We start from the raw sequence: 43861 nt of genomic DNA on the forward strand, positions 1-43861 counted from the left end.
CGGAAAGTACGGAAAGTCTAACACTGATACTGGCTCAGCTGAGGCGCAGATAGCTTTGTTTTCCCACCGTATTTCTCATCTGACTGAGCACATGAAGCTCAACAGAAAAGATTATAGTACAGAGAGATCTTTAACAATGTTAGTAGGTAAGCGTCGTCGTTTACTCGACTACCTGAAAGCTAAAGATATCGAAAGATATCGTGCTATCGTTAAAGAACTCGGTTTGCGTAAGTAATCTACTTGCAGCGAAAAGTTCAAGAAACCGTTTCTCGACAAAGAGAAACGGTTTTTTTGTGTTCATAGTATTGGATAGCCGATATATTTTAACGCTTATAATTGTGCTGGAATAAAGATTTTACTATTTTTGCAACATAATAATTATAATTTATAACTTTTGCAGACAAAAATACTTTCAATATGGATACAAGCAAAATTGTAGGAGAAAAAATTAAAGCTCTCCGAGAAGACAAAAACATTTCTATTGAGGAGCTTTCTCAACGCTCTGGTTTAGCTGTGGAACAAATAGAACGAATAGAAAAAAATATCGATATACCCTCTCTTGCACCGCTTATAAAAATTGCACGTGTATTGGGAGTTCGTTTGGGAACCTTCCTGGATGATCAGGATGAAGTTGGACCGGTGGTATGCCGTAAGAAAGAATCGAAAGATGCAATCAGTTTTTCGAATAATGCGATTCATTCTCGCAAGCATATGGAATATCACTCTTTGTCCAAGTCGAAGGCAGATCGCCATATGGAACCGTTTATTATTGATGTAATGCCTACGAAAGATAGTGATTTCGTACTTTCGTCGCATGAGGGTGAAGAATTTATTATGGTTATGGAAGGAGTGATGGAGATAAGTTACGGCAAGCATACTTATCTGTTGGAAGAAGGTGATAGCATCTATTATGACTCAATCGTACCTCATCATGTTCATGCATACGAAGGTCAGGCGGCAAAAATATTGGCTGTTGTTTATACACCGGTTTAATTAAGTATTAAATCTTAAAATTAATCCCATGCAATTATTTGAACGTACTTTGGGACAGTGGCTAGAACACTGGGCTGAAGAAACTCCTGATAAAGAATATATCGTATATTCCGATCGTAATCTCCGTTTTACATGGAACCAGTTGAATCGCCGTGTAGATGATATGGCAAAAGGTCTTATCGCTATTGGCGTGGAACGAGGCACTCATGTGGGGATTTGGGCGGCTAATGTTCCTGATTGGCTTACATTATTATATGCTTGTGCCAAAATTGGTGCAGTGTATGTGACTGTTAATACGAACTATAAGCAGGCTGAACTTGAATATCTTTGTAAGAACTCTGATATGCATACTCTTTGCATAGTTAATGGTGAGAAAGATAGTGACTTTGTGCAAATGACCTATGCAATGCTTCCTGAACTGAAAACTTGCGAACGTGGTCATCTGAAGAGTGAGCGTTTCCCTTATATGAAAAATGTGATTTATGTCGGTCAGGAAAAACATCGAGGGATGTATAATACCTCGGAGATTTTATTATTGGGAGATAATATAGCAAATGACCGGTTGAATGAACTGAAAAGCAAGGTTGATTGTCACGATGTGGTGAATATGCAGTATACATCTGGAACAACCGGCTTTCCGAAAGGTGTGATGCTTAGCCATTACAATATCTGTAACAATGGTTACCTCACAGGAGAGCACATGATGTTTACTGCTGATGATAAACTTTGTTGTTGCGTACCATTATTCCATTGTTTTGGGGTGGTATTGGCTACTATGAACTGTTTGACTCATGGTTGTACACAGGTAATGGTAGAACGTTTCGATCCGTTGGTGGTATTGGCTTCTATTCACAAAGAGCGTTGTACAGCTCTTTATGGTGTGCCCACTATGTTTATTGCTGAATTAAACCACCCCATGTTTGATTTGTTTGATATGTCTTGTTTGCGTACGGGCATTATGGCTGGTTCATTGTGTCCTGTTGAACTAATGAAGCAGGTGGAGGAAAAAATGTATATGAAAGTCACGAGCGTATATGGTCTGACAGAAGCAGCGCCGGGTATGACGGCTACGCGTATTGATGATCCGTTTGATGTACGTTGCAATACTGTAGGCCGTGATTTTGAGTTTACCGAAGTCAAAGTGATTGACCCTGTAACAGGTGAGGAATGTCCGGTAGGTATACAAGGTGAAATGTGTAACCGTGGATATAATACCATGAAAGGTTACTATAAAAATCCGGAAGCTACGGCAGAAGTGATTGATAAGAACAACTTCCTGCATTCGGGGGATTTGGGAATCAAAGACGAGAATGGTAATTATCGTATTACTGGACGTATCAAAGATATGATTATTCGTGGTGGTGAGAATATCTATCCTCGTGAAATTGAAGAATTTCTTTATAAGCTTGAAGGAGTAAAAGATGTTCAGGTTGCAGGTATTCCTTCTAAAAAATATGGTGAAGCGGTCGGTGCATTTATCATTTTACATAAAGGAGCTCAAATAAACGAATCGGATGTACGCGATTTTTGTAGAAATAAGATATCCCGTTATAAGATACCTAAATATATATTCTTTATAGATGAATTCCCAATGACTGGTAGTGGGAAAATTCAGAAGTTCAGATTAAAAGATCTTGGGTTGCAGTTATGTAAAGAACAAGAAATAGAAATCATTTAATTGGTGATATTTAGTAAATGCAGAAGAAAATAGGTTTAGGGATTTTCTTTGCTGAGATTCCTAAATAATTGGATAATAAGAAATGGATGATGAAAAAACTCAGTATTGTTACTATACTTGCGTTCTTCATTATCCATTTTTCATTTATTAGATATAATCATCACCCAGTTGCATCTGTGCGTCATTTACATATTTACGAATGGCCTGTTCTTCATCTTTAGGACAGATCAGTAATACATTATTTGATTCTGCAACAAGAAAACCCTCTAAACCGTCGATAACGACTAGTTTATTATTAGGGAGAACGACCATATTGTCTTTGCTGTTATAAATTAAGGAATTACATCTTAAAGCAACATTTCCTTCCCTGTCTTTTTCTGATAAATCGTAAAGCGACCCCCATGTTCCTAGATCAGACCAACCGAAATCTCCTAAAGATACATATACGTTATCAGCTTTCTCCATGATACCGAAGTCAATGGATACATTAGGACATGCAGGAAAATTTTCTTCAATAAATGCAGTTTCCTTGTCGGTTCCATAAATATATTTTCCGGGAGCAAGTTTCGATGCCAATTCCGGCAAAAGCAATTCTTCGGCTTTGATGATTGAATTCACATTCCACATAAATAGCCCCGAGTTCCAATAAAATTCTCCGCTTTCTACAAATACTTTGGCGAGTTCTAATTCAGGCTTCTCCGTGAAGGTTTTTACTTTGTAGAAGTTGTTACCAGCAGGTTCGTCAATTTGTATATATCCGTATCCTGTTTCCGGGCGGTTAGGTTTGATTCCTAATGTCAGGAGCTTTTCAGAACGTGATACAAAGTCTAATCCTTTTTCGATTGCAGAGAGGAATTCTTCTTCTTTCAGTATCAGATGATCTGAAGGAGCTACTACGATATTAGCGTTAGGATTTAAAGCACGAATATGATAAGAAGCCCATGCAATACATGGGGCTGTATTTCGTCTGGCTGGTTCCAAGAGGATTTGTCTTTCATTCAATTCCGGTAATTGTTCCTTCACCAAGTCAGCATATATAGTATTGGTGACGATCAAAATGTTTTCAGTTGGAATTACTTTATTGAAACGGTCGAAAGTTTGTTGAAGTAGTGAACGACCTGTTCCGAAGAAATCAAGAAATTGTTTAGGCAATGTTTTACGGCTAAAAGGCCAGAAGCGGCTACCGATGCCACCTCCCATAATAACACAATAATTATCTTTACTTGTCATGATTGTGACTCTTTTAAAAGTTTCTGCTAATGTACACTTTATTCTCTGAATACAGAAGTATTTCAGACATGTTTTATAAATTTTTGCTCCTTTTTTTAGTAAAACTATTGTGGATTTAAAATAATGTCGTATCTTTGCACCGCAATTGAGAAATCAAGTATGCGCCCAGATGGCGGAATCGGTAGACGCGCTGGTCTCAAACACCAGTGGATTCACTTCCATCCCGGTTCGACCCCGGGTCTGGGTACAAAAAGTAGCTGTTAATCATCTGATTTTCAGTTACTTTTCTTTTGTCGGGTAGCCAAAGGGTAGCCAAAAGCGACACAACCCATACTTTTAGGGCTTAAATCATGCTGTTTGTTGAGGCTTCCAGATATAGTTACCAGCAACCAACAAAAGAAAAGAGGCAAACCGCTTGGACTGCCTCTCTATTGATTAACATGAGCCGTTTTCTGCCATCTCAGCAAACAGGCTCATTTGCACACTTATCAATTTCATAATACTTGGGGAAACTATACTGGAGTAAATGATACCGTTGCTCTCTGTATAGCTGCCAAATACCCTTTGAATGATACTCTTATTCATTGTATCGGCTGTACATTCTATATCAAGGCTGTACACTGTTGCTGTTTGCCTTATTGTTGTTTTAATGCTTTCCATAATTAAAGTGCCTTATTTGCTCACCGTCAAAAGTGAAATGGTGTCCGTCTTGTAGTATAGCTCCTATTAAATCATTTGTTAGCCTCACTATCCTAAAGTAGGGGCTGTTTATATCATATTCCAATCCTTTTCTATTGGGTAACTCACAGGCTTTTTCTGCCAAATCTCTTAGTACCCAAAGCGTTTTGACGTGTTCAATGTATGTAGCCTCATCGGGAAAGATATGTTTTAGTGCCTCAATACTATCAGCGTTTAGATATGTAGTGCTTTCTTGTGTGCCGGGCATTTCTACCAAATCATTATCTTGAAATCCACACTTACCGGCTATTGGCTTCTGGTGTTGTGTCATATACTCGTTATCTACTACATCATCTACTACAAATATGGCTCTAATCTTATCCAAACTCAAATAGAGTTTCTTTAGTGGGTTATACATCCTTAATGTGAGGGATCGGGAAATGAAATCGGCAAATAGCAGTTGTTTTACATAACACTCACCCGTTTTCAATACAAGGCATACCGTTTTTCTTGTAGCCATCAGTATTTCAATCTCTGTAAGTGGTATCTCATGGACTAACAACTTATCACCGTCTTTTATTGGTCTTGGGTTATCTGGACTATCCAAACAATCACCAACCGCCCCAATCCAGCAATATTCATATCTGGGGTTTAGTGGTACTGTTGCAGATAGATAACCTGTTAGTTTGGCATTCTCAAAAGGGCTTTCTTTACCCGTGTCGTGGGCTGACGTGCTTACATGGCTACTGTTCTTCACCTTGTTTGCAAATTCATTGTTCTTTGGCATAACTGAATGAATTTGTAGTAATACAAAAAGGGTTGCTGCATCCTTTTCTCGCCAAAGAACAAATCACACAAACAACGTTTGAGCAATCCAGTAGGATAACAGCAACCCCATATCTTAATCTAAAGATACATAGATAGCTTGTAAACACAAAAAGTGCTCACAACATTGTTTATGATTTTATTCTTTGGCATTACAAAGGTACTTATTTTCTGGAAATCACCACATAAAACAGGTGCAAATCTACTGGAGTGGGTGAATTTCCTCTTTGAGGTATGCCGTTTGGTGTGTCCCGTGTTGTGCTCTCAATGGCTGTAAAGTCTTGATTCTCTTATTTGTATCTATGCCCTTAATTGTGCCCTTTGCTGTGCCCCAATAGTTGTAAATGGGTAACGCTGTGTTTGCTGTGTGTTTCTGGTTGAGGCTCTTTACTTAGCTGATAATCACTTTTCTTTCTTTTGTTTTCCCACCTCTGAAATAAGACGTTTTAAGGCAAAATAAAAGCTGAATAGTATATTTGTACTATCCAGCCTATGAATGTTGTAAGGGTGTCAGTTTCTGGTGCTGATAGCTATATTGGCTAACTTCTTGCCCTTACCGTTTTCTTACCGTGATTTAACAGATTTATATTTTACCCTTGCCCTAACCTTGCCATTATTGAGGGTTTATTAACAGTTACTCCCTCGCCCTAATCTCGCCCTTTGGGTAACCATTGGGTGAACTTACTTAAAATCTGGCGGTTCTTCACCTGTAAAACTGAAATCTGGTTCAATATCGGCAAACGTACCCCCTAAAGCCTTGATAGCTACCATACCTAAAAAGGCTTCTTTCACCATTCTTTTGTACACACTGTTGCTTTCTATGTGCTTTCTCCATTTCTCCAATAGTTCACCGTCAAGCCCTTGCAGCATCATTTCTTTAATTGAACCCTCATCGGTTGGCTTATAGCCCCAACCTTTGTACAAGCAATCCAGATAGTAGTTAAGTTCATCCCGTTTAATCTCTTTGTGTGGGTTGTAGCAATCTAACAGGCTTTTGAAACTTTCTATCTTTCCCATATCAAGCCATCCACATTTGAGGGCTTTAGCTATCTCTAACACGTCTTTACTATCTACTTTTACTTTCATCTTCTTCTTTCTTTTGTAGTTCCTGCAGGCGTTTTGCTACCCGGTCTATCGCTTCCTCTGGCAGACTTAACAAAAGCTCCTGCATCATTTCTTTTTCTTTTCTCAAAACATCATCTGGAGTAGTAGGGGCTTGCTTGGGTAAGCCCGTGAACGTCCTTATGTATTCAGACGGTTCTAACTTCTCCAGACTTTCTATAAACTTTTCCCTACCATCTTCCAGAATAGAGGCAACCCATGTTTTTAGATCGGTGGTTGCCTTATTGGGTGTACCTACTGATCTACCGCCTATTCTTCCTTTTCCATCTCCTTTTTGCCTTGCCATACTAAAACACACTACTTTAGTTTAACATTGCCCTATTTACTCCTACAAAGGTGAAATCACCGTTTGGGCTTGCTCTTATCCAATCTGGAACACCGCCAAAGAGTTCATTCATCTTTGCCTGCCCTACCGTCTGATTTACCATGTCTTTAACAGACGTATAACCGTTGGCTTTAGCAAAGTATTCATTTACCCTTATCTCTTTTATGTCGGTTTGCTTCCAACGTTTGAATGTAATAGGCATATTGTCATACTCCCATTGAAAGATATAATATTGATCTGATTCTTCAATGATTTTCATTTTCACCTCCTTTTCTGTTTTAGGCAAATGTTACCAGATTTTGGTAACAAACTACACCTTATTATAAGAACATCGCTATACATAAGCCCCTATGTTCTTTATTTCATCGTCTAACTCTTTTATCAGTTCATCGGAAACGGTTACACCTGCTTTGGTTGCCACCTCCTGTATTTTCTTCTTTAATCTGGAGTAGCATTTTCTATCGTCAAATACTTTAGCTTCTTTCAGTTCTTCCAGAAAGCACGCTATTTGTGTTTGGTCGCTTTGGGTTATCAATCTGGCTACAAACACATCAAAAGCATCTGAAACGGTCTTAATCTCATCCATAACATCGGTTTTTATTTGGTTATTCTTTGATATTGCAAAATAGCTTTCTTGGTATCGCTTCACCATCAGCCTGTAAAAGGGATTTTCTGATAGTGTGGCTGCTGTAACTTCTGGTACTCCTAACTGTTGAGGCAACCGCCCGTTAATTCTCATCTCATATTTCAGTAAGTTGGCATCTGTAAAACCATCGGGCAAAACCATGTCTTTAACGGCTGCATCTGCCTTTTTATCATAGAAAGCAAGTATCTTGGGTTGCTGTTTACCTTTGGGTTTATAATACAGTGTGCCTACATCAAAGTGATACCTCATTAGCTTAGGCATATCGCCCAACTTTGAAAGATAACTTTCTACCGGATGTGCCATTACAAACTGTGTCCCAAATTCCAAACCTGTAACTTTGGCATCATCCAAACCAATATGTAGGCTATCTGATAGTTTTTCTATCGCTTGGGCTGTGTTGTGCCTATCCAACGGGTAGATATTATTAGGGTAGAGGTATTTAGCCAAACTGCCTACTATTGATATGCCACCTGTGTAGATAGACACTTTCAAACCCTCCAGACTGCCAAAGGTGCAAACTTCACCTGTTTCATGGTCTACCTGGTCTTTTGCTCTATCCAGAAACTTGCTTACATCTGGGGTTGCTCTGGTTCTTGCCGTCCATAATTTCACCTTATCATACATTGTTACCAAAATTTGGGTACAAACTACATATTATTATAAGAGGTTTCCTATTTTGCTTGATCTCTCAAAGATTTAATAGCCTCATCAAAACCTCCCATCATAAGTTGTTTGCAATAGGAAGAAATTAAGACTTTTGCACCCTCCAATACAATCAGCTCTATAATAGTAGGTCTTATCTGTTCTGGGGCTGTATTGGCGTTCTTGTCTTGGTGGATTATGAAAAGGTAGCCATCATCTTTGTACTCATAGAACGGGTTAGACTTTTGTTTGCTACTGTATGCTTTAGCAGCTAAAGGATAACCATAAGCAAAACCACTCAATTTCCCATCTACAAAGTAATCTTTCAGCCCTGTAAAGTTTAGACTATCTTTTGCTTGTAATTTCATAGCAGGTGCATTATCTTTCTTGCTGCCACTGTCTTTGCTTACTTGTAGGTACATCGACACTTTACCATCTCTGCCTACTATGTTTTCCATCGGTGGGAAATAGCTTGCTTGTGCTGTAATCACATACTTAGGGGTTTTGCCGTTACCTGTACAATCTTCCATTCTGGCATAGTAGCGGATATTAGGAGTAATCATAAAGCACCTCCTTTCTGCATACAGTATGCCTGTGCTTTCTGGCTTATCTCGTTACTGGTAGATACCCGGTTGCTTTGTAACCATTGCTCTAACTCCATACGGTTGAAATAACACATTTTGCCCATAGGTTTAAAATGTGGAACTTTACCCATCATTGTGAGTTTATAGAGGTAACTCTTTGAAATACCCATGTATTGGGCTGCTTCATTGCTTGTTAGTACCTCTTTTGTACAAAAAATAGTGTTTGCCGTTACAAGGTCGGCTACCTGTTTTTGTTCCTCTTTATTCATGTCTTTTCATTTTGAGGTTTCAATAAAAAGACTGTGCACGGTCTTACTATCTCTCTGATAGCAAGGGCAAAATTAGAGGTAAAAGGAAACAAAAAATAGTGCCTCATAGTGTCACTATTGGTGTCACTACAAAGCACTACTTTTCATTATTAGGGCTACTTACTCACTCAAATATCTTATCTATTATTTCATATCCTTTTGGTTTTCCGCTTTTATTGCTTGCATATTGCCCCCTTGCTTTTCCTAATCGGCTTTCTCCAAAAAGAGTGTTTAAGTCGGTTTCTGGAAAATCATTGCCGTTATCTTTTCCTGTATTATCACGGCAAAACACTAATTCAAGGAAGTAGGCTAATGCAGCTTTGGTTTTTATAGCAGTTCCCATCGAGTAGCCTATATCAGTATTGGTTATAATACTTTCCTCAATTGCTTTAGGGAAATACTTTAGTGCTCTTTCCGTTCTTAGTGTCACTGGGAGAAAAGTTTCATTCTCTGATAATGAGGTATCAAGTGTTTGCTTTGGTTGGGGCTTCCCCGTTGTTTCCTCGTTGTTTGCTCTGTATCTTATTTGTTCCTGTATTGCTTGCCCCGCTTGTGTTGAAAGCAAGTAATTACATAGAGGTTTAAGCCATATTTTATCACCATCACCCCAAAGGAAATAACAAAATGACACTTCCTTTTTTAGTAATATATTCATTATCCATTGACCTAACATTTCAGCATCTTTATAGCCTTTTTCACCTTTTTCAAGTGATACATTTTCAAACCATGAAATCAGCCCCTGTAATATCAGTATCTGAAAAATCAGTCCATGCACAGGTATGGTGTCAAACCATTTAATCTTTTTTCTGATATGGTTTCTTACCTTGTTTGGCTTATCTGTATTCTCTTTTATGAATGTGCAAATCTCTTTTAAACTTACTAATAGTGCTTTTTTGAAAATAGGTTTATTGAGCACCCCACTAATAACACCATACTTTTGTAAGTCCCTGTAATAAACCTGTAGTCCATTGCATTGCACCCCATAAGCATCTATCATTAAGAAATCATCATCATTTTCATCCTCTTTTGGAATATCGCTATGACTGGAAAATATACCATCATCTTTGCAAAGCTCTTTCTCCCATACTTGATCTAATACGGGTATTAATTCTTTGGAGATAATAATAGATGGGGTTAGAAATATCCATTCATCTGGGGTTGGCTCTTGTTGAGGCTTGATAAATTTACCTTGTTGTAGTGAAATTTTAATCCCTAATCTCTGTATTTTTTTGCCCTCTATTATTATTTGATTATTTCTTTTGAAAGCCTTGCAAAAAGCCTCATCAGTACTATGCCCTGTTAATTCAAGGGCTTTATTTATATTGTCCTCATTTTCAGTATAGGGGTGTTGAAGTGTAAAATCTTCCTCCAGACTATCTAATACTTCAAATACTTTAGCAAACCCATCTCTTGGTAGTTGCTCCTGTTCATCACATAAAGCATCAAACTTGGCTTTAAGTTCTTTGAGTATATCTTCCTGTTTACTCATGAAAATTATAGTTTAAGTTCTGGTAAACTGTTTATAGCATCTTCTTTCAGTCTATCTACTGCACGGGTGTATTTCTCTGTGTGCTTTAATCCGCTATGCCCTAATAGACTGGCAACCGTTTTTATGTTAGCACCATTATTTAGGATATTCACAGCAAAGGAGTGCCGGGCACAATGCCAACTAATATGCTTATTTATTCCTGCTCGTTTAACCCAACGTTTCAAAGACTTTAAGCAGCTTTCATAAGTCGGCAAAGGAAATATAAGGGTACTCTTGTCACCGTCTGCTGGTGGCTCTCCTATCAGTGAAAGCAAACCATCATTCAGAGGAATAACTACACCGCTTGCTGCTGAATGCCCTTTTGTCTTGTTTTGCTCAAACTTTAGTAACTTATTGGAGTAGTCCACATTCTTGTAAGTAAGTTCCTTTACATCACAGAACCTTAACCCACAGTAAAGGGAAAGGATAAAAGCCCGTCTTACATTTGGGTTCTCATTATCATAGTGAGTATTTATTAGCGTTTGCGCTTCTTCCATTGAAAGCACATCTTTTCTTAGTATCTGATCGTCCACTCTAATAGAAACACCTATACACGGGTTCTTTATCATTGCATCGTGTTCAATGGCATAGTTTATAACTTTCTTGAAACGCTGGTAGATACTCTTTGCACCCTCGCCAATGCTCCTACCTTGTAGATACTCTGTGAAAGCTATCATCATATCCTTGTTTAGCTGTTCTGGCTTGATGGATATTACAAACTTGGTATATTCTGGTGTTTCTGAAAGAAAGTCTTTAAACCTTTGGAGTGCAATCTGCATCATCCTAATATCTGTTTTTGTGTAGCTATCAATGTAAGATTGAAAATAATCCAGAAAGTTAATAGATCGGTCTTTCTTCAATCTATACCCCTCTATACTTTCAAGGAGCTCTTGTCCTCTTTCAAATCTGATTTTCTTAGCAAGTTCAAGCATTTCTTTATTTTGCTGTCTTTCAAGCGGTGTTCTTGGTGCTTGCCAAAGATATAGCTTCAAAGTTTCTCTTTTCCTGTCTTTCTTAGCTACTTCTTTATCTTTAGCCTCATTATAAACCATCTTGTAGCCAAAGTAGTAATCAAGAAAGAGGCTTTCTCTACCATCAGATAGAATTTTAGCACCTAACTTAGGGTTGTCGGTATCATCTGTACTTATCATGTAAGTATTATCAGACCTTATTTCTTTCTTTGCAGCCATATCTTAAACTGTTTGTTTATTCCTTTGGTTTCCTATGATTGCAAATATAACTATTTATTTTGTTCTGGGTAGCCAAAGGGTAGCCAAAAGTAGTAGAACATAGTCTTTTTTATGAAAATAAGAGAATGTACCTACTTGGGCTACCCGTTGATATTCATTCACTTAGTTTCTTATTTTTGCTTTTAACATCTGGGTACAGTATTGGGTCTGGGTACAAATAAAAAGCTAAGTGTTGAATAATCAATCACTTAGCTTTTTTCTTTTGTTTAAATCCCCCCACTTTCCCCACATCTACAAAATCATTGTAAGAAAATAGGATCAACGTAAAACTCTGAGGGATTTTCATTTTATGCATATAATTTAGTAAGTCTGTATAAAAAGAACGCTTTATCTCTGACTCCCCTAAACTGTGCTCTGAAAGCTTTGATCTTTGCATTAAAAGATTCTGCCGCTGCATTTGTTGCCCTTCTTTCAAAGAAGTTGATATATTCAGATAATGTGTTTGTATAGAGTGTGCCACCCTTCCAAAGGTAAGGAATCCCGATTTATCTACTTCATCATACCATCTTGCAAGTCTTGTCAAAGCAATATCCTTAAACTTACACTGATGATAGATTAAGCCTAACCGCATAGCCAGATAATATCCTTTCTTTATATCGGGATATTCTGGGTCAGTTCGAAAACCGTGTGGGAATGTTAAATCTAAGCGACTATTTTGCACAATCTAAAAATAAAGAATGGAATATCCCTTACTCCTCTGAATTGTGTTCTAAAAGCTTTAATTTTTGCATTGAATGATTCTGCAAATGCATTTGTTTTCCTGTTAATAAAGTAGTTTAGTATTGTTTCATAATAATTCTGCATGGTATTGGTTACGGTTCTGAAACATCCGTATCCCAGTTTTTCGATTTTATTGTACCACAAGGCCAGCTTCCCACGTGCTACATCCTTGTCGTAGTACTTTTTATAGATCGTTGTCAACTCCATAGCTAGATCGTAGAGGGATTTCAATTCCGGATAGTATTCGAATATGATTTCGGCACGTATTCTTTGTGATTCTGTCCATTTAGTAAAATGCTTGACAAGTATATGTTTGGCTCTTGCCAGCAGCTGCTTACGGGTATCACCATTAGTATGACGAAACGGAACATACTCTATATTTTGCTCTCTGCACCGCTGGATTTCATCGTTCTCAAGGTCTCGTGCCATCCAGCGATAAGATATCCGGAGTTCATCGATTGCCTCATAGAAAAACTTCTGTACATGAAACCGGTCATTTGTCATAGTGGCATTGGGAAAAACTGATTAGACAATCCTCATCATGGTCGGTGAGAGATCTTAAAATCTAACCGCAAAGATAGCACACTTTTACTTATCTACATAAACCACCCACACGGTTTTCGGATTGATCCGGTTCAAGGCTTCACAGAAGAAAGGTTTCAGCTTTATGTTTTAATAACAAAGAGGTTGAGATATAAGTAAACTTAAATATCACTATGCTTATGATGAGAATGTCGGTATTATAGACATTCCTAACGTACTTTCCGAATATAGATGTAATCATTGGCTTCATTGTATTTCATGTGGGGCGGAGATGATTGCCAAACTTGAAGATAAGAATACATATCATTTTGCACATAAAAGTGGAGATGATTCTTGTTGTAGTGAAACATATCTGCATAGGTTAGGTAAGTTGTTGTTAAGGAAGAAGATTGATGAATTTTCTACTTTTAAAATAAAGTATTTGCATGATATAAGATGTAAGCAACAATCTTCTTGTATTTTTTGTGCAACACAGAGTGTAATGCAAGCTTATGAGGTATTTGACTTAAAAAAGTACTATAATATTTGTGCGAAAGAACAGAAAGTATTTGATTATAGAGCTGATTTGTTATTGTCTGATAGTACAGGCAAATATGAAAGATTGTGTATTGAGAAAAATAATGAGAATATCACAAAACAGTTTTAAAATATTTCTGAATAGATAAATAATGCAAAAATGACACTTTTTTCTATAGTATGCAATTAACTTTTGGCTATTAATAAGGTCATATATACATTATTCATTTAACATGATATTTAGAATATGAAAAAGCAAATTTTAAGTTTGGTTGTTGCCTTATTAATTGGCACAACAGTTTGTATTGCACAGAATCGTCAGCAAGGAAAAGTTGATAGAGAAAAGCGCATAGAGAAAATGATCACAGATCTGGGGCTGAATGAAAAACAGGCTAAAGATTTTAAAGCAGCTTTGCAAGAAATGCGACCTACCAAACAGAAACAGGGTGAACAAGCTGAGAGGCCATCACGCGAAGAGATGCAGAAGAAGAGAAATGAATTAGAAACTAAGATGAAAAATATATTAACAGAAGAGCAGTATAAGAAATATCAGGATATGCGTAAAAAGGAAAATGAGAATAGAAAAAAGAGAGCTAAATAACTTTGTTTATTCTATAAAACTTTTTATTTAGTAATAATAGTGTGAAATGAAAATGTATTTATCATTTCACGAAGAGAATGAAAGTATGTTGTTGAAGAAATGATATACTTTCTTCTTTTTATACAGGTTTTTACACCAAATACCTGAACGTGAATAGTGCTGCTAAAACGTACATAGCAACTGTTAGAAACTGTTTCGGAATGATGTTTTTCTGATGCAGTATGGCTTGGCATACTTCTCTACGTATCCAGTCATCTGGGTCATTTTAACGGTCCAATGTATTCTACGGAAGAACGATGATGAGATCTTTGCAATGCTCTATGACCTTTAATAACTGTTCGTTGAACTTTTCGGATCGTAGTGTCTCTGCATTAAAAAATACGGAATAGCCTGGGCTGCGCAGTTTCTCAGTAATGAGATTGACAGATTCGAAAGAGGCACGGAGATAGCTTATAAAGATGTCGTATTTCATAATACTCGCGTTTGTATTTATTTGCTAACCTATACATCTTTAGGATGATAAAAAGAAAAATGCTTGTTGTAAATTTGGTGCACTTCTTTTACTAAAGTACACTAACGAATAGTAATATCTTGTGAATATCGTGAAAACAAAATAACCGGGAATTTAAATCGGAGTTTCATCACTTGGAATCTTTTATACAATTAAATCATGGAAACACTGCCACTGAATGAAATAAGGAGATGATAAAAAGAATGTATCGTTAATATTTCCTTAGTAACCCCCTTTAATGTTTAAATAAAAGCAAATGCTTCCTTTTATTCTTAAATAGTCTGTTACAAAAGAACAACTAATCTAAAGTTTTACTATATTTATTGCAGCTAGAGAGCACTTTAAGTAATGCCTTAAGAAGAAATGAGATAAGTAGTATTATACTATATATTTTCTATTATTAATTACTTAAACAATTTTTTTATGGAAGCCAAGAAATCAAAAAAGGCTGCAATTGAGAACCAACGCGGTTCTTGGTTGATGATGGGTTTGATTGTTGCGCTTGCTTTCATGTTCGTTTCGTTCGAATGGACACAACATGATGTAAGAGTTGCGCTAATATCGTCAGCAGACGATCCCATCTTTGTAACGGAGCTTGTTCCAATCACATTTCCTGATGAAAAGAAACTGGAACCGCCCCCTCCCGCAGTAAAAAGTGTAACGGATCTGTTCACAATAGTGGATGACGATATAGATGTGGACGAAGATGTTTCTATTGTGGCGGACGATATGACCTATAATAAACCTGTAGAAGGTGTTTTCGTGCCACCAGTTGGAATTGTGGAGACAGTAGTGGAGGATGAGATTTATGTGGCAGCAGAGAATATGCCGGAATTTCCCGGTGGTACTGACCAATTAATGAAGTATCTTGCTTCTCATATCAAGTATCCGACGATTTCTCAGGAAATGGGCACAGATGGAAGAGTCATTGTTCAGTTTGTCGTAGACAAAAACGGATCGATAACAAGCCCTGAAGTGGTGCGAAGTGTGGATCCTTATCTGGATAAAGAAGCTCTCCGTGTGATTAGTACAATGCCCAAGTGGAAGCCGGGTGAACAAAACGGCAAGAAAGTAAGAGTAAAATTTACTGTACCTGTAACATTCAAATTGCAGTAATTACTTGGAATAAATGAGCTAAAGGGTCAGTTCTCGTGAAGAGAATTGACCCTTTTCAATTGGTTATCAGAGTCAAATTTAATTATTAAACATATCTTCCGTAATTATTACTTTAGAGATTAGTTGAGACATTTTATTTAATCGAAGCTTGGGATATCGATCGTTTCGCTCTCTTCCTGCCAATTGTCTATCGTAAAATTTCCGGCATCTTCCTCCGAGAAGATTTCAGATAAGGTCAATGTTAAGGTAAGACGGGTATTAGCCTTTAAAGGAGAACTCAAAGGTTGCTTAAATATTTTTACTGTTCCATTTTTTAGAGTGACAATAAGTTGAAATAGCGGACTTATTGAAGACGGGAACAGCATGACCGTAGCGTTACTCATTTGTGTACCATCTATTGAAAGTACAAGGGGGAAAGCTACAGTCTTGGTTTGGTTGGTAACTGCGGCTGTGTATAGGTTTATTTTTTCTGCAATGCCTCCTATATGCACTTTCATGCTAGCTATACTTGAACTTAGAATACCGTTATTTTTGTTTTTTACAATAACTTTCAAACCTGCAACTTGCCGTTTCATGGCAGCATTTAACTCTTCTGTACCAATATTGGCAGGCTTCACAGCATACACTAGGTCAAAGACCGGGTAGTAAGTAGTATCTGGAAAATTCTGGCGGAGTCCAAGGTATTGTTGTGACAAATCTCCACCTACGGTGAGCTGAGGGTCACTTACCGTCGAATTGCTGTAGATAGGCTCTTCATATTTTGGTGTTCCCCAATAAATCATGTTATAAGTTCCTATCGGCAAGGAGAGCGCACGTTTGGGGGCTTCGAAAGTACTTCCGTCTTTTAGATAATAAAAGCCTGGAAATGGAGTAAGCACATCATTGATATAATTTCCGTAATAGAAGGAAGTTCCGGCTTGACAAGGATATACTTCCAAAACACCTGTCATCGGACTCTGCGAGTTGTCAGGTGAATTGACCGTAGCATTTATATCGGGACTGATAAGCCCACTGTTATTTCCTCCGCTATTGCCTACGTTACCGCAATCATCTTCGGGTAACATGGGATTATCACTTGAACAGCCAGCGAAGATAGCAGCTGTTAATATTGCCATAAAAATAATATTCTTCATAATTAAAGCTGTTTAGGTTTCGTTTTTCTCCTAATAACATTTTCTATTTGAATTGGTTCTATGAGATTAAAAAACGTATCTTTGCATTACGAACAAAAAATGAATGATTGTCTTATGAATCATCTGTTACTTTGCCTGAAAAGACCTTTTATCTGGCTTTCCCGTTTCCGTCATCGTTGTGGTTATGGTGTGCATTCTCCTTTTGCTTTCAACTTGATATCAGATGTGATTTATGAAAAGCAACCTTATTATGCTTACTATTCTTTGGCATCAGAACAAAAAAAAATGTCATGTGAAATAGGATGGTACAAAGAAACACAAAAGATTAACCGCCTATTATTCCGATTGGTAAACAAGATACAACCCTCCACTATTGTAGAGGTGGGATGTCTTTCTGTAAGCTCTCTTTATCTTCAATCAGGCAAGCCTTCTGCCGAATATCTTTTTGCATCGAACTTGTCTGAACTTTTTTGGGATGCAGACGTTCCGATTGGTTTGCTGTATCTGAATGATTATCGGAGTCCCGATCTTTTAAGAGGAGTTTTTCAAGTTTGCGTGGAACGAGCTACACCTGAAAGTCTATTTATTGTTTATGGTATAGGTTACTCCAAAAAAATGAAATCGTTGTGGCAAGAGTTGAAAAATGACGAACGGGTAGGGATTACTTTTGATTTATATGATGTCGGTCTGCTCTTTTTTGATAAAACAAAAATAAAACAGCATTATATTATCAACTTCTAAGAACCTTTATACGTTACCATAATATAACAAAAATAAAATGGAAGATTATGAAAAAGAGCCTTGTATATACAAAAACCGGTGATAAAGGAACTACCAGCCTTGTTGGTGGTACTCGGGTTTCGAAAACTCATATTCGTTTGGAAGCTTATGGAACGATTGATGAATTAAATTCCCATTTGGGGTGGTTGTATACCTATTTGATGGACGAAGCTGACCGAACCTTTATTTTAGGAATCCAGCACAAGTTGTTCACTATAGGATCACACCTTGCCACTGATCAGGAAAAAATACAACTGAAGTATGCAAGCATTATTACTAAGGAAGATGTGGAACGGATCGAACAAGGAATTGATAAATTGGATGAACAGTTGCCAGCACTTTGCGCTTTTATTATACCAGGAGGCGCTCGGGCTGCTGCAGTTTGTCACGTTTGCCGTACTATTTGTCGAAGGGCCGAACGTCGTATTTTGACTTTGTCCGAAACTTGTACAATTTCGCCCGAACTTTTAGCTTTTGTGAATAGATTATCAGACTATTTATTCGTTTTATCTCGAAAAATTAATTTTAATGAACAAAATAATGAAATATTTTGGGATAATAGTTGTAAATGATAGATTTTATTATACTTTTGCGGAAAAATAGAAAAAAGAGACAATTAGTATTCACTTTTAATACTCAAGATTATGTATTGGACATTGGAATTAGCATCAAAGCTTGAAGATGCTCCCTGGCCGGCAACTAAAGACGAATTGATTGATTATGCCATGCGTTCGGGTGCTCCTCTTGAAGTTATTGAGAATCTCCAGGAAATGGAAGATGAGGGCGAAATTTATGAGAGTATCGAAGATATTTGGCCGGATTATCCTAGCAAAGAAGATTTCTTCTTTAACGAAGAAGAGTATTAATCTAAAAATTAGCACTGAACATATAAAAATACCCGATGACGGAAGAAGGTTATCGGGTATTTTTGTTTTCAGGTTATCTTAAAATATCGGCATCTGCCAGATGAAACCAACGGAAATCCGGTTGGTACTGTAGTTCTCCTGTCCCAAAACCTTAGCACGTGAGGTGAAATTATACGAACGTCCTACGTACGTTACAAAAAAATGCAGATTGGTTTCCATCGGGTAAAATTCAATACCTGCCAGATATCCCCAGGAAGTACGATAATTTCCTTTTTCTATATCATCACTAGCTTTTGTGACGGAAGCAGTCTCATACATACCTTTCACAAAAGCATTCCATTTCGGCAAGAAGCGATAATTGCATTTGGCTACTACAGAAAGATAACCGGTATTAAACGTATTGTGTCCGTTTGGACGGCCGATAATACCAGTGATTATCCCGGTGCGGTCAATATTTTCCTGTGAGTACATAAGATCGACGAAAGCATTCCATTTTCCAAGATTCAATTCGTTACCCATTGCATAGTAATAAAGGTTCTTGTTGCTAGCTTCATTCAAGAGAGAAGCAGACCAACGGGTTTTGAATACATTGTTGAAATTACCATTCCAGTTCAATGTATAGACTAACGGCATTTTTCCGGATTTTAAATCAGGAAGGTTGCCTTCCGAATCTTCTGTGATACCATAGGTTTTCTCAAAAGTATTATTGCGACTGTTTAATACCTGAAGATTTAACTGCTGGTCCGGAGTAATATTATAGGCCACATTCAAACCGGTCATAAAGTTACTCATATTTTCGATCATGTCACAATATTCATAAACATCAATAGGGTTCAAGTCAAACTCGAAACCTCCGTATGCCGTACATTGTTTTCCAGCAAAGAGGCTGAACTGATTGTTTAGCTTGATACCAACACCGGCCCAGTCAATAGAAGTTGGCAGATTGTCAATCATGCCGTTAGCATCGTTCGAACGATTCAGCCGTTGCCGATAGCGGTAAGAAAGCCAATTATTAATATTTCCCTTTGCTTCGATACGGAGTTGGTGCATATTGAAGTCTCCTTCCTGAAATCCGTCTCTGAAATGTGCATCGAAACTACCTTGCATATTAAGGAACAGATTGAACTTGTCCGATTTCTTTTTCACATCTGTCAATTCCTCGAACAGAGGAGTATTGGGTGAAAACTTTTCTTTTTTTTCAGTATTTTGGGCATATATCCCCTGTATGCTACCCGTAATGAGTAGCATAAATATGATTTTTTTCATAGGTTGGCTCAGTTTTAGTATTCGTTAAAATATTCCTGAATCTGTTTCCAATCTGTTGTTTTGGTTAATGCAAGCATTAGCAATACACGCGATTTTTGTGGATTCAATTCCTGAGAAGCCACAAATTGATATTTTGCATCATCTACTTCCGCATCGAGAGTAGTAGGTCCGGTTGGCACACGGGAAGAACGGACTACTAAGATTCCTTTTTTCCTTGCATCTGTCAGTAGTGGAAAAATGTTTTTGTGAATATTACCGTTTCCTACACCTGCATGGATGATTCCTTTGTATCCGTTGCTAAGTAAAGGAGCCACCATATCTGCTTCAATATTGGAGTAGCTATATACAATACCTACTTTGGGCAATGAGGTCAAGTGAGTAACATCGAATACAGAGTGGGTAGTATGCTTTTTCAGTGTTACTTGGTTATAGGTCACTTTCCCGTTCAGTACATAGCCCAATGCACCGGAGTTGGGAGCCTGGAAAGTTTGTACATCTACAGTGTTCATCTTAATTACACTTTGTGCTCCCAAAATAAGACCATTCATGGCAACTAATACCCCTTTGCCTTTAGATTCTTTAGCGGCAGCAGTCACTACACCGTTATAAAGGTTCAACGGACCATCTGCACTAAGTGCGGTAGAAGGACGCATAGCACCTACTACAACTACTGGCTTATCACTTTTTACAGTCAGATTTAAAAAGTAAGCGGTTTCTTCCATCGTATCCGTTCCGTGAGTGATAACAACGCCGTCAATATCCGCTCTTTTTAAAAGCTCATTGATTTTTTTGGCTAAAGTCAGCCAGACTTCATCATTCATGTCCTGCGAACCGATCTTCACGATTTGTTCGCCCGTTACGTTGGCAATGTTCTTAATCTCGGGCACAGCTTCGAGCAATGTACTGATCGCTACTTGTCCGGCAGTGTAATTGGTTCCTGTTGCCGAACTTCCTGTGCCGGCAATCGTTCCTCCGGTGGCAAGAATATGAATGTTCGGTTTCTGGGCAAATGCCATTGTTACGGAAAATAGTAGTGTGACTACTATGAGACCTAGTTTCTGGAATTGTTTCATAACTAAATAATGATGTTTAGGTTAATTATATATTAAAATACTTGTATAAAAAGTAATCCTAAAGCAATTGCCACGATGGTAGATACCAGTCCTGGCATCATGAACGAATGATTTAACACATATTTGCCGATTTTTGTTGTTCCGGTGCGGTCAAAATTGATGGCGGCTACTACGGTCGGATAGTTAGGGATAAAGAAGTATCCGTTTACGGCCGGGAATAGAGCTATCAGCATATAAGGAGAGATTCCGAGTGCAATACCTAAAGGCATCAGTGCACGAACTGTAGCAGCCTGACTATATAATAAGATAGACATGACGAATAATGCGATACCGAATAACCAAGGCATTTGCCGTACAACTCCTTCGATGGAGGAAGTAAGTTGAACCATATTGCCTTGAAGGAAAGTGTCACCCATCCAGGCAATACCGAAAATAGCAATGACGGCTTGCATTCCTGCAGGGAATACTGAACCTTGGGTGGCTTTAATTCCGTCAGTCTTGGTCAAAATAAGAATGATAGCAGCTGCGGATAACATCACTATTTCGATAATGGAAGACATTCCTAAAGTAATGATCTCACCATCAATAAGGAAGCTGGGCCGCATTCCCTCGAAGGAACCGAAAAAGACAATAAAAACTGTCGCTAGAATGAAGATAATAACGGATAGCATAGCAGAGCGCTTGTTCTTGACATCTTTTATTTCTACCTTTTTATTATTAAATAAGCCTTTTTTTACACGTTTCAGATATTCGGGATCTTCAATTAATTCTTTACCTACTTTCATGGAAAACAGAGCACCTACCAATACTCCGACAATGGTGGCAGGAATTGTAATCTTTAAAATGTCGAACAGAGTAATATCGAATCCGGTCAATAGACCCAGCAGAGCAACTGTTGCGGCAGAAATAGGACTTGCAGTAATAGCTTGTTGCGAAGCAATTACGGCAATTCCGAGCGGACGTTCCGGGCGTATTTTAGTTTCTGTTGCTACTTCGGCAATTACGGGCAATACGGAATAAGCGACATGACCCGTTCCGGCTACAAAAGTGAACAGATAAGTCACCAACGGACTGAGCAACGTCACATGTGACGGATTTTTACGAAGCAGATGTTCTGCAAGCTTCACCATGTAATCGAGCCCTCCGGCAGCTTGCATGCATGAAGCGGCTGAAATGACAGCTGCAATCATTAGCATAACGTCTATAGGCGGAGCAGTCGGCTGCAGACCGAAAATGAATGTTAATATTCCCAGACCTACACCTCCCATGACGCCGAGCCCGATACCACCGAGGCGTGCACCGATAATAATAGCTGTCAGAACAAAAGCTAATTGTAATATCATAAACTGTTATTTTAAGATTAAAGCAAATATAACTAATTTCTTCTTTAATTTTCTATCTGTTTGGAATTAACAACAAAAAAACCATTGAATAGTTTTTGCATATTTATTAAAACAATAACATCTTTGATTGGTTATTATATCAACTAACGAAAAAGTTATTGCTATAAAACAACCGATATGGAACAAAAATTATCAAAGAAAACTCGTATGGAAAGCGACTTGATTGGGAGTCGTGAAGTGCCGGAAAGTGCATTATACGGAGTACAGACACTTCGGGGAATTGAGAACTTCCGAATTAGTAAGTTTCACTTGAATGAGTATCCTTTGTTCATTCAGGCTTTGGCTATTACCAAGATGGGGGCTGCCATCGCCAACAGTGAATTGGACTTATTAACTGAAGAACAAACGGATGCTATTCTTAAAGCTTGTAAAGAAATATTGGAAGGAAAGCACCATGAACAATTCCCTGTTGATATGATTCAGGGTGGAGCAGGAACATCAACCAACATGAATGCAAATGAAGTGATAGCCAACCGTGCTTTGGAACTGATGGGACATCAGCGAGGTGAATACCAATACTGTTCTCCCAATGACCATGTGAACCGTTCGCAATCTACCAATGATGCTTATCCTACTGCTATTCACATTGGATTGTATTATACTAATTTTAAATTACTGAAACATTTCAATATCTTGATCGAATCTTTCCGGAAGAAGGGAAAAGAGTTTGCACATATCATAAAAATGGGTCGTACTCAGCTGGAAGATGCAGTACCGATGACTCTCGGTCAGACTTTCAATGGTTTTGCAAGTATCCTGGAAGATGAAGTGAAAAATCTGAATTTTGCTGCACAGGACTTTCTGACCGTCAATATGGGCGCTACGGCTATCGGGACAGGAATTACTGCCGAACCGGAGTATGCCGAAAAGTGTATTGCTGCTTTGCGTAAGATTACAGGGCTGGATATCAAACTAGCTGCCGATCTTATCGGTGCTACTTCGGATACTTCTTGTATGATCGGTTATTCTTCAGCGATGAGGCGGGTAGCAGTCAAGATGAATAAAATATGCAATGACCTGCGTTTGCTGGCGTCCGGTCCACGTTGCGGATTGGGTGAAATTAATCTGCCTGCTATGCAACCGGGTTCTTCCATTATGCCCGGAAAAGTCAATCCGGTAATTCCTGAAGTAATGAATCAAATTTCTTATAAGGTAATTGGAAATGACCTTTGTGTTGCTCTGAGCGGTGAGGCTGCGCAGATGGAACTCAATGCAATGGAACCGGTGATGGCACAATGTTGCTTCGAATCCGCTGATTTGTTGATGAATGGCTTCGACACTTTGCGAACATTATGTATCGACGGTATTACTGCCAATGAAGAAACCTGCAGGCGAAATGTACATAACAGTATCGGAGTAGTAACAGCATTGAATCCGGTCATTGGCTATAAGAATTCGACAAAGATAGCAAAGGAAGCTTTGGAGACGGGGAAAGGAGTTTATGAACTTGTCTTGGAACATAATATACTTTCTAAGAAGGATTTGGATACCATACTGAAACCGGAAAATATGATTAAACCAGTGAAGTTGGATATTCATCCGAACCAAGAATAAATAGTAGGTGGTAACATAATCATGGAGAAAAGAATCGCAGGAGAATTTGATTTTTATATCGACTCCGGCGATTCTTTTGTTATTTCTCAATCATAAAGGAACAATTGCCAATTCATTTAGAGAAATAGCTATTGACCTTTTCTCCGTAAAGGGATAACTTTGTACCATCAACGTGAATCAATTTTTAAAAGATATAGATATGAAAGATTTTGATGTTATCATTATTGGCTTCGGTAAAGGAGGAAAGACGCTTGCCGCTGAGTTTGCAAAACGTGCAAAGAATGTGGCTATCGTTGAACGTTCCGAGAAAATGTACGGAGGTACGTGTATTAATATCGGATGTATTCCGACTAAAACATTAGTGCATCAGGCAAAAATAGCTTCCGGTATGAAGGGACTGACTTTTGACGAAAAAAGTGATTTTTTCCGTCAGGCTATTTCTTTAAAAGAAGATGTAATAAGTATGCTTCGAAATAAGAACTTTCATAATTTGGCAGATTATCCAAATGTGACTATCTATACAGGTATGGGTTCTTTCATCTCTCCGAATCTGGTTTCTGTCCGTACAGCTACAGATGAAATGATATTGAATGCAGACCAGATTATTATCAATACAGGAGCGGAAACAATTATTCCTCCTATTGAAGGAATTGCTAATAATCCATTTGTATATACTAGTACCTCACTTATGGAACAGACTGCTCTTCCTCGTCATTTGGGCATTGTAGGTGGCGGTTATATAGGATTGGAGTTTGCATCGATGTTTGCTTCCTTTGGTTCACAAGTGACAGTTCTTGAAGGATACTCGGAATTGATTTCCCGCGAAGACCGTGATATTGCTGCCTGTGTGCGGGAGACATTGGAAAAGAAAGGGGTCGTTTTTCGTTTGAATGCGAAAGTACAATCTGTGAAGCATACAGAGCGAAAAGCCATTGTAACTTTTGGGGATTCTTTGACAAACGAAGTGTTTGAGCTTGAAGCTGATGCCGTTCTTTTGGCTACTGGGCGTCGTCCTAATACCGAAGGGCTTAATTTACAAGCTGCCGGGGTAGAGGTAGACACACGCGGAACCATCATCGTGGATGAATATCTCAAAACGACGAATCCTGCTATACGTGCGGTAGGTGATGTGAAAGGTGGACTGCAGTTTACTTATATTTCTTTGGATGACTATCGTATTATACGTGAAGATTTGTATGGCGATAAGAAGCGGAGGGTAACAGATCGTAATCCTGTTAGTTACTCGGTATTTATTGATCCTCCATTGTCACGTATTGGGATTAATGAGGATGAAGCACGCAAACAAAATTTGGATGTTGTCATTAAAAAACTATCTGTAATGGCCATTCCGAGAGCGAAAACATTGGGTGAAACGGACGGGCTGCTTAAAGCTATTATTGATAAGAAAAATGGAATGATATTAGGGGTTACTTTATTTGCTCCCGACTCCAGTGAAGTTATTAATACGGTTGCTATTGCAATGAAGACAAAACAGAATTACACTTTCTTGCGTGACTTTATATATACTCATCCCAGCATGAGTGAAGCACTCAATGATTTATTTGCCTGAAACAGGTTGTCTCGGGTGTACATCTGAGAATTACCGAGACGTACTTCTGGGAATGTCTCATATGTACATCTAGGGAAAGTAGATTTTACTAAAGCCATTAAATTCTCTTATGTCATTTTAAATGGATTATATAGTAAGCTAATGTATGGTTTAAGCTTGTTGTGCGAACAAAAAATAATAATTTGTGTTTAATTTATTATAAGATGTGTATCTTTGTATCGAATTATAAACACGTAAATTTATGAAAAAGATTTTTAGTGCTTTACTGATTGCCGTATGTATAGGTATGGCAATACCTGCCCAGGGTCAAATACATTTTGGTGTTAAGGGTGGCCTGAACTTGTCAAAAGCTAGTTTCTCTGATATGGGTGCGAACTTTAAGAAGGATAACTTTACCGGCTTCTTTATCGGTCCGATGGCAGAGTTCAATATTCCGATTGTAGGTTTGGGAGTGGATGCTGCTTTGTTATTTGCTCAAAGAGGTATCAAGGCTAATGATACTACGATCAAGCAGAACGGACTTGATATTCCGGTTAATTTGAAATATAATATTGGTTTAGGCAGTTTATTTGGAATTTATTTTGCTGCCGGACCGGACTTTTATTTCGATTTTGCAAAGGATAAAACTTTTGCAGATGCTAAAGTAGACAAAAGAAAGGCAGAAGTTGGAATCAATGTCGGTGCAGGTGTGAAGTTATTAAAACATTTGCAGGTGGGAGCGAATTACAATATCCCGTTAGGTGATACAGCCAAACTGAAAGAAGATGGTAGTGAGTCTGGATCTTATAAAACTAAGACTTGGCAAGTTTCCATTGCTTATATTTTCTAATGAACTATCCTTAATCTGATAAGAATTAGAAGCTTCCGACTTTCGGAAGCTTTTTTTTTTTATCTTTGTCGCAGCAATGAACAAATATGTAGATGTAATATTACCGCTCCCGCTCCCGAAATGCTTTACATATGCGCTCCCGGATGAATTTGCGGAAGAAGTGAAGATAGGCTGTCGGGTTATTGTGTCCTTTGGACGGAAGAAGTATTATACGGCTGTTGTCCGTAATGTACATTATTCTGCCCCGACAGAATATGAAGTAAAAGAAATATCTGCATTGCTGGATGCCTCTCCTATCTTATTGCCGGCTCAATTTAAATTCTGGGAGTGGATAGCAGATTATTATCTCTGTACACAAGGAGATGTTTATAAGGCGGCACTTCCTTCCGGTCTAAAGTTGGAAAGTGAAACTATCGTAGAGTATAATCCCGATTTTGAGGCAGATGTACCATTATCAGAACGGGAACAAAAAATATTGAATTTACTTTCTGCCGATTCCCAGCAATGTGTCACAAAATTGGAGAAGGAAAGCGGACTAAAAAATATTCTTACTGTTATTAAATCCCTCCTTGATAAAGAAGCGATTTTTGTGAAAGAGGAGTTACGGCGCACCTATAAGCCCAAGACAGAAGCAAGAGTGCGATTGGCTGGAGTAGCAGATGAGAGGCGGCTCCATATTCTTTTTGATATCCTTTCACGTGCTCCGAAGCAATTGGCATTATTGATGAAATATGTCGAGTGCTCGGGTATTCTGGGTAAAGAAAAGCCGAAGGAAGTTTCTAAAAAGGAACTTTTACAACGGGCTGGCGTCTCACCTTCTATTCTGAACGGACTGGTAGAAAAGAATATATTTGAAATTTATTTTCATGAGATTGGCCGGTTGAAACGGCGATTAGATGCTATGGGGGAATTAAATCCTCTGAATGAATTCCAGCAGCGGGCGTATGATGAAATCACACAATGTTTTCAGGAAAAGAATGTTTGTTTGCTTCATGGAGTTACCTCCAGTGGAAAAACTGAAGTATATATTCATCTGATAGAAGAAACCATTCGTCAGGGAAAGCAAGTGCTTTATCTTTTGCCTGAAATAGCATTAACCACTCAAATAACGGAACGTTTGCAAAGAGTGTTCGGTTCTCGTTTGGGAATTTATCATTCTAAGTTTCCGGATGCTGAACGGGTAGAAATCTGGCAGAAACAACTGGGAGAAAAAGGATATGATATTATTTTAGGAGTCCGTTCTTCTATTTTCCTTCCTTTCCGGAATCTTGGACTGGTTATTGTGGATGAAGAACATGAGAATACCTATAAGCAGCAAGATCCTGCGCCTCGTTATCATGCGCGTAGTGCTGCCATTGTATTGGCGGCGATGTATGGTGCTAAAACACTTCTGGGCACAGCTACTCCCTCTATTGAAACATGGAAAAATGCGATTTCTGGGAAATTTGGCTTCATACAATTGAAAGAGAGATATAAAGAGATTCAGCTGCCGGAAATTATTCCGGTTGATATAAAAGAACTTCATCGTAAGAAACGGATGGTCGGGCAATTCTCTCCGTTGTTGATACAATATATGAAAGAAGCTCTGGAACAGAAAGAACAAGTAATCCTTTTCCAAAACCGGCGTGGATTTGCACCCATGGTAGAATGTCGTACTTGCGGGTGGGTGCCGAAATGTAAGAACTGCGATGTGAGCCTGACTTACCATAAAGGAATCAACCAGCTTACCTGCCACTATTGTGGGTATACTTATCAACTCCCTAAAGCCTGTCCTGCTTGTGAAGGAACAGAATTGGTGAATCGTGGTTTCGGAACAGAAAAAATAGAAGATGACATTAAAGTTATTTTTCCTAAGGCGGCTGTAGCGCGGATGGATCTGGATACAACCCGTACCCGTTCGGCATATGAAAGGATTATTGCGGACTTTGAACAAGGAAAAACTGATATACTAATTGGAACACAAATGGTTTCAAAAGGGTTGGACTTTGACCATGTGAGTGTGGTAGGTATATTAAATGCCGACACTATGCTGAATTATCCTGATTTTCGCTCCTACGAACGTGCTTTTCAATTAATGGCACAAGTTGCCGGGCGTGCCGGACGTAAGAACAAACGAGGAAGGGTAGTGTTACAAACGAAAAGTATCGATCATCCAATTATTCATCAAGTTATCAGTAATGATTATGAACAGATGGTGAATGGGCAGTTGGCAGAACGCCAGATGTTCCATTACCCACCTTATTACCGGTTGGTCTATGTCTATCTGAAAAACCACAATGAATCGCTTTTAGATCAGATGGCTTCTGTGATGGCTGATAAACTACGAACTGTATTTGGTAATCGGGTGTTGGGACCGGATAAACCTCCTGTAGCCCGGATTCAGACGTTGTTTATTAAAAAGATAGTGGTCAAGATTGAACATAATGCCTCAATGGGACGTACGCGAGAATTGCTGTTGCACATTCAACGGGAAATGATAGAGGACGAAAGGTATAAATCATTGCTTATTTATTATGATATGGACCCTATGTAAAATTATATAATTACTTTAAATTTATTTACTATGACACGATTTACTATTCTTTGTCTGATGGGACTATTCAGCACTAGTATGTTGTTTGCCCAGAATGGGGTGACTCAAGGTGGAACACCTACCGGTCAGCCTCCTTATCCTCTAAAAAATTATCAGGAATTACCTGATCCGGCTGCTCCTTCTGCAGAAGAATGGGTATCCGTTTCTACTCCCAACAGTTCGTGGGGTAGTACAGACTACCGATATGCAAAACATATGGTCCCTTCGAAGGGATTACAGAAAATTTCTGTTTTACAGGGATGGCGAGGTGAACGGGTTAATGCACAAGCAATAGTATGGACAGGTGAAGATATCCAGAATCTAAATCTTGTTTTTACAGGTTTCAAGACTTCGAAAGGTGCTGTACTTCCAACTGGTAGTTTTACTGCTTCTTTTTTGCGTTATGTCATGACGGATCAGTTAAATAAGGATGGTAAAGGAGGCTGTGGAAACAGACCGGATCATTCTCTCTTTGATTCCTTACTGGTAGCAGATATGATTGATTCAGACCTGAAAAGTATGAAACTTTCGGCTCGCACTACTCAGCCGGTCTGGGTACAATGCTGGATTCCTCGATCTGCTACACCGGGTGTATATAAAGGTGATTTATTGGTAAAGGATGGAGAGAAGTTGATTGCTCGTCTGCCTATAGAAGTCAAAGTATCTTCACGGGAGCTCCCTCAGCCTTCGGAATGGACGTATCATCTTGATTTGTGGCAAAATCCTTTTGCAGTAGCTCGTTATTATCAAGTTCCACTTTGGAGCCAGGCACATCTTGATGCAATGCGTCCTTTGATGAAGATGCTCGCAGATGCCGGACAAAAGATCATTACTGCTTCTATTATGCACAAACCTTGGAATGGTCAGACAGAAGACTATTTTGAATCAATGGTGACTTGGTTGAAGCGTGCAGATGGCACATGGACTTTTGACTATACGGTTTTTGATCGTTGGGTCGAATTTATGATGAGTGTAGGTATCAATAAACAGATCAATTGTTATTCTATGGTTCCTTGGAAATTATCTTTCCAGTATTTTGAACAGGCAACAAATTCTTTGCAGTTTATAACGACTGCTCCGGGAGAACCTGCTTATGAAGAAATGTGGGTTGCTATGCTTACTTCATTTGCTAAACATTTGAAAGAAAAAGGCTGGTTCGATATTTGTACGATTGCTATGGATGAAAGGCCGATGGAAGTGATGCAGAAAACATTGAAGGTGATTCGTAAAGCTGATCCTGATTTCAAAGTTTCATTGGCGGGAAATTATCATGCACAAATTGAAAAGGATTTATATGACTACTGTATTGCTATCGGACAAGATTTCCCTGAAGGTGTACGTACACGCCGTGTGGCAGAAAATAAGCGTACTACATACTATACTTGCTGCTCGGAAGCACATCCTAATACATTTACTTTCTCTGATCCGGCTGAGGCTGTCTGGATTAGTTTTTATTCTTCAAAGAAACATTTAGACGGATATTTGCGTTGGGCATATAACAGTTGGCCATTGGAACCGTTGTTCGATTCCCGTTTCCGTAGTTGGGCAGGTGGAGATACTTATCTGGTATATCCGGGTGCTCGTAGTTGTCTTCGTTTTGAACGTTTGATTGAAGGTATCCAGGCTCACGAGAAAATTAGTATTCTTCGTCGGGAGTTCAAGGAAAAAGGAAATGAGGCAGGATTAAGAAAAATAGAGAAAATATTAGCTCCGTTCAATCTTGGAGATATGCCGGAAATTCCGGCTGCAACAACTGTGAACCGGGCGAATAGCATATTAAATTCTTTATAATAAAGAAAAGAAAGGATATAATGGTAAAGATTTTGTTCGTGTGTTTAGGAAATATATGTCGCAGTTCTACGGCAGAAGGAGTGATGCTTCATATCATTAAGGAGGAGGGATTGGAAAAGGAGTTTTTGATCGATTCTGCAGGAATTCTTTCCTATCATCAAGGAGAACTGCCCGACAGTCGAATGCGTGTTCACGCTGCTCGTCGAGGATATCAGCTGGTACATCGCTCCCGTCCGGTGCGCACAGAAGATTTTTATCATTTCGATTTGATTATCGGTATGGATGATCTTAACATCGATGATTTGAAAGACAAAGCTCCTTCTCCGGAAGAGTGTAAGAAGATTCACCGTATGACCGATTATTGCACACAAATTTTAACTGAGCACGTACCCGATCCTTATTATGGCGAAGCCGAAGGCTTCGAGTATGTGCTCGATATACTTGAAGATGCTTGTGCAGGTCTGCTTACTTCTTTAACTCAGGATAACTGATCCGGGTATGATAAGCAATCTTTAGTTTTTCTTTAAATACAGCTTTAACGATCGCTATATCTTTGAAAGTGATCGGACATTCTTTGAAATAACCTTCAGCAACCTGGGAATCGATAATCTTATCAACCAGGTTGCTGATACTTTCTTCTGTATATTCAGGCAGACTACGGGAAGCTGCTTCTACTGCATCTGCCATCATCAGGATTGCTTGTTCTTTTGTAAACGGATTAGGTCCCGGATAAGTAAACAACTCTTCGTCCGGCTCTTCACCTGGATGCTCGTTTTTCCAGGAGATATAGAAAAACTTTGTTTTTCCACGTCCATGATGAGTGCTGATAAAGTCTTTAATTACTTTAGGCAGATTATGTTTGTCCGCTAATTTCAATCCATCTGTTACATGATTGATAACCACTTGTGAGCTTTGTTCGTGGCTCAGATTTTTGTGCGGATTGATACTTCCGGATTGGTTCTCGGTAAAGAAAACCGGATTCTCCATTTTGCCGATATCATGATATAAGGCACCTGTACGAACCAATTGACTTTTAGCTCCAATTCGTATAGCAGCTTCCGCGGCGAGGTTGGCTACTTGCATAGAATGCTGGAAAGTTCCGGGAACAGTTTCCGACATCTGGCGAAGAAGATCGTTGTTGATGTTCGAAAGTTCTATCAAAGTGACATTGGAGGTAAATCCGAATGTTTTTTCGAGTATGAATAATAAAGGATAAGCAAAAAGTAAAAGGATGCCATTGATTATGAAATAGGTGTACATACGTACATTTAGTTTCGAGAAGTCATTAGAAAGGTCGTTTTCTGTCATGAGTTCGAAGGCGAAATAGATAGTGGCATAAGTGAGTATCACTAATACTGCCGTACGAAAAAGTTGGGACCTTTGGGAAAGTTCCCGCAAACTAAATATGGCGATTAGTCCGGCTGCCAACTGAGTCAAAATGAACTCATGGGGGAAGCGGAGCGATATGGAGCAAAGAAGTATGGTGACTGTATGGGTTATGAAAGCGGTACGTGAATCGAGGAATACGCGAATGATAATCGGTAACATCGCATAAGGGATGACGTACACGTTTGATAGATTATGTGACACCATAAAGGCTGTAACTATGTTATAAAATACGATTAGCGTAAATAGCAGTGACAGGCTTCCTTTAAGTTGATAGTAGTCTTTTCGGAATAGATCAAGATAAAGCATAAAGCACATGATCAGCATGCCGACGAATAAAATCTGTCCTCCCAGTATCAGACGGTTTTGTCCGATCGATTCATTCCGTTTGATTGATTCTTTCCGTAATGATTCGAGGATATTATATGTTTCCGGACTAATCATTTCTCCGCGATCGACAATCTTTTGTCCGCTTACCACAAGCCCGTTTGCCCATGGATAATTACTTAAAATTTCCTTTTGGGCTGCTTCGGTTCGTTGCTGATCGAAAATAAGGTTCGGGGTGATGTATTCATTTAAAGCACATTGGCGCAGAATATCCTGCTTTAAATGAAGGGAGTCTGCTGTCACTAGTAAATGTTCATAGGCTTTCTTTACTGTATAAAGTTGATCGGTGGCCTTTGGATTGGCAAGCTTGTCATCAATGACCATGATGGAAGCAGTACTGTCCTTTAGGAGTTCATCCATATTTTCCGTCGATACAATTCCGGATTGATAGATTTCTTTCAGCATCCGTTCGATGTATCGTAAATAATCTGTGGAAGGAAGGATACCTTTCAAATTGGCATGGTAATTCTCTTTCAGTTTACTCAACGCATCCTTCTCAATTGCTTTGTTAAGCTCATAATAAGGTTGAAAAGAAGCCATCAGGCTATCTTGTTCCCGCTTCACTGTTGCCTCCTCTTTATATATAGGAAAGTTGAAAGTAGCTATTAACTGCCCATATTTCCAGGGCTTATTTATATCGAACTGATAGTTAAATTTTCCATCGCGTGGCAGGAAATAAACAATTAATGCTACAGTCCCTACAAATAGCAGGGCTTTATAGAGCAAATCTCTCCAAGAGAAGCTTTTTTTCTTCTTTAGATGTTCCATAACAGTTGAAATTTTGGCGAAAAGTACAAAAAAAAACAATAGTGTGGAAAAAAAGATTTAATTTTGCCGTGATTTACCTATACTAACCCAAATTATGGCAGAAAGAAAAGTAAGAGTTCGTTTTGCTCCAAGTCCAACAGGAGCATTGCACATCGGTGGTGTGCGTACAGCTTTATATAATTATTTATTTGCACGCCAACATGGCGGAGACATGATTTTCCGTATCGAAGATACTGATTCTAACCGTTTTGTGCCTGGTGCAGAAAAGTATATACTTGAATCTTTTAAGTGGTTGGGTATTCACTTTGACGAAGGGGTAAGCTTCGGAGGTGAACGCGGTCCGTACCGCCAGTCCGAACGTCGTGATATTTATAAGAAATATGTACAGATGTTGTTAGATTGTGGAAAAGCATACATTGCTTTCGATACTCCTGAAGAATTGGATGCTAAACGTGAAGAGATAGCTAACTTTCAATATGATGCGTCTACCCGTGGCATGATGCGCAATTCACTGACTTTGACGAAAGAGGAAGTGGATGCTCTGATTGCAGAAGGTAAGCAATATGTGGTTCGTTTTAAGATTGAACCGAATGAGGATGTACACGTAAATGACTTGATTCGTGGCGAAGTAATTATTAATTCATCTATATTGGATGATAAAGTTCTTTATAAGTCGGCGGATGAACTGCCTACCTATCATCTGGCAAATATCGTAGACGATCATTTGATGGAAGTGTCTCATGTGATTCGTGGGGAAGAATGGCTGCCTTCCGCTCCGCTGCACATTTTATTGTATCGTGCTTTTGCTTGGGAAGATACGATGCCCCAGTTCGCTCACTTGCCATTGCTGCTGAAGCCGGAAGGAAATGGTAAATTGAGTAAGCGTGATGGTGACCGTTTAGGCTTCCCGGTATTCCCGTTGGAATGGCATGATCCGAAATCCGGAGAAATTTCTTCGGGTTATCGTGAATCCGGCTATTTGCCTGAGGCGGTGATTAATTTCCTAGCTTTACTGGGTTGGAATCCGGGCAACGACCAGGAAGTGATGTCGATGGATGAATTGATTCAATTGTTTGATCTTCACCGTTGCAGTAAGTCGGGAGCTAAGTTTGATTATAAAAAAGGGATCTGGTTCAATCATCAATATATTCAGCAGAAATCAAATGAGGAAATTGCCGAGTTATTCTTACCTATGTTGGAAGAACATGGTATAGAAGTTCCTCTCGAAAAGGTAGTTACGGTTGTCAGCATGATGAAAGATCGTGTTAGTTTCGTTAAAGAATTGTGGGATGTTTGCAGCTTCTTCTTTGTTGCACCTACTGAATATGATGAAAAAACGGTAAAGAAACGCTGGAAAGAGGATTCGGCTAAATGTATGACCGAACTGGCGGAAGTGATTGCCGGAATTGAAGATTTTAGTATTGAAGGTCAGGAAAAAGTGGTCATGGACTGGATTGCGGAAAAGGAATATCACACAGGTAATATTATGAATGCTTTCCGTTTAACACTGGTTGGTGAAGGAAAAGGTCCGCATATGTTCGATATTTCCTGGGTATTGGGTAAGGAAGAAACATTGGCTCGTATGAAACGTGCCGTAGAGATACTGAAGTAAAACAATACTATGCTTTACAACCTGGCAATAGTCATTTATGACTTTCTGGTCCATTTAGCTGCACCATTTAGCCGTAAGCCTCGAAAGATGATGAAGGGGCACTGGGTGGTATATGAGCTTTTGCGTCAGCAAGTAGAAAAAGGGGAACGGTATATTTGGTTTCATGCTGCTTCATTGGGGGAATTTGAACAGGGACGTCCGTTAATTGAAATGATTCGGGTAAAACATCCGGGATATAAGATTTTGCTGACATTCTTTTCTCCATCCGGTTATGAAGTTCGTAAGCATTATAGGGGTGCCGATATTGTCTGTTACTTGCCGTTCGATAAACCGAGAAATGTGAAGAAATTCCTAGATATTGCGAGTCCGTGTATGGCTTTCTTTATCAAATATGAATTCTGGAAAAATTATCTGGATGAGCTTCATAAACGCCGTATCCCAGTATATAGTATTTCTTCTATTTTTCGTCGCGATCAGATTTTCTTTAAATGGTATGGTGGAACTTACCGGAATGTATTAAAAGATTTCGATCACTTGTTTGTGCAAAATGAAGCTTCTAAACGTTACTTGTCGAGAATTGGTATCGGACGGGTTACTGTAGCAGGGGATACTCGCTTTGACCGGGTATTACAGATCCGTCAGGAAGCCAAAGATCTTCCGTTGGTAGAGAATTTCAAGGGAAATAACTCTTTTACTTTTGTTGCAGGAAGTTCGTGGGGACCGGATGAAGATATATTCCTTGAATATTTCAACTTGCATCCGGAAATGAAATTGATTATTGCTCCACACGTGATTGAGGAAAATCATCTGGTAGAGATAATCAGTAAGTTGAAACGTCCTTATGTACGTTATACACGTGCTAATGAGAAAAATGTGTTGAAAGCGGATTGTCTGATCATCGACTGTTTCGGGCTGCTTTCTTCTATATATCGTTATGGCGAAATTGCCTATATTGGAGGTGGCTTCGGAGTTGGTATTCATAATACGTTAGAAGCAGCTGTCTATGGTATTCCCGTCATTTTTGGTCCAAAGTATCAGAAGTTTATGGAGGCAATTCATTTACTCGGAGCAAAAGGGGCTTATTCCATTAAAGACTATGAAGAATTAAAAAATCTTTTGGATCATTTCCAGACTGATGAAGAATTTTTGCATGAAACGGGAAAAAATGCAGGTGATTATGTGATTGACAATTCCGGAGCAACGGAAAAGATTATGCACATGATTAACTTTTAAGAGTTGAATACAAGCGTTTTTTTGTTTTGCTTAGTGATAGTATAGAAGCTAAAATGTTTATGCAAGTTAAATGTAGAGTTACATTAGCGTTAAAGACATTTATAAATTGAAAAGCAAGTTATATGGATGTATTTCATTATAACTTGCTCAATTTATAATAAACTAGATGTAATGATAGGCCATCTATAAAATGATGTGTATATAAGTTTACTTTTTCTTTTTTATTCAATTATCTTCGATTCATCCTTGACTTTCACATTTTTTTATTTATAAGTGTTTGAGTCTGAAGGGATCTTTTTTATCGGTTTTTACCAATTCAAACAATAGCATTACGAAAAAGGGATATGCTAATGGAGGAAAAGAAATATGCTAATAAATGACAATATTTTCTTTTTATAAGTATAGTTTCGGCAATGGGTGAAGAATATAAAGTTCACCCTGTATCAACTTATTCAGTACACTACAAGGAGAACTGGTGATGACCGAACCGTTTTATTCTTCTTTATACCATTGAGAATACATCAGATAGTTGTGAGCAATTTTCTGATTTAATTCTTTAGCTTGTTCCGAGTCTACCTTTTTGATGAATTTAGCAGGCACTCCTCCCCAGATACTTCCCGGTTCGATAATTGTATTACTTAATACCAAAGAACCTGCGGCAACAATGGCTCCTTCTCCAACTACAGCATGGTCAAGGATTGTTGATCCCATCCCGACTAAAGCATAATCTTTGATGCTAGCTCCATGAATGGTAACATTATGTCCTACCGATACATGGTCACCAATCTCAAGAGCCGATTTTTCATATAAAGTATGAAGTACCGTTCCGTCCTGTATATTAACTCCGTTTCCAATGCGGATCGAATTTACATCTCCACGTAGCACAGTGCTGAACCATATGCTGCAATCATTCCCTATTTTTACATCACCTATTATAGTTGCGTTATCTGCCAGAAAGCAGTTATCACCAATTTCAGGAGTGAATCCTCTTACTGATTTTATTAATGCCATATTAAATCTTATTTATTGAGTTGTTTATATTGATGAGATTTACACTTAAAGTTTTATTAGAGAAATTTGAATGAGCACATTGCTAAATTGAACAGGTTGCTTCTTTGAGCCAGTTTTTTTCTTCTTCATTCAAATCTAATGAAAGCATTTCATAAACTTTTTGATGATATTCATTTAGCCAATTGATTTCGTATGGTGAAAGAAGTTCTTTGATAATCCCTTTTTTACAAATAGGGCAAAGAGTGATAGTTTCAAATTTGAAGTATTCCCCGAACATTCCATCTTGATCTTTGCAGACGAGAGTTAAATTTTCTGTACGTATACCATGGCTACCTGCTTTATAAACTCCTGGTTCATTGGACGTAATCATTCCGGGCTGTAATGTTGCCGGATTTTCATTCATTCGAATACTTTGAGGACCCTCATGTACGCTTAGGAAATGCCCGACGCCGTGTCCTGTTCCGTGTAAAAAGTTCATTCCGTAACTCCAGATAGGCATTCGGGCCAGTACGTCAAGTTGTGCGCCACGAGTTCCTGCCGGGAATTTTGCCATAGCCAATGCAATATGCCCTTTTAATATTAAGGTATAATCTATTTTTTCTTCCTCTGTCAAATCTCCCAGAGCAATGGTCCGGGTAATGTCAGTCGTTCCATCCAGATATTGGGCCCCTGAATCTAAAAGTAGAAAACCTTTAGACAGAAGAGTTGCATTACTTTCAAGAGTAGCGGAATAGTGCACAATGGCTCCATGTTCCTTATATCCTGCAATAGTATCGAAACTTTCTCCCATATAAAGCGGTTGGGCTGCCCGGAATTCATGGAGTTTTTTGTCAATGCTTAATTCGGTTTCCTTTCCTGAGGGAACGGCTTGCTCCAGCCATTTCAGGAATTTCACCAATGCTACTCCATCTCTTTGCATGGCAGTATGGATGCCAGCAATTTCTTGGTCATTACGAATCGCTTTCAGCATTCCAACCGGTGATTCACCGCGAATGATCGAACATTGGGGATGGATGGCTGAATAAATAGCATAATTTGTTTTTCGAGGATCAATAAGAAGATTTTTTCCAGTAAAGAAATTCAAAAAAGTTTCAACCTCATTGTAGTTTCGGAGGCTGATATGTTCTTCTTTTAAATATTCTTCCAGATTTTTGGTAACCTTTTCTGGTGAAATAAAATAAACGATCTCGTTTTGAGTAATCAATAGGTAACTTATAACAACCGGATTGCAATGTACATCACTACCTCTCAGGTTAAGAACCCATGCAATTTCATCAAGAGCTGATAGAAACAAAGCTTCGATTCCTTGTTTTTTTAACTCGGCACGAAGAATCTCTACTTTTTCTTCACAACTTCTACCTGCATATTGGAGTTCATAGACAAAGGCTGGTGCTTCGGGCATGGCTGGGCGATCTTTCCAGATATAATTCATGGGGTCGTCAGACATATTCAACTGCAGATTATGAGTAGCAAGGTCTTTCTTTATTTGTTCTACTTGCAGTACGGAAAACATTTTGCCATCAATACCAACTGATTCTCCTGGCTTTAAATTGGTGCATAAATAATCGGTGATGCTAGGAGTTTCAGATAACATTTCTTTGAATAAAGTGATGCCGCTACCTTTTAGTTCCTGAGCGGCCTGAAGGAAATATCGGGAATCAGTCCATAACCCAGCTTGGTCTTCTAAAACGACCACCGTCCCGGCAGAACCTGTGAAACCGGAAATCCATTCGCGTGATTCCCAATGGGGGGCGACATACTCACTTAAATGAGGATCGGTACTTGGAATAATGAAAGCCTTTATATGGCTAGGTTTAAACGTCATTCGTAATGCGTGTATCCGTTCTTTTATATTTTCTTTCATACATTATTATATTATTAGATGCATAAGTAATCTCAAAGGTAATAACTTTCCATGGTTAATAGCTTGTTTATGAATAGTTTTTGAGAAATATTTGCTGAAAGTTTTGTGAATAAAGAAACTATGTGTAATTTTGCGGCGCAATTTGACTGCAGAAAATTTTAACCATAACATATTTAATAATAAAAAAATGATTGTAGTACCTGTAAAAGAAGGCGAAAACATTGAAAAAGCGCTGAAGAAGTTTAAAAGAAAATTTGAGAAAACTGGCATTGTAAAAGAGTTGAGAAGTAGGCAACAGTTTGATAAACCGTCTGTAACTAAAAGGCTTAAGAAAGAACGTGCAGTTTACGTACAAAAACTTCAGCAAGTAGAAGATTAATAATTCGTAAATTCCTTTGAATTATTGAATTCTTTTCATACATTCGTTGCACGATTTTAGATGTAGCGATATTATGTTAATAAAATCTTTTCTTGATTATCTCCGGTATGAACGGAATTATTCTGATAAAACCATACTTGCGTATGGTGAGGATATAAAGCAGCTACAGGGGTTTGCTCAGGAAGAGTACGGAAAGTTTGATCCGCTGGAAGTGGGAAGTGAACTGATTCGTGAATGGATTGTTTCATTAATGGATCAGGGGTATACATCTACTTCTGTAAACCGTAAGCTAAGTTCGCTCCGGTCCTTTTATAAGCATCTTTTAAGACAAGGAGAAGTGACTGTGGATCCGTTACGTAAAATAACTGGACCTAAAAACAAAAAACCGTTGCCTGTTTTCCTGAAGGAAAGTGAAATGAATAAATTGTTGGATGACACGGATTTTGGCGAAGGTTTTAAAGGATATCGGGACCATTTGATTATTGAAATGTTTTATGCTACGGGTATGAGACTTTCGGAGTTGATTGGTTTGAATGATAAGGATGTGGATTTTTCGGCTTCTCTTTTGAAAGTGACTGGGAAAAGAAATAAGCAGAGGTTAATACCGTTCGGTGACGAACTTCGAGAACTGATGCTGGAGTATATTAATGTAAGAAACGGGACAGTCCTGAAAAGCTCGGACGCTTTTTTTATTAGAGAAAACGGTGAAAGGCTTTATAAAAACTTAGTCTATAATTTAGTGAAACGGAACTTGTCAAAGGTGGCGACGTTGAAAAAAAGGAGTCCTCACGTGTTGAGGCATACTTTTGCTACCACAATGCTAAATAATGATGCAGAATTGGGTGCAGTAAAAGAACTTTTGGGCCATGAGAGTCTTGCGACTACCGAGATTTATACGCATGCCACATTTGAAGAACTTAAAAAAGTGTATAAACAAGCCCATCCAAGGGCTTAAAAAAAAGAGGAGGTAAGTATGGATATTAGAATTCAATCAATTCACTTTGATGCGTCAGAGCAATTGCAAGCATTTATTCAAAAGAAAGTGTCTAAGTTGGAGAAATATTACGAAGATATAAAGAAAGTAGAGGTGTCATTAAAGGTAATTAAACCAGAGACTGCTGCTAATAAAGAAGCAGGCATTAAAATATTAATCCCAAACGGGGAGTTTTATGCTAGTAAAGTGTGTGATACATTTGAGGAAGCGATAGACTTAAATGTGGAAGCACTCGAAAAACAACTGGTTAAGTACAAGGAAAAACAACGTAGTAAATAAAAAAATCGCAAATATTTTGCGGAAAAGAAATAAATAACTAAATTTGCAGCCGTTTCGCTCGCATTAGAACGTGACGGTTGCTTTTTTTAGCTAAAATGCCTCTTTAGCTCAGTTGGCCAGAGCACGTGATTTGTAATCTCGGGGTCGTTGGTTCGAATCCGACAAGAGGCTCAAGGAAAGATGAAAGTCAATCCGACTCGCTTAGCGAGAAAGTCAGGACTAAAATATGAAGGGTGAATTATCCAAAGAGGAACATTTTTTTTGAAGTATTGTTCGCTTTATATTCTTAATTTTTCATTATTGGTTCTTACATATTTAGAAGGGCAAATACCAGAGTGGCCAAATGGGGCAGACTGTAAATCTGCTGGCTTACGCCTTCGGTGGTTCGAATCCATCTTTGCCCACAAATAGAGTGACAACTTTGGCAAGAATGCGGAAGTAGCTCAGTTGATAGAGCATTAGCCTTCCAAGCTGAGGGTCGCGGGTTTGAGTCCCGTCTTCCGCTCTTTTTTTCTTGCTGTTATAGCTCAGCGGTAGAGCACTTCCTTGGTAAGGAAGAGGTCCCGGGTTCAAATCCCGGTAACAGCTCATAAAGATGTAAATGCTGATTATTAATCAAATAAATAACAAGTAAAGCTATGGCTAAAGAGAAATTTGAACGTACCAAACCGCACGTAAACATTGGTACAATCGGTCACGTAGACCACGGTAAGACAACGTTGACAGCTGCTATCACTACTGTGTTGGCGAAAAAAGGTCTTTCTGAATTGCGTTCTTTCGATTCTATCGATAACGCTCCTGAAGAAAAAGAAAGAGGTATTACTATTAATACTTCACACGTTGAGTATCAAACAGCTAACCGTCACTACGCACACGTTGACTGTCCGGGACACGCCGACTATGTAAAGAACATGGTAACTGGTGCTGCTCAGATGGATGGTGCTATCATCGTTTGTGCTGCAACTGATGGTCCGATGCCTCAGACTCGCGAACATATCCTGTTGGCTCGTCAGGTAAACGTACCTCGTCTGGTTGTATTCTTGAACAAGTGTGATATGGTTGATGATGCTGAAATGTTGGAACTTGTTGAGATGGAAATGAGAGAACTTCTTTCATTTTATGATTTCGATGGTGACAATACTCCTATCATTCAGGGTTCTGCTCTTGGCGCACTGAACGGTGTTGAAAAATGGGAAGACAAAGTTATGGAACTGATGGATGCAGTTGATACTTGGATTCCACTTCCTCCGCGTGATGTTGATAAACCTTTCTTGATGCCGGTTGAAGATGTGTTCTCTATCACAGGTCGTGGTACTGTAGCAACTGGACGTATCGAAACAGGTATTATCCATGTAGGTGACGAAATTGAGGTTCTTGGTTTAGGTGAGGATAAGAAATCAGTGGTAACTGGTGTTGAAATGTTCCGTAAACTGTTGGATCAAGGTGAGGCTGGTGATAACGTAGGTTTGTTATTGCGTGGTATTGATAAAAATGAAATCAGACGTGGTATGGTTCTTTGTAAACCAGGTCAGATTAAACCGCACTCTAGATTCAAAGCTGAGGTTTATATCCTGAAGAAAGAAGAAGGTGGTCGTCATACTCCGTTCCACAACAAATATCGTCCTCAGTTCTATTTGCGTACTATGGACTGTACAGGTGAAATTACTTTGCCGGAAGGAACTGAAATGGTAATGCCGGGTGATAACGTAACTATTACTGTAGAGTTGATCTATCCAGTAGCACTGAACCCAGGTCTTCGTTTCGCTATCCGCGAGGGTGGACGTACTGTAGGTGCTGGTCAGATTACTGAAATTCTTGACTAATACAAAATAAATTAATCAGTTCCCGGTTTCGACAGGGAACTGATTATGTACACACGGGAGTAGCTCAGTTGGTAGAGCACCGGTCTCCAAAACCGGGTGTCGGGAGTTCGAGTCTCTCCTCCCGTGCTAATATTATTGAAATGAAAAAGGTAATAACTTATATCAAAGAATCTTACGACGAACTTGTTCATAAGGTATCGTGGCCTACGTATTCTGAACTTGCTAACAGTGCAGTAGTTGTTTTATATGCTTCCCTGCTTATTGCATTGGTAGTATGGGGTATGGATGTCTGTTTCCAGAACTTCATGGAAAAAATTGTTTATCCACATTAAAAAAATAGGAATTGAAAATGGCTGAGGTAGAAAAGAAATGGTACGTTCTGCGTGCTATTAGTGGAAAAGAAGCTAAGGTGAAAGAGTATCTTGAAGCTGATATTAAAAACAGTGACCTTGGTGAATATGTATCTCAGGTATTGATTCCTACTGAAAAGGTTTACCAGGTTCGCAATGGTAAAAAAATTGTGAAGGAAAGAAGTTATCTTCCTGGTTATGTCTTAATCGAGGCTGCTTTGGTTGGTGAGGTCGCTCACCACTTGCGCAATACTCCGAATGTGATAGGCTTTTTAGGTGGTTCCGAAAAACCGGTTCCCCTTAGACAATCAGAAGTGAATCGTATACTTGGTACAGTAGACGAACTACAGGAAACGGGTGAAGAACTCAATATTCCTTATGTAGTAGGTGAGACTGTGAAAGTTACTTTTGGACCTTTCAGCGGATTCAGTGGTATCATTGAAGAAGTGAATAGCGAAAAAAAGAAACTAAAGGTCATGGTGAAGATATTCGGGCGCAAAACGCCGCTTGAATTAGGCTTTATGCAAGTGGAAAAGGAATAACACAGAATTGTTACGCTGTTGTTGTTTTTCGTTTAATGTTTATATATAAATCAAAAAAAAATGGCTAAAGAAGTTGCTGGACTAATCAAATTACAGATTAAAGGAGGCGCTGCAAATCCATCACCTCCCGTTGGACCTGCTTTGGGTTCTAAGGGTATCAATATCATGGAATTTTGCAAGCAATTCAATGCCAGAACCCAAGACAAGGCAGGTAAGATTTTGCCTGTTATCATTACTTACTACGCAGATAAGTCTTTCGATTTTGTAATCAAGACTCCTCCCGTTGCTATTCAATTACTTGAAGTGGCTAAGGTAAAGAGTGGTTCTGCTGAGCCTAACCGTAAGAAAGTTGCTGAGCTTACTTGGGAACAGATTCGTACGATCGCTCAGGACAAAATGGTAGACTTGAACTGTTTTACTGTGGAAGCTGCTATGAGAATGGTTGCAGGTACGGCTAGAAGTATGGGTATCGCTGTAAAAGGGGAGTTCCCGGTTAATAATTAATAAACTTCAATTGTAATGGGTAAACTGACAAAAAATCAAAAGTTAGCTGCAGAAAAAATTGAAGCAGGGAAGGCAT

General features: G+C 38.7%; 43 protein-coding genes, 6 tRNA genes and 2 pseudogenes. 30 read left to right on the top strand and 21 right to left on the bottom strand.

The genetic code is table 11. From position 1 onward, the window contains the following. The 3 genes from rpsO to PHO71_RS20320 form a co-directional block, all read left to right on the top strand. Window positions 1–235, top strand: a 235-nt coding sequence (gene rpsO, locus PHO71_RS20310; protein WP_300206864.1) for a 30S ribosomal protein S15, incomplete at its 5' end; no start/stop codon positions are given. Between the two features lie 182 nt (window positions 236–417). Continuing rightward, complete coding sequence (locus PHO71_RS20315; protein ID WP_300206866.1) at window positions 418–993, top strand: helix-turn-helix domain-containing protein; 576 nt, start codon at window positions 418–420, stop codon at window positions 991–993. Window positions 994–1021: 28 nt separating this feature from the next. Continuing rightward, window positions 1022–2671 (top strand): AMP-binding protein, encoded by a 1650-nt coding sequence (locus PHO71_RS20320; protein WP_300206868.1) that lies wholly within the window; start codon window positions 1022–1024, stop codon window positions 2669–2671. A gap of 147 nt (window positions 2672–2818) precedes the next feature. On the opposite strand, the gene PHO71_RS20325 is transcribed toward PHO71_RS20320, so the two are convergent. Continuing rightward, window positions 2819–3901 carry a mannose-1-phosphate guanylyltransferase gene (locus PHO71_RS20325; RefSeq protein WP_300206870.1) on the bottom strand — a complete coding sequence of 361 codons (1083 nt, stop codon included), beginning with the start codon at window positions 3899–3901 and terminating at the stop codon, window positions 2819–2821. Window positions 3902–4064: 163 nt separating this feature from the next. On the opposite strand from PHO71_RS20325, the gene PHO71_RS20330 reads away from it, so the two are divergent. Continuing rightward, a tRNA-Leu gene (locus PHO71_RS20330) sits at window positions 4065–4148 on the top strand. Between the two features lie 188 nt (window positions 4149–4336). Here the strand turns inward: PHO71_RS20330 and PHO71_RS20335 are convergent. The 12 genes and pseudogenes from PHO71_RS20335 to PHO71_RS20390 form a co-directional block, all read right to left on the bottom strand. After that, complete coding sequence (locus PHO71_RS20335; protein WP_300206872.1) at window positions 4337–4561, bottom strand: hypothetical protein; 225 nt, start codon at window positions 4559–4561, stop codon at window positions 4337–4339. Beyond that, complete coding sequence (locus PHO71_RS20340) at window positions 4548–5366, bottom strand: hypothetical protein (RefSeq protein ID WP_300206875.1); 819 nt, start codon at window positions 5364–5366, stop codon at window positions 4548–4550. Before PHO71_RS20340 ends, PHO71_RS20335 begins: the two co-directional genes overlap by 14 nt. 719 nt (window positions 5367–6085) lie before the next feature. Then, window positions 6086–6490 carry a hypothetical protein gene (locus tag PHO71_RS20345; RefSeq protein ID WP_300206877.1) on the bottom strand — a complete coding sequence of 135 codons (405 nt, stop codon included), beginning with the start codon at window positions 6488–6490 and terminating at the stop codon, window positions 6086–6088. Further along, window positions 6471–6812, bottom strand: coding sequence for a hypothetical protein (locus PHO71_RS20350; protein ID WP_300206879.1), 342 nt, complete (start codon window positions 6810–6812; stop codon window positions 6471–6473). Before PHO71_RS20350 ends, PHO71_RS20345 begins: the two co-directional genes overlap by 20 nt. Before the next feature lie 16 nt (window positions 6813–6828). Next, window positions 6829–7110 carry a hypothetical protein gene (locus tag PHO71_RS20355; protein ID WP_300206881.1) on the bottom strand — a complete coding sequence of 94 codons (282 nt, stop codon included), beginning with the start codon at window positions 7108–7110 and terminating at the stop codon, window positions 6829–6831. Between the two features lie 75 nt (window positions 7111–7185). Continuing rightward, window positions 7186–8109 (bottom strand): hypothetical protein, encoded by a 924-nt coding sequence (locus tag PHO71_RS20360; RefSeq protein ID WP_300206883.1) that lies wholly within the window; start codon window positions 8107–8109, stop codon window positions 7186–7188. 59 nt (window positions 8110–8168) lie between these two features. Continuing rightward, window positions 8169–8702 (bottom strand): hypothetical protein, encoded by a 534-nt coding sequence (locus tag PHO71_RS20365; RefSeq protein WP_300206885.1) that lies wholly within the window; start codon window positions 8700–8702, stop codon window positions 8169–8171. Next, the gene (locus PHO71_RS20370) at window positions 8699–8992 is read right to left on the bottom strand and encodes a helix-turn-helix domain-containing protein (RefSeq protein WP_122201757.1); all 294 of its coding nucleotides are present in this window, start codon (window positions 8990–8992) and stop codon (window positions 8699–8701) included. The genes PHO71_RS20365 and PHO71_RS20370 overlap by 4 nt, the downstream gene beginning before the upstream one ends. Before the next feature lie 163 nt (window positions 8993–9155). Then, window positions 9156–10520 (bottom strand): hypothetical protein, encoded by a 1365-nt coding sequence (locus PHO71_RS20375; RefSeq protein WP_300206888.1) that lies wholly within the window; start codon window positions 10518–10520, stop codon window positions 9156–9158. 5 nt (window positions 10521–10525) lie between these two features. After that, on the bottom strand, window positions 10526–11749 hold the full coding sequence (locus PHO71_RS20380; RefSeq protein ID WP_300206890.1) for a site-specific integrase: 1224 nt from the start codon (window positions 11747–11749) through the stop codon (window positions 10526–10528). Between the two features lie 347 nt (window positions 11750–12096). Next, window positions 12097–12416 (bottom strand): annotated as a pseudogene (locus tag PHO71_RS20385) (transposase); the annotation flags it as partial. A gap of 35 nt (window positions 12417–12451) precedes the next feature. Next, window positions 12452–13039, bottom strand: a pseudogene (locus PHO71_RS20390) (transposase); the annotation flags it as partial. A 304-nt stretch (window positions 13040–13343) separates the two neighbouring features. Between PHO71_RS20390 and PHO71_RS20395 the strand changes: the two are divergent. Then, window positions 13344–13718: a hypothetical protein gene (locus PHO71_RS20395; RefSeq protein WP_300206893.1), complete on the top strand. Its 375-nt coding sequence runs from the start codon at window positions 13344–13346 to the stop codon at window positions 13716–13718. 117 nt (window positions 13719–13835) lie between these two features. After that, on the top strand, window positions 13836–14189 hold the full coding sequence (locus tag PHO71_RS20400; RefSeq protein WP_300206895.1) for a hypothetical protein: 354 nt from the start codon (window positions 13836–13838) through the stop codon (window positions 14187–14189). Window positions 14190–14472: 283 nt separating this feature from the next. Here the strand turns inward: PHO71_RS20400 and PHO71_RS20405 are convergent, their stop codons facing one another. Further along, the gene (locus PHO71_RS20405) at window positions 14473–14661 is read right to left on the bottom strand and encodes a toll/interleukin-1 receptor domain-containing protein (RefSeq protein WP_300206897.1); all 189 of its coding nucleotides are present in this window, start codon (window positions 14659–14661) and stop codon (window positions 14473–14475) included. Between the two features lie 462 nt (window positions 14662–15123). Between PHO71_RS20405 and PHO71_RS20410 the strand changes: the two genes are divergently transcribed. Next, on the top strand, window positions 15124–15816 hold the full coding sequence (locus tag PHO71_RS20410) for an energy transducer TonB (protein WP_300206900.1): 693 nt from the start codon (window positions 15124–15126) through the stop codon (window positions 15814–15816). A gap of 137 nt (window positions 15817–15953) precedes the next feature. On the opposite strand, the gene PHO71_RS20415 is transcribed toward PHO71_RS20410, so the two are convergent. Beyond that, window positions 15954–16949: a FimB/Mfa2 family fimbrial subunit gene (locus PHO71_RS20415; RefSeq protein WP_300206902.1), complete on the bottom strand. Its 996-nt coding sequence runs from the start codon at window positions 16947–16949 to the stop codon at window positions 15954–15956. A 114-nt stretch (window positions 16950–17063) separates the two neighbouring features. Here PHO71_RS20415 and PHO71_RS20420 point away from each other — a divergent pair, with 114 nt between their 5' ends. From PHO71_RS20420 to PHO71_RS20430, 3 genes are all read left to right on the top strand, one after another. Next, on the top strand, window positions 17064–17690 hold the full coding sequence (locus PHO71_RS20420; protein WP_300206948.1) for a hypothetical protein: 627 nt from the start codon (window positions 17064–17066) through the stop codon (window positions 17688–17690). Between the two features lie 47 nt (window positions 17691–17737). Then, on the top strand, window positions 17738–18301 hold the full coding sequence (locus PHO71_RS20425; protein WP_300206904.1) for a cob(I)yrinic acid a,c-diamide adenosyltransferase: 564 nt from the start codon (window positions 17738–17740) through the stop codon (window positions 18299–18301). A gap of 72 nt (window positions 18302–18373) precedes the next feature. After that, entirely contained in the window at window positions 18374–18595 is a 222-nt protein-coding gene (locus tag PHO71_RS20430; RefSeq protein ID WP_002558131.1) for a DUF2795 domain-containing protein, read from the top strand. A 78-nt stretch (window positions 18596–18673) separates the two neighbouring features. On the opposite strand, the gene PHO71_RS20435 is transcribed toward PHO71_RS20430, so the two are convergent. From PHO71_RS20435 to PHO71_RS20445, 3 genes are read right to left on the bottom strand one after another with little or no spacing between them, the layout of a single operon-like run. Next, on the bottom strand, window positions 18674–19861 hold the full coding sequence (locus PHO71_RS20435) for a porin (RefSeq protein WP_300206908.1): 1188 nt from the start codon (window positions 19859–19861) through the stop codon (window positions 18674–18676). Between the two features lie 14 nt (window positions 19862–19875). After that, complete coding sequence (gene ansB / locus PHO71_RS20440; protein ID WP_300206910.1) at window positions 19876–20934, bottom strand: L-asparaginase 2; 1059 nt, start codon at window positions 20932–20934, stop codon at window positions 19876–19878. A gap of 32 nt (window positions 20935–20966) precedes the next feature. After that, window positions 20967–22277, bottom strand: a complete 1311-nt coding sequence (locus PHO71_RS20445) for an anaerobic C4-dicarboxylate transporter family protein (RefSeq protein WP_300206911.1) — start codon at window positions 22275–22277, stop codon at window positions 20967–20969. Window positions 22278–22454: 177 nt separating this feature from the next. Here PHO71_RS20445 and PHO71_RS20450 point away from each other — a divergent pair, with 177 nt between their 5' ends. From PHO71_RS20450 to PHO71_RS20475, 6 genes are all read left to right on the top strand, one after another. After that, window positions 22455–23891 (top strand): aspartate ammonia-lyase, encoded by a 1437-nt coding sequence (locus tag PHO71_RS20450; protein ID WP_300206913.1) that lies wholly within the window; start codon window positions 22455–22457, stop codon window positions 23889–23891. A 199-nt stretch (window positions 23892–24090) separates the two neighbouring features. After that, window positions 24091–25461, top strand: coding sequence for an FAD-dependent oxidoreductase (locus PHO71_RS20455; protein ID WP_300206915.1), 1371 nt, complete (start codon window positions 24091–24093; stop codon window positions 25459–25461). Window positions 25462–25702: 241 nt separating this feature from the next. Further along, window positions 25703–26290: a porin family protein gene (locus PHO71_RS20460; protein ID WP_300206917.1), complete on the top strand. Its 588-nt coding sequence runs from the start codon at window positions 25703–25705 to the stop codon at window positions 26288–26290. Between the two features lie 76 nt (window positions 26291–26366). Next, complete coding sequence (gene priA / locus PHO71_RS20465) at window positions 26367–28823, top strand: primosomal protein N' (RefSeq protein WP_300206919.1); 2457 nt, start codon at window positions 26367–26369, stop codon at window positions 28821–28823. A 30-nt stretch (window positions 28824–28853) separates the two neighbouring features. After that, a complete protein-coding gene (locus PHO71_RS20470; protein WP_300206920.1) occupies window positions 28854–30653 on the top strand; it encodes a DUF4091 domain-containing protein in 1800 nt (599 codons plus the stop codon). Between the two features lie 20 nt (window positions 30654–30673). After that, window positions 30674–31144, top strand: coding sequence for a low molecular weight protein-tyrosine-phosphatase (locus PHO71_RS20475; RefSeq protein WP_300206922.1), 471 nt, complete (start codon window positions 30674–30676; stop codon window positions 31142–31144). Here PHO71_RS20475 and PHO71_RS20480 read toward each other — a convergent pair. Next, window positions 31119–33194 (bottom strand): HDIG domain-containing metalloprotein, encoded by a 2076-nt coding sequence (locus PHO71_RS20480; protein ID WP_300206924.1) that lies wholly within the window; start codon window positions 33192–33194, stop codon window positions 31119–31121. The two genes, PHO71_RS20475 and PHO71_RS20480, sit on opposite strands and share 26 nt — an antisense overlap. A 94-nt stretch (window positions 33195–33288) precedes the next feature. Here PHO71_RS20480 and gltX point away from each other — a divergent pair, with 94 nt between their 5' ends. Together gltX and PHO71_RS20490 are read left to right on the top strand one after the other, a co-directional pair. Next, window positions 33289–34806 carry a glutamate--tRNA ligase gene (gene gltX / locus PHO71_RS20485; RefSeq protein ID WP_300206926.1) on the top strand — a complete coding sequence of 506 codons (1518 nt, stop codon included), beginning with the start codon at window positions 33289–33291 and terminating at the stop codon, window positions 34804–34806. A 9-nt stretch (window positions 34807–34815) separates the two neighbouring features. Then, window positions 34816–36039: a glycosyltransferase N-terminal domain-containing protein gene (locus PHO71_RS20490; protein WP_300206928.1), complete on the top strand. Its 1224-nt coding sequence runs from the start codon at window positions 34816–34818 to the stop codon at window positions 36037–36039. A 492-nt stretch (window positions 36040–36531) separates the two neighbouring features. Here PHO71_RS20490 and PHO71_RS20495 read toward each other — a convergent pair whose 3' ends face one another. Beyond that, on the bottom strand, window positions 36532–37050 hold the full coding sequence (locus tag PHO71_RS20495) for a gamma carbonic anhydrase family protein (protein WP_300206930.1): 519 nt from the start codon (window positions 37048–37050) through the stop codon (window positions 36532–36534). An 82-nt stretch (window positions 37051–37132) separates the two neighbouring features. Continuing rightward, complete coding sequence (locus PHO71_RS20500) at window positions 37133–38914, bottom strand: aminopeptidase P family protein (RefSeq protein ID WP_300206933.1); 1782 nt, start codon at window positions 38912–38914, stop codon at window positions 37133–37135. 187 nt (window positions 38915–39101) lie between these two features. Here PHO71_RS20500 and rpsU point away from each other — a divergent pair, with 187 nt between their 5' ends. The 12 genes from rpsU to rplK all read left to right on the top strand — a co-directional run bounded on the left by rpsU (window position 39102) and on the right by rplK (window position 43785). Beyond that, entirely contained in the window at window positions 39102–39293 is a 192-nt protein-coding gene (gene rpsU / locus PHO71_RS20505) for a 30S ribosomal protein S21 (protein ID WP_005782152.1), read from the top strand. 73 nt (window positions 39294–39366) lie between these two features. Continuing rightward, complete coding sequence (xerC, locus tag PHO71_RS20510; protein WP_300206935.1) at window positions 39367–40248, top strand: tyrosine recombinase XerC; 882 nt, start codon at window positions 39367–39369, stop codon at window positions 40246–40248. Between the two features lie 18 nt (window positions 40249–40266). Beyond that, window positions 40267–40566 carry a ribosome-associated translation inhibitor RaiA gene (gene raiA, locus PHO71_RS20515; protein WP_300206938.1) on the top strand — a complete coding sequence of 100 codons (300 nt, stop codon included), beginning with the start codon at window positions 40267–40269 and terminating at the stop codon, window positions 40564–40566. A 97-nt stretch (window positions 40567–40663) separates the two neighbouring features. After that, a tRNA-Thr gene (locus tag PHO71_RS20520) sits at window positions 40664–40737 on the top strand. Between the two features lie 150 nt (window positions 40738–40887). Beyond that, window positions 40888–40970, top strand: a tRNA-Tyr gene (locus PHO71_RS20525). Window positions 40971–40998: 28 nt separating this feature from the next. Continuing rightward, window positions 40999–41071: transfer RNA gene (locus tag PHO71_RS20530), tRNA-Gly, on the top strand. Between the two features lie 11 nt (window positions 41072–41082). After that, window positions 41083–41154: transfer RNA gene (locus tag PHO71_RS20535), tRNA-Thr, on the top strand. A 50-nt stretch (window positions 41155–41204) separates the two neighbouring features. Beyond that, entirely contained in the window at window positions 41205–42389 is a 1185-nt protein-coding gene (gene tuf, locus PHO71_RS20540) for an elongation factor Tu (protein WP_300206941.1), read from the top strand. A gap of 53 nt (window positions 42390–42442) precedes the next feature. Beyond that, window positions 42443–42515, top strand: a tRNA-Trp gene (locus tag PHO71_RS20545). Between the two features lie 14 nt (window positions 42516–42529). Beyond that, complete coding sequence (gene secE, locus PHO71_RS20550) at window positions 42530–42721, top strand: preprotein translocase subunit SecE (RefSeq protein WP_025075469.1); 192 nt, start codon at window positions 42530–42532, stop codon at window positions 42719–42721. Between the two features lie 17 nt (window positions 42722–42738). After that, window positions 42739–43281, top strand: a complete 543-nt coding sequence (gene nusG / locus PHO71_RS20555; protein WP_300206945.1) for a transcription termination/antitermination protein NusG — start codon at window positions 42739–42741, stop codon at window positions 43279–43281. Between the two features lie 60 nt (window positions 43282–43341). Then, on the top strand, window positions 43342–43785 hold the full coding sequence (gene rplK, locus PHO71_RS20560; RefSeq protein WP_004307548.1) for a 50S ribosomal protein L11: 444 nt from the start codon (window positions 43342–43344) through the stop codon (window positions 43783–43785). The last annotated feature ends 76 nt before the right edge of the window (window positions 43786–43861 follow it).

This window comes from Bacteroides sp., assembly GCF_028690125.1.
Lineage (GTDB): Bacteria > Bacteroidota > Bacteroidia > Bacteroidales > Bacteroidaceae > Bacteroides.

What these genes read in the sequence shown, in the direction of transcription:
- PHO71_RS20315 (WP_300206866.1), top strand. Translation starts at nt 418, where the DNA reads ATGGATACAAGCAAAATTGTAGGAGAAAAAATTAAAGCTCTCCGAGAA.
- PHO71_RS20320 (WP_300206868.1), top strand. Translation starts at nt 1,022, where the DNA reads ATGCAATTATTTGAACGTACTTTGGGACAGTGGCTAGAACACTGGGCT.
- PHO71_RS20325 (WP_300206870.1), bottom strand. Translation starts at nt 3,901, where the DNA reads ATGACAAGTAAAGATAATTATTGTGTTATTATGGGAGGTGGCATCGGT.
- PHO71_RS20335 (WP_300206872.1), bottom strand. Translation starts at nt 4,561, where the DNA reads ATGGAAAGCATTAAAACAACAATAAGGCAAACAGCAACAGTGTACAGC.
- PHO71_RS20340 (WP_300206875.1), bottom strand. Translation starts at nt 5,366, where the DNA reads ATGCCAAAGAACAATGAATTTGCAAACAAGGTGAAGAACAGTAGCCAT.
- PHO71_RS20345 (WP_300206877.1), bottom strand. Translation starts at nt 6,490, where the DNA reads ATGAAAGTAAAAGTAGATAGTAAAGACGTGTTAGAGATAGCTAAAGCC.
- PHO71_RS20350 (WP_300206879.1), bottom strand. Translation starts at nt 6,812, where the DNA reads ATGGCAAGGCAAAAAGGAGATGGAAAAGGAAGAATAGGCGGTAGATCA.
- PHO71_RS20355 (WP_300206881.1), bottom strand. Translation starts at nt 7,110, where the DNA reads ATGAAAATCATTGAAGAATCAGATCAATATTATATCTTTCAATGGGAG.
- PHO71_RS20365 (WP_300206885.1), bottom strand. Translation starts at nt 8,702, where the DNA reads ATGATTACTCCTAATATCCGCTACTATGCCAGAATGGAAGATTGTACA.
- PHO71_RS20370 (WP_122201757.1), bottom strand. Translation starts at nt 8,992, where the DNA reads ATGAATAAAGAGGAACAAAAACAGGTAGCCGACCTTGTAACGGCAAAC.
- PHO71_RS20375 (WP_300206888.1), bottom strand. Translation starts at nt 10,520, where the DNA reads ATGAGTAAACAGGAAGATATACTCAAAGAACTTAAAGCCAAGTTTGAT.
- PHO71_RS20380 (WP_300206890.1), bottom strand. Translation starts at nt 11,749, where the DNA reads ATGGCTGCAAAGAAAGAAATAAGGTCTGATAATACTTACATGATAAGT.
- PHO71_RS20395 (WP_300206893.1), top strand. Translation starts at nt 13,344, where the DNA reads ATGATTGCCAAACTTGAAGATAAGAATACATATCATTTTGCACATAAA.
- PHO71_RS20400 (WP_300206895.1), top strand. Translation starts at nt 13,836, where the DNA reads ATGAAAAAGCAAATTTTAAGTTTGGTTGTTGCCTTATTAATTGGCACA.
- PHO71_RS20405 (WP_300206897.1), bottom strand. Translation starts at nt 14,661, where the DNA reads ATGAAATACGACATCTTTATAAGCTATCTCCGTGCCTCTTTCGAATCT.
- PHO71_RS20410 (WP_300206900.1), top strand. Translation starts at nt 15,124, where the DNA reads ATGGAAGCCAAGAAATCAAAAAAGGCTGCAATTGAGAACCAACGCGGT.
- PHO71_RS20415 (WP_300206902.1), bottom strand. Translation starts at nt 16,949, where the DNA reads ATGAAGAATATTATTTTTATGGCAATATTAACAGCTGCTATCTTCGCT.
- PHO71_RS20420 (WP_300206948.1), top strand. Translation starts at nt 17,064, where the DNA reads ATGAATCATCTGTTACTTTGCCTGAAAAGACCTTTTATCTGGCTTTCC.
- PHO71_RS20425 (WP_300206904.1), top strand. Translation starts at nt 17,738, where the DNA reads ATGAAAAAGAGCCTTGTATATACAAAAACCGGTGATAAAGGAACTACC.
- PHO71_RS20430 (WP_002558131.1), top strand. Translation starts at nt 18,374, where the DNA reads ATGTATTGGACATTGGAATTAGCATCAAAGCTTGAAGATGCTCCCTGG.
- PHO71_RS20435 (WP_300206908.1), bottom strand. Translation starts at nt 19,861, where the DNA reads ATGAAAAAAATCATATTTATGCTACTCATTACGGGTAGCATACAGGGG.
- ansB (WP_300206910.1), bottom strand. Translation starts at nt 20,934, where the DNA reads ATGAAACAATTCCAGAAACTAGGTCTCATAGTAGTCACACTACTATTT.
- PHO71_RS20445 (WP_300206911.1), bottom strand. Translation starts at nt 22,277, where the DNA reads ATGATATTACAATTAGCTTTTGTTCTGACAGCTATTATTATCGGTGCA.
- PHO71_RS20450 (WP_300206913.1), top strand. Translation starts at nt 22,455, where the DNA reads ATGGAACAAAAATTATCAAAGAAAACTCGTATGGAAAGCGACTTGATT.
- PHO71_RS20455 (WP_300206915.1), top strand. Translation starts at nt 24,091, where the DNA reads ATGAAAGATTTTGATGTTATCATTATTGGCTTCGGTAAAGGAGGAAAG.
- PHO71_RS20460 (WP_300206917.1), top strand. Translation starts at nt 25,703, where the DNA reads ATGAAAAAGATTTTTAGTGCTTTACTGATTGCCGTATGTATAGGTATG.
- priA (WP_300206919.1), top strand. Translation starts at nt 26,367, where the DNA reads ATGAACAAATATGTAGATGTAATATTACCGCTCCCGCTCCCGAAATGC.
- PHO71_RS20470 (WP_300206920.1), top strand. Translation starts at nt 28,854, where the DNA reads ATGACACGATTTACTATTCTTTGTCTGATGGGACTATTCAGCACTAGT.
- PHO71_RS20475 (WP_300206922.1), top strand. Translation starts at nt 30,674, where the DNA reads ATGGTAAAGATTTTGTTCGTGTGTTTAGGAAATATATGTCGCAGTTCT.
- PHO71_RS20480 (WP_300206924.1), bottom strand. Translation starts at nt 33,194, where the DNA reads ATGGAACATCTAAAGAAGAAAAAAAGCTTCTCTTGGAGAGATTTGCTC.
- gltX (WP_300206926.1), top strand. Translation starts at nt 33,289, where the DNA reads ATGGCAGAAAGAAAAGTAAGAGTTCGTTTTGCTCCAAGTCCAACAGGA.
- PHO71_RS20490 (WP_300206928.1), top strand. Translation starts at nt 34,816, where the DNA reads ATGCTTTACAACCTGGCAATAGTCATTTATGACTTTCTGGTCCATTTA.
- PHO71_RS20495 (WP_300206930.1), bottom strand. Translation starts at nt 37,050, where the DNA reads ATGGCATTAATAAAATCAGTAAGAGGATTCACTCCTGAAATTGGTGAT.
- PHO71_RS20500 (WP_300206933.1), bottom strand. Translation starts at nt 38,914, where the DNA reads ATGAAAGAAAATATAAAAGAACGGATACACGCATTACGAATGACGTTT.
- rpsU (WP_005782152.1), top strand. Translation starts at nt 39,102, where the DNA reads ATGATTGTAGTACCTGTAAAAGAAGGCGAAAACATTGAAAAAGCGCTG.
- xerC (WP_300206935.1), top strand. Translation starts at nt 39,367, where the DNA reads ATGTTAATAAAATCTTTTCTTGATTATCTCCGGTATGAACGGAATTAT.
- raiA (WP_300206938.1), top strand. Translation starts at nt 40,267, where the DNA reads ATGGATATTAGAATTCAATCAATTCACTTTGATGCGTCAGAGCAATTG.
- tuf (WP_300206941.1), top strand. Translation starts at nt 41,205, where the DNA reads ATGGCTAAAGAGAAATTTGAACGTACCAAACCGCACGTAAACATTGGT.
- secE (WP_025075469.1), top strand. Translation starts at nt 42,530, where the DNA reads ATGAAAAAGGTAATAACTTATATCAAAGAATCTTACGACGAACTTGTT.
- nusG (WP_300206945.1), top strand. Translation starts at nt 42,739, where the DNA reads ATGGCTGAGGTAGAAAAGAAATGGTACGTTCTGCGTGCTATTAGTGGA.
- rplK (WP_004307548.1), top strand. Translation starts at nt 43,342, where the DNA reads ATGGCTAAAGAAGTTGCTGGACTAATCAAATTACAGATTAAAGGAGGC.